This window comes from Hallella mizrahii (assembly GCF_009695775.1).
GTDB classification, from domain to species: Bacteria; Bacteroidota; Bacteroidia; order Bacteroidales; family Bacteroidaceae; genus Prevotella; species Prevotella mizrahii.
Map to the genome: position 1 here is coordinate 1 of NZ_VUNG01000028.1, position 50,201 is coordinate 50,201.

At 49.2% G+C, this 50,201-nt stretch carries 38 protein-coding genes and 1 pseudogene; 21 read left to right on the forward strand and 18 right to left on the reverse strand.

Annotated features, from left to right (window positions below; all coding sequences use genetic code 11):
• Window positions 1-251: 251 nt before the first annotated feature.
• From hisB to FYJ73_RS10440, 3 genes are read right to left on the reverse strand one after another with little or no spacing between them, the layout of a single operon-like run.
• Window positions 252-1,328: a bifunctional histidinol-phosphatase/imidazoleglycerol-phosphate dehydratase HisB gene (hisB, locus tag FYJ73_RS10430; RefSeq protein ID WP_154534659.1), complete on the reverse strand. Its 1,077-nt coding sequence runs from the start codon at window positions 1,326-1,328 to the stop codon at window positions 252-254.
• A 25-nt stretch (window positions 1,329-1,353) separates the two neighbouring features.
• Window positions 1,354-2,355: a hypothetical protein gene (locus FYJ73_RS10435; RefSeq protein ID WP_154534660.1), complete on the reverse strand. Its 1,002-nt coding sequence runs from the start codon at window positions 2,353-2,355 to the stop codon at window positions 1,354-1,356.
• Between the two features lie 28 nt (window positions 2,356-2,383).
• Complete coding sequence (locus FYJ73_RS10440) at window positions 2,384-3,145, reverse strand: RNA methyltransferase (protein WP_154534661.1); 762 nt, start codon at window positions 3,143-3,145, stop codon at window positions 2,384-2,386.
• A 102-nt stretch (window positions 3,146-3,247) separates the two neighbouring features.
• On the opposite strand from FYJ73_RS10440, the gene tamL reads away from it, so the two are divergent.
• Window positions 3,248-5,488 (forward strand): translocation and assembly module lipoprotein TamL, encoded by a 2,241-nt coding sequence (gene tamL, locus FYJ73_RS10445; protein WP_154534662.1) that lies wholly within the window; start codon window positions 3,248-3,250, stop codon window positions 5,486-5,488.
• A gap of 32 nt (window positions 5,489-5,520) precedes the next feature.
• On the opposite strand, the gene FYJ73_RS10450 is transcribed toward tamL, so the two are convergent.
• Window positions 5,521-6,336 (reverse strand): MBL fold metallo-hydrolase, encoded by an 816-nt coding sequence (locus FYJ73_RS10450; RefSeq protein WP_154534663.1) that lies wholly within the window; start codon window positions 6,334-6,336, stop codon window positions 5,521-5,523.
• 267 nt (window positions 6,337-6,603) lie between these two features.
• Between FYJ73_RS10450 and rpmB the strand changes: the two genes are divergently transcribed.
• The 3 genes from rpmB to FYJ73_RS10465 are packed head-to-tail and all read left to right on the forward strand — an operon-like array spanning window position 6,604 to window position 7,271.
• Window positions 6,604-6,867, forward strand: a complete 264-nt coding sequence (gene rpmB / locus FYJ73_RS10455) for a 50S ribosomal protein L28 (protein ID WP_154534664.1) — start codon at window positions 6,604-6,606, stop codon at window positions 6,865-6,867.
• 5 nt (window positions 6,868-6,872) lie between these two features.
• Window positions 6,873-7,061, forward strand: coding sequence for a 50S ribosomal protein L33 (gene rpmG / locus FYJ73_RS10460; protein WP_154534665.1), 189 nt, complete (start codon window positions 6,873-6,875; stop codon window positions 7,059-7,061).
• A 51-nt stretch (window positions 7,062-7,112) separates the two neighbouring features.
• Window positions 7,113-7,271, forward strand: a complete 159-nt coding sequence (locus FYJ73_RS10465; RefSeq protein ID WP_154534666.1) for a DUF4295 domain-containing protein — start codon at window positions 7,113-7,115, stop codon at window positions 7,269-7,271.
• 239 nt (window positions 7,272-7,510) lie between these two features.
• On the opposite strand, the gene FYJ73_RS10470 is transcribed toward FYJ73_RS10465, so the two are convergent.
• Window positions 7,511-8,536 carry an asparaginase gene (locus tag FYJ73_RS10470; RefSeq protein WP_154534667.1) on the reverse strand — a complete coding sequence of 342 codons (1,026 nt, stop codon included), beginning with the start codon at window positions 8,534-8,536 and terminating at the stop codon, window positions 7,511-7,513.
• 140 nt (window positions 8,537-8,676) lie between these two features.
• On the opposite strand from FYJ73_RS10470, the gene uxaC reads away from it, so the two are divergent.
• The 8 genes from uxaC (at window position 8,677) to FYJ73_RS10510 (ending at window position 20,131) form a co-directional block, all read left to right on the forward strand.
• Complete coding sequence (gene uxaC / locus FYJ73_RS10475) at window positions 8,677-10,083, forward strand: glucuronate isomerase (RefSeq protein WP_154534668.1); 1,407 nt, start codon at window positions 8,677-8,679, stop codon at window positions 10,081-10,083.
• Between the two features lie 110 nt (window positions 10,084-10,193).
• Complete coding sequence (locus FYJ73_RS10480; protein ID WP_154534669.1) at window positions 10,194-10,994, forward strand: polysaccharide biosynthesis/export family protein; 801 nt, start codon at window positions 10,194-10,196, stop codon at window positions 10,992-10,994.
• A gap of 102 nt (window positions 10,995-11,096) precedes the next feature.
• Window positions 11,097-13,019: an amidophosphoribosyltransferase gene (locus FYJ73_RS10485; protein ID WP_154534670.1), complete on the forward strand. Its 1,923-nt coding sequence runs from the start codon at window positions 11,097-11,099 to the stop codon at window positions 13,017-13,019.
• Window positions 13,019-14,095: a glutamine-hydrolyzing carbamoyl-phosphate synthase small subunit gene (gene carA / locus FYJ73_RS10490; protein WP_154534694.1), complete on the forward strand. Its 1,077-nt coding sequence runs from the start codon at window positions 13,019-13,021 to the stop codon at window positions 14,093-14,095. The genes FYJ73_RS10485 and carA overlap by 1 nt, the downstream gene beginning before the upstream one ends.
• A gap of 49 nt (window positions 14,096-14,144) precedes the next feature.
• Window positions 14,145-17,366 carry a carbamoyl-phosphate synthase (glutamine-hydrolyzing) large subunit gene (gene carB / locus FYJ73_RS10495; protein ID WP_154534671.1) on the forward strand — a complete coding sequence of 1,074 codons (3,222 nt, stop codon included), beginning with the start codon at window positions 14,145-14,147 and terminating at the stop codon, window positions 17,364-17,366.
• A 270-nt stretch (window positions 17,367-17,636) separates the two neighbouring features.
• Window positions 17,637-17,846 carry a heavy-metal-associated domain-containing protein gene (locus FYJ73_RS10500; RefSeq protein WP_154534672.1) on the forward strand — a complete coding sequence of 70 codons (210 nt, stop codon included), beginning with the start codon at window positions 17,637-17,639 and terminating at the stop codon, window positions 17,844-17,846.
• A 21-nt stretch (window positions 17,847-17,867) separates the two neighbouring features.
• The gene (locus FYJ73_RS10505) at window positions 17,868-19,790 is read left to right on the forward strand and encodes a heavy metal translocating P-type ATPase (RefSeq protein WP_154534673.1); all 1,923 of its coding nucleotides are present in this window, start codon (window positions 17,868-17,870) and stop codon (window positions 19,788-19,790) included.
• An 11-nt stretch (window positions 19,791-19,801) separates the two neighbouring features.
• Window positions 19,802-20,131, forward strand: coding sequence for a hypothetical protein (locus FYJ73_RS10510; protein WP_154534674.1), 330 nt, complete (start codon window positions 19,802-19,804; stop codon window positions 20,129-20,131).
• 101 nt (window positions 20,132-20,232) lie between these two features.
• On the opposite strand, the gene FYJ73_RS10515 is transcribed toward FYJ73_RS10510, so the two are convergent.
• Window positions 20,233-21,132: a tRNA threonylcarbamoyladenosine dehydratase gene (locus FYJ73_RS10515; protein ID WP_154534675.1), complete on the reverse strand. Its 900-nt coding sequence runs from the start codon at window positions 21,130-21,132 to the stop codon at window positions 20,233-20,235.
• 107 nt (window positions 21,133-21,239) lie between these two features.
• A complete protein-coding gene (locus FYJ73_RS10520) occupies window positions 21,240-21,587 on the reverse strand; it encodes a hypothetical protein (RefSeq protein WP_154534676.1) in 348 nt (115 codons plus the stop codon).
• Window positions 21,588-21,747: 160 nt separating this feature from the next.
• On the opposite strand from FYJ73_RS10520, the gene FYJ73_RS10525 reads away from it, so the two are divergent.
• The 4 genes and pseudogenes from FYJ73_RS10525 to FYJ73_RS10535 all read left to right on the forward strand — a co-directional run.
• A complete protein-coding gene (locus FYJ73_RS10525) occupies window positions 21,748-22,866 on the forward strand; it encodes a UDP-N-acetyl glucosamine 2-epimerase (protein ID WP_154534677.1) in 1,119 nt (372 codons plus the stop codon).
• A 421-nt stretch (window positions 22,867-23,287) separates the two neighbouring features.
• Window positions 23,288-25,033, forward strand: coding sequence for a glycoside hydrolase family 43 protein (locus FYJ73_RS10530; RefSeq protein WP_154534678.1), 1,746 nt, complete (start codon window positions 23,288-23,290; stop codon window positions 25,031-25,033).
• A 150-nt stretch (window positions 25,034-25,183) separates the two neighbouring features.
• On the forward strand, window positions 25,184-25,678 hold the full coding sequence (locus FYJ73_RS15730; protein ID WP_206081762.1) for a hypothetical protein: 495 nt from the start codon (window positions 25,184-25,186) through the stop codon (window positions 25,676-25,678).
• A pseudogene (locus tag FYJ73_RS10535) lies at window positions 25,630-25,833 on the forward strand (MFS transporter); the annotation flags it as partial. The gene FYJ73_RS15730 and the pseudogene FYJ73_RS10535, both read left to right, overlap by 49 nt.
• A 674-nt stretch (window positions 25,834-26,507) precedes the next feature.
• Here FYJ73_RS10535 and FYJ73_RS10540 read toward each other — a convergent pair.
• From FYJ73_RS10540 to yihA, 3 genes are read right to left on the reverse strand one after another with little or no spacing between them, the layout of a single operon-like run.
• Window positions 26,508-28,565, reverse strand: coding sequence for a DUF5686 family protein (locus tag FYJ73_RS10540; RefSeq protein ID WP_235899321.1), 2,058 nt, complete (start codon window positions 28,563-28,565; stop codon window positions 26,508-26,510).
• A gap of 36 nt (window positions 28,566-28,601) precedes the next feature.
• Entirely contained in the window at window positions 28,602-30,395 is a 1,794-nt protein-coding gene (gene abc-f / locus FYJ73_RS10545) for a ribosomal protection-like ABC-F family protein (protein WP_154534679.1), read from the reverse strand.
• 14 nt (window positions 30,396-30,409) lie between these two features.
• Window positions 30,410-31,012 carry a ribosome biogenesis GTP-binding protein YihA/YsxC gene (gene yihA, locus FYJ73_RS10550; RefSeq protein WP_154534680.1) on the reverse strand — a complete coding sequence of 201 codons (603 nt, stop codon included), beginning with the start codon at window positions 31,010-31,012 and terminating at the stop codon, window positions 30,410-30,412.
• Between the two features lie 126 nt (window positions 31,013-31,138).
• Here yihA and ileS point away from each other — a divergent pair, with 126 nt between their 5' ends.
• The 5 genes from ileS (at window position 31,139) to FYJ73_RS10575 (ending at window position 39,027) form a co-directional block, all read left to right on the forward strand.
• On the forward strand, window positions 31,139-34,786 hold the full coding sequence (gene ileS / locus FYJ73_RS10555) for an isoleucine--tRNA ligase (RefSeq protein WP_154534681.1): 3,648 nt from the start codon (window positions 31,139-31,141) through the stop codon (window positions 34,784-34,786).
• Between the two features lie 54 nt (window positions 34,787-34,840).
• Window positions 34,841-35,539, forward strand: a complete 699-nt coding sequence (locus FYJ73_RS10560) for a lipoprotein signal peptidase (protein ID WP_154534682.1) — start codon at window positions 34,841-34,843, stop codon at window positions 35,537-35,539.
• Window positions 35,536-36,432 carry a DUF4296 domain-containing protein gene (locus FYJ73_RS10565; RefSeq protein ID WP_154534683.1) on the forward strand — a complete coding sequence of 299 codons (897 nt, stop codon included), beginning with the start codon at window positions 35,536-35,538 and terminating at the stop codon, window positions 36,430-36,432. The genes FYJ73_RS10560 and FYJ73_RS10565 overlap by 4 nt, the downstream gene beginning before the upstream one ends.
• Window positions 36,433-36,502: 70 nt before the next feature.
• Complete coding sequence (nadC, locus tag FYJ73_RS10570; RefSeq protein WP_154534684.1) at window positions 36,503-37,351, forward strand: carboxylating nicotinate-nucleotide diphosphorylase; 849 nt, start codon at window positions 36,503-36,505, stop codon at window positions 37,349-37,351.
• A gap of 65 nt (window positions 37,352-37,416) precedes the next feature.
• Entirely contained in the window at window positions 37,417-39,027 is a 1,611-nt protein-coding gene (locus FYJ73_RS10575; protein WP_235899322.1) for a dipeptidase, read from the forward strand.
• 166 nt (window positions 39,028-39,193) lie between these two features.
• Here the strand turns inward: FYJ73_RS10575 and rpiB are convergent, their stop codons facing one another.
• The 8 genes from rpiB to FYJ73_RS10615 form a co-directional block, all read right to left on the reverse strand.
• A complete protein-coding gene (gene rpiB, locus FYJ73_RS10580) occupies window positions 39,194-39,643 on the reverse strand; it encodes a ribose 5-phosphate isomerase B (RefSeq protein WP_154534686.1) in 450 nt (149 codons plus the stop codon).
• A gap of 101 nt (window positions 39,644-39,744) precedes the next feature.
• Window positions 39,745-41,769: a transketolase family protein gene (locus FYJ73_RS10585; protein WP_154534687.1), complete on the reverse strand. Its 2,025-nt coding sequence runs from the start codon at window positions 41,767-41,769 to the stop codon at window positions 39,745-39,747.
• A 33-nt stretch (window positions 41,770-41,802) separates the two neighbouring features.
• Window positions 41,803-43,401: a xylulokinase gene (locus tag FYJ73_RS10590; RefSeq protein ID WP_154534688.1), complete on the reverse strand. Its 1,599-nt coding sequence runs from the start codon at window positions 43,399-43,401 to the stop codon at window positions 41,803-41,805.
• Window positions 43,402-43,469: 68 nt separating this feature from the next.
• On the reverse strand, window positions 43,470-45,014 hold the full coding sequence (gene araA, locus FYJ73_RS10595) for an L-arabinose isomerase (protein WP_154534689.1): 1,545 nt from the start codon (window positions 45,012-45,014) through the stop codon (window positions 43,470-43,472).
• 57 nt (window positions 45,015-45,071) lie between these two features.
• A complete protein-coding gene (locus tag FYJ73_RS10600) occupies window positions 45,072-45,773 on the reverse strand; it encodes an L-ribulose-5-phosphate 4-epimerase (RefSeq protein ID WP_154534690.1) in 702 nt (233 codons plus the stop codon).
• A 5-nt stretch (window positions 45,774-45,778) separates the two neighbouring features.
• The gene (locus tag FYJ73_RS10605; protein WP_154534691.1) at window positions 45,779-46,456 is read right to left on the reverse strand and encodes an NUDIX hydrolase; all 678 of its coding nucleotides are present in this window, start codon (window positions 46,454-46,456) and stop codon (window positions 45,779-45,781) included.
• Between the two features lie 12 nt (window positions 46,457-46,468).
• The gene (locus tag FYJ73_RS10610) at window positions 46,469-48,202 is read right to left on the reverse strand and encodes a sodium:solute symporter (RefSeq protein ID WP_154534692.1); all 1,734 of its coding nucleotides are present in this window, start codon (window positions 48,200-48,202) and stop codon (window positions 46,469-46,471) included.
• Between the two features lie 36 nt (window positions 48,203-48,238).
• Window positions 48,239-49,432, reverse strand: coding sequence for an aldose epimerase family protein (locus tag FYJ73_RS10615; protein ID WP_154534693.1), 1,194 nt, complete (start codon window positions 49,430-49,432; stop codon window positions 48,239-48,241).
• Window positions 49,433-50,201 lie beyond the last annotated feature (769 nt).

Sequence of the window (50,201 nt, forward strand, 5' to 3'; positions counted from 1 at the left end):
ACGCATATTTCGCAGATCTCGCAGATTTCTATTCAGATGCTATTATGTAGTGCATGAATGCACTTGAGTGGGATCTGTTTAATCCGTGAGAAAAAATCAGCGGGAATATTCGGCGCACTGGATATTTTCCGTGGGTCGATATGTTCATAATGGGTTAGAGAGGTCTATCACTCAGATTATAGAACCTATAATATAAAATAAGGAGAGCAGGTTCATTCTGCTCTCCTTATTTTATTTATATATAATCGTAATTATAATGTCCCTTTCGTAGATGGTAGCACTAAATGGTGGATATCTCTTCTTACTGCCATTTTCAAGCTACGCGCCAGAGCTTTGAAGATGCCTTCTATCTTGTGGTGCTCGTTCTCGCCCTCCGCTTTAATGTTTAGGTTGATACGTGCAGCATCACTGAAACTCTTAAAGAAGTGCATGAACATTTCCGTTGGCATCTCCCCGATCTTTTCCCTGTGGAACTCAGCATCCCAGACGAGCCATGGTCGTCCGCCAAAGTCGATAGCTACCTGACACAGACAATCGTCCATAGGCAAACAGAATCCATAACGTTCAATGCCACGCTTGTCGCCTAATGCTTTGAGTATGCACTCGCCCAGTGCTATGCCAGTGTCCTCAATGGTATGGTGCTCATCGACCCAAAGATCACCTTTTGTGTGTACGGTGAGGTCGATCATACCATGTTTGCCAATTTGCTCCAGCATATGGTCAAAGAATCCAAGCCCTGTGTCAATGTCTGTCTTGCCCGACCCGTCGAGGTTGACACGTACGAGGATGTCAGTCTCCTTGGTGGTACGTCTCACCTCTGCCGTGCGTTCTCCGGCAATCAGCAGTTCGGCTGCTTTTTCCCAGGTCATGCCGTCGCGTCCGAGGATGATGGCCTTGCATCCCAGATTCTTGGCCAACTGCTCATCACTCTCTCTATCACCGATGACATAGCTTCCGGCAATGTCGTAAGCTGGATTGTCGATGTATTCCTTCAGCATGGCGGTACCGGGCTTGCGCTCCGGAGAGTTGTCTTCTGGAAAATGACGGTCGATGAGTTGGTCGTCAAAGACAATTCCCTCGCTTTCCAAAGCTTGAAGCATCAGCCGGTGCACGGGCCAAAATGTCTCTTCGGGAAACGACGGCGTGCCAAGTCCGTCTTGATTGGTGACCATCACAAAGCGGAATCCCATGCGTTTGCGGATATATCCCAGGTTGCTGAAAACGCCGGGCACAAAGCGTAGTTTCTCAAAAGAGTCGATCTGCTCATCATCGGGCTCTTCGATAAGTGTTCCGTCTCGGTCGATAAAAAGAATGCGTTGTTTTTCCATCTCTCCTTTTTAATAAATATGATTTTTATTGTATATCTTCTATGTCAAGTCTGCTGTCAGATGCCTTTCTTTCTTTTAAGTGCTTGTCCAAGGCCATAGAGCCGCTGTTGTTTGCACTATTGCTTGTGGTAACAGTGACAATATCCTTTTTGGCTTTTTCCTTAGCTTCGATACTACCATACACATAGTAATAAACAAAGTTCATCCAGCAATAAATATAGTACCAAATGAAGTAGCACAGGATAGTGACGAAGAACTGCAGTACCATGAAAGATGCACTTAGACCATTGCTGTCGCCCATTGCCATCCCAATGTCGTTGGATTTTTTAGCAGTCTCAAGGATGATTTCCGGAATACCGGTAATGATGATGAGAATACTGATGATGATACCGCCAAGCAGGGTTGTCAGAAAGAGGAAGCCCCAGCGGTGCAGTCCTGTTATATAAGGCTTGCCGACAATGCTCATCACTTTTTGTTGTGGCTCTACGAGATATTTCATGGCAGAATAGCCAATGGGCAGGATAAAGATAAGGGCTAAGACAAGTATGAAGCCTGCCACTAAAGGTGAGACTATGGTAGGATGGCCCAAAGAAGTTTTGTCGCCAAACATAGGCAGCATATAACCCACAGAAACGCATATGCCCAAGATGACATATAGCCCAATCATTGCCAATAACAAGTACAGCATGCGCCGGATATTGTCTTTCACCTTGCGACCGGTCAGCAGACTGATCACAGAAGCACCCCACCATGACGCAACAGCTATGTAAGCGACGAGTAAGATGGCACTGAGAATCATAAGAGGTGTACTTACAGTGGTTATTTCTGTCGTGGTTGGTTGCTGGGACTCAAAGAGGGAAGGCAGTAAGATACTGATCCCCGAAACGATACTCAGCACCAAGGTTGGCAGCCAAGTACGGCGAAGAATAGTCAGAGGATTACTGATCATCATGTCTGTTGCTGACTTGATGCAGGCTCTGACACTTCTTAATTTATAAAGTTCATTTTCAATATGTTTTGTATTCATGTTCATGTTTCCAGTCTGTTTATTCGGTTTATTCTATTCTTCTTCTAAACTCCGCGCACACGATGGCGGTGGCAATAGCAACGTTTAAGCTCTCTGCCGTGTCTCTGCCTTTGGGATAGTTGGGGATCAACAGTCTGTGGTTGACGCGTTGTCTGATTTCGTCCGTTAGTCCTTTACCTTCGTTGCCCATGACGATAAGCCCCTGGTTACTCAACTCTTGCTGATACAGATTATTCCCGTCAAGTAGAGTACCATAGACTGGACAGCTTTTAGGGAGATGGTCGATGAGTGCCGCCAGATCGGTATAGTGTATGTCCACTCTGGCCAGACTGCCCATCGTGGCTTGGACCACCTTGGGATTGTAAACGTCAGCGGTCTCATGTGAACAGTAGATTTGTGTGATGCCAAACCAGTCGGCCACTCGGATGATTGTCCCTACGTTGCCGGGATCCTGCACACCGTCGAGGGCAAGACAGAGCTGTTGACTTGGCAACTCCATATTGGTGGCTTCTGTGTGGGGTAGGGGAAAAACGGCGAGCACCTGCTGTGGGTGCTGCAAGAATGAGAGCTTTTTCAACTCTTCCTCGCTGACCGTTTCGTCGGTTTCCGCACCGGTCGTTCCCCCAAGAGGAGAGTGCCAGTCTGCCGTGTGGAAAAGCATCTTGGGCTGAAAACGTGCCATCAGCTCACCGACGACCTTGGGGCCTTCAGCGACAAAGAGCTGTTCGCGTATGCGTGCTTTTTTCTGTTCAAGTGTATGAACAAATTTTATTCTTGCCTTGCTTATCATATTGCAAAGTTAGCGATTAATGTTGTAACTGATAAAAATAATGTGTTATTTTTATGTAATCTGTCAACAAAATACATTACCTTTGTACAAAAAATATAGCAGTTGAAATCAAAAGTTACATATTTCTATGTATTCCTTGTCCTGGTGATAAGTTTTCTGTCGGCATGTAGCACTTCCAAGTACGTGCCCCAGGGAAGTTATCTGCTCACCTCTGTGGAGATTAGATCCGACGTACGATCGTTCGATGCCTCACAGCTCTTTCCTTATATTCGTCAGAAAGCCAACTCTAAATGGTTTTCACTTTTCAAGATACCAATGGGTACCTATACGCTTGCTGGCAAGGACAGTACAAAATGGATCAACCGTACCCTCAAGCATATTGGAGAGCAACCTGTGGTCTTTGACACGCTCACGGCACGGTTGACAATGGACGATTTACGCCAGGCCATGATCAACCAGGGCTATCTCCATGCCAATGTCACGCTTGACACTGTTGTCAGAGGTCATTCGCTTAAGGCTGTTTACGTGCTTCACCCTCGGGCACAATACCGTTTCGGACATATCAGTTATGATATTCAAGATCCTGCCATCCGACAAATGTTGGGTGGTGACGATAACGTGTCCCAGTGGAGACAAAAGCAAACTTCTTCGTTCCTGCGTGAGGGTGCACCTTTCTCGATCAAGGCATTAGAGTCAGAGCGCGACCGGCTGACTTCGTTGCTTCAGGATTCTGGCTATTACAAGTTTCATAAGGACTTTATCTCTTTTACGGCAGATTCCTCGTCCGACAGCCGCTCGGTGGGTATCGTGCTTCATCTTAAGAGATACCAGGCCAACAGTGATGTCCGTCCTACAGATCATCCCCGTTATGTCATCCGCTCTGTTCAGTATTTCGATGGTGACTCGGACAGGGCACGACTGCGGAAGAATGTATTGGAAAACAATACGGCGATCACCGTGGGTCGGCCTTTTTGCAACACTGATCTACAAAAGACCTATTCTAATTTCAGCCGGCTTCAGGCGGTGAAATACACCAATATTCTGTTTAACGAGGTCCCGGACTCCAATCTCTTGGACTGCCATATCCAGTTGAGCATGAACAAAAGGTCAACAATTGCATTTCAACCCGAAGGTACCAACACGGCGGGTGACTTAGGCGCCGCTGCGTCTCTCATCTATGAGAATAAAAACTTGCTACATGGATCAGAATTGCTGAGTGTGCAGTTGCGTGGTGCTTTCGAAGCCATTACAGGGTTGGAGGGCTACAACGATGAAGACTATATAGAATATGGTGTACAGGGAAAACTACAGTTTCCCGAGTTCTTGGCACCTTTTCTCTCCCGAAGCTTCCGGCGTCAGAGTAATGCCACTTCGGAGTTGTCTTTAGCTTGGGATATGCAAAACCGTCCAGAGTTCCATCGCCGTGTCTTGTCTGCTGGATGGCGCTACCGTTGGGTTGACCCAGGGCACAATACCCATTACCGCTTTGACCTTTTGGATCTGAACTATGTCTACATGCCATGGATCAGTGCCACTTTCAAGAAAGACTACCTTGACGATGTCTCCAATCGGAATGCTATCCTACGCTATAATTATGAGAATCTCTTCATCCTTAGGATGGGAGCAGGATTCAGTTATAATAATGGTGTCAATGCGTTGAAAATGAATTTCGAGTCGGGTGGAGGACTGCTGAGAGTGCTCTCGCCATTGATTGGACTGAAAAAAAACGATAATGGACAGTATACGCTTTTCAATCATATACCTTATGCCCAGTATCTGAAATTTGATTTTGATTATACACGTATCCAACAGTTCGATACTCACAATATGCTGGTACTCCATGCTGCCTTAGGCTTGGCCTATCCATATGCCAACAGTACCGTACTGCCCTTTGAAAAGCGCTATTTCTCCGGTGGCGCCAACAGCGTGAGGGGGTGGTCGGTGCGTGAGCTTGGTCCTGGTAGCTATCGCGGTAAGGACGGGCGCATAGACTTTATCAACCAGACGGGCGATATGAAGTTGGACCTGAGCGCCGAGTATCGCACTTTTCTCTTTTGGAAATTCAATGGTGCCGCCTTTATAGATGCCGGCAACATTTGGACGCTTCGCAACTATACAGACCAGCCTGGAGGACAATTCCGCTTCGATGAGTTCTACAAACAGATAGCAGTCTCCTATGGTTTAGGCTTGCGTATTAATTTCGGCTATTTCATTCTACGCTTTGATGGAGGCATGAAAGCCATCAATCCCGCATGGACAACACAACAGGAGCATTGGGCGATCTTTCATCCTAAATTTTCGCGCGACTTCACTTTTCACTTTGCTGTGGGTATGCCTTTTTAAAGCACATCATCTTATACAATGTGGTGTGTTAATCATTTCAAGTCAAATACGCCAGTGGGTAGTTTTCTGTTGAGCGCATTGAGGGTGAAGTCTGCGCCGGGATCATTGCTGGCAACAATGCCGCTGGCTCTAAGCACTTGCTTGACCGTTTTCTCGGCTACTTCTGGTTGATTGTTAGTGTCGCTCAAGTGGCAAAGCCATACGCCTCTGAGCGCAGGTGTGGCATAGTGAGCCAGTACTTGACCACAGTCGAAATTGCTTGTATGCCCCAGAGAACTTTGTATTCTTCTTTTCAGTTCTACGGGATAGGGACCGGCTTCGAGCATGGCCTTTTCGTAGTCAGCTTCTATGACGAGATAATTGGCGCGTCCGACATACTCCAGCATTTCGTCTGTGAAATGCCCGATATCTGTCATCAACACGAACGTGACGCCTTCTGCCTTAATGCAATAGCCGACATTATCCTTACTGTCGTGTGGTACCCCGAAGGCAGTAATGGTAAAATCGCCCACATGAAACGGCTGTCCTTTCTCTACAACAAAAGACATGTCTTGGGGTACCTTGGTTCTCACACACCAGTTCTCCTCTATGCCTTCGTGCACTTTGCGCGTGGTATATACAGGAATATGATAATCTTTGCTCACACTACCCACGGATTTCACATGATCAGCATGATCGTGTGTGACCAGTATAGACCTAATATTGGAAATGTTTAGGCCGTAGTTTTTCAAGTGTTTTTTCAAAATACGGACACCGATGCCAGCGTCAATGAGCAACCCTTCTTTTTCGTTGTATATCAGGCTGCAGTTGCCGCTACTGCCGCTGCCGAATGAGATAAAATGCAGCATTGCGTTATAATTTTCTACAAAGATAAATATTTCTCTTCAATAATCACTCTTTTTGCAATACAAAAAAGCTTAATGGTGTAAAAAGTCTGTTTTTGGGTCATTATTTGAACAAAGAAAAAGGAAAGAGAATATGGAATCGAAAAAACAAAAAAATAGTTAATAGTCAAGATTAGCCAACTAAATATTTGCGAATCAAAAAAAAGATTGCTAACTTTGCACTCTGTTTGGAATAAGTATCAAAAATCGAATCAAAAACAAAGAATAGCGATGTCTAAGATTTGTCAGATTACAGGCAAGAAGGCACAGAGAGGTTGTAATGTGTCTCACTCAAAGCACCACACAAAGCGCAGCTTTGACGTTAATCTCTTCAGCAAGAAGTTCTTCTATGTAGAGGAGAACTGCTGGATTTCGCTCAAGATTAGTGCCGCTGGTCTTCGTCTTATCAATAAGGTTGGACTGGATGCAGCTCTGAAGCAGGCAGTCTCTAAGGGCTACTGCGATTGGAAGGACATTAAAGTATTAGGAGAATAATCATCATGGCAAAGAAGTCGAAAGGAAATAGAGTTCAGGTGATTCTGGAATGCACAGAGATGAAAAACTCTGGTCTGCCAGGCACTAGCCGTTATGTAACGACAAAGAACCGCAAGAATACTCCCGAGCGTCTGGAGCTTATGAAGTACAATCCCATCTTGAAAAAGATGACACTTCACAAGGAGATCAAGTAATCTCACCAGAGTTCTCGTTTTACGTTAATAGTTAAAAGATACATATAGACTATGGCAAAGAAAGCGGTCGCTACCCTCCATGAAGGTTCTACGGATGGTCGCGCATATTCAAAGGTTATTAAGATGGTAAAGAGCCCTAAGACAGGTGCTTACATCTTCGATGAGCAGATGGTTCCCAATGAGGCCGTCAAGGATTTCTTTAAGAAGTAATCTCGGATTTTGATACTTTAAAGATAAATGTACAAGAGGTTGGACTGGTTTGGGTTCAACCTCTTGTTTTTTTTGTTGGTGAGTCGATTTTAATATATTAGACCATTTTGCGAAAGAAATAGCTTATCAAGTAGCATTGTAGAAGATATGGATTTCTATTTTACTATTCTTGATATGTTATTTCAATGGTGGAGCTAAGCTTTCTCTGTGCGTCTCTTTTTTGTTTGCCTTTTGTTGGCTTAGATAGTGATCTCGCCGGCAATGCTTCTTGCCATCAAGTTGCGGATGGTATTTGGATCGTTGTATTGAGACTGTAGATACATGAGTTTGGTGACTGCTGCTTCTACGGTAGAGTCGTGGCCTGAGATGACGCCAATGTCTTTGAGCTGGTACCCGGTGTCATAGCGACTCATCTCCACGGTGCCGGCTACACACTGGCTGATATTCACAATGACGATTCCCTTTTGGGTCGCTTCTTTGAGCAGGTGCATGAGCCATGGACTTTTCATTGCGTTGCCACTGCCAAAACTGCGCATGACTATACCTTTAAGGCTTTGCAGTTGCAGCACTTGTCTGAGAATTCCCTCTTGGATGCCGGGGAAGAGACTGAAGACAACCACGTTGGTGTCCATTGCCAGATGGGCTTGCATCCGCTTACTGAAGTCGGGTTTTAATATATGGTGATCATGAAATGAAAAGTTTACTCCTGCCTCACACAGGTGAGGATAGTTAAAAGAGTCGAAAGCGTTGAAACCGTCTGCATTGATCTTTGTAGAACGGTTCCCTCGAAGCAGAACACCGCTAAAGTATATACATACCTCCGGCACGCGGGCGTGTCCGTACTCATCCTTCAACGCGGCAAGCTCTATACTTGTCACAAGATTTTCCTTACCGTCGGTTCTTAACTGGCCAATGGGCAGTTGGGATCCGGTAAGGATCACGGGCTTGGTCAGTCCTTCGAGCATAAAAGAGAGAGCAGAGGCTGTATATGCCATTGTGTCCGTACCGTGTAGTACTACGAAACCGTCGTAGTCGTCATAGTTTCGGTTGATGATCCTCACGAGTTGTGCCCATTGTGTGGGCGACATCTCGCTGGAGTCAATGGGAGGCGTGAACTGGTAGACGTCAATGTCGGCTTTGATCAGTTGAAACTCCGGCATTGACTCAACGAGATGGTTGAAATCCAGTGGTTCCAATGCGCCTGTCTGAGGATTTTGCCCCATGCCGATTGTGCCACCCGTATAGATAAGCATTACCTTGTTCATCGCTATTCTTAGTTTTTTCTGCAAAAGTAATTTAATTTAGTCTATATTCCAAATAAATACTGTATATTTGCATTTATGACTTTAGGTAATCGTTCTACCACTTACAATTATTAGTCAATCCGTTAAAAATAGAATCAAATATGAAGAAATTCATGGATGAGGACTTCCTCTTAGAGTCTGATGTGGCTAAAGACTTGTATCATAATCATGCTGCGAAGCTGCCAATCATTGATTATCATTGCCATCTCGACCCTAAGATGGTGGCAGAAGACTATCATTTTCGAAGCATCACAGAACTTTGGTTGGGAGGGGATCATTATAAGTGGAGAGCTATGCGTAGCAATGGCGTAGATGAGCGTTATTGTACAGGAACAGACACTTCCGATTGGGAAAAGTTTGAGAAATGGGCTGAGACAGTGCCTTATTGTTTTCGTAATCCTTTGTATCACTGGACTCATCTTGAATTAAAGACAGCTTTTGGAATCGAAAAGTTGCTTTCGCCCTCTACGGCCCGTGAAATCTATGATATCTGTAATGAAAAGCTTCAACAACCCGAGTTTAGTGCCCGAGGGCTCATGCGTCACTATCATGTGGAATGCGTCTGTACTACTGATGATCCTGTCGATGACCTGCACTGGCATAAAGTGACACGTGAGAGTGGCTTCGAGATAAAGATGTTGCCAGCTTGGCGACCTGACAAGGCGATGAATATCGAACATCCCGATTTCTCTGCCTACATGGATCGGCTTTCTGAGGTAAGCGGAATCGAGGTTGACAGTTATCAGCATCTTATCGATGCTCTGCAACGCCGTCACGACTTTTTTCATGAGAATGGATGTCGCCTCTCGGATCATGGCGTTGAGGAGTTCTATTGTGAGCCGTATACTTCTTCTCAGATCGAAACAATTTTTAGTAAAGCATTGCGTGGCTTGCGGCTCTCAACCCTGGAGGTGCATCAGTATAAGCATGCTTTCTTGAAAGATTGTGGGGAGATGGACTATGACGCCGGATGGACACAACAGTATCACTATGGTGCTATCCGCAATAACAATACGTGTATGTATGAGCAACTGGGGCCTGATACCGGCTTCGACTCTATCGGTGAGTTTAGTACAGCAAAGGCTTTGAGCAGCTTTTTGGATGAACTCAACTCAAAACATAAGCTCACGCGCACGATCCTCTATTGCCTCAACCCTTCGGCCAATGAAATGATAGCCACAATGCTCGGCAATTTTCAAGATGGTACGGAACCCGGCAAGATCCAGTTTGGCTCCGGCTGGTGGTTTAATGATCAACTCGACGGCATGACCAAGCAGATCAATGCGCTTTCTATGTTGGGACTGCTCTCCCGTTTTGTGGGTATGCTCACCGACAGTCGTTCTTTCCTGAGTTATCCTCGCCATGAATATTTCCGGCGTCTGTTGTGCAATATTTTGGGCAATGATGTTGAGCGAGGTTTGCTTCCTGATAGTCGGGAGGACCTTGCTCGTATGGTAGAAGACATCTCTTATTATAATGCCCGGCGCTATTTTCGCTTCTACGAATAAGCGAGAATAGGCAAGAAGTAGAGGAAGCTCTGTTTTTTTAGCGGATTTCCTTTGCCTTTTGGAAATAATATTGTAATTTTGCAAAGATAAATAAACGTTCAACCACGGATATGAAGAAATTACTCATACCTCTTATTGTCGCGGCTTTCGCTTTATTCATGGGGTCGTGCGCGAGCAGCAAGAAAGTTGCTTATTTCCAGAACATCGATACATTGAATCTTTCTGCCTCCCGTGGCCTCTATGATGCCAAAATCATGCCGAAGGATATGTTGACGATTACTGTGATAACCACGAATCCCGATGCCTCTGCACCGTTTAACCTTTCTGTTAATAACACCGTCGGTACAGGTGGACAGCTCAGCACGGGTGGTGGAATGTTGCAAGGCTATTTGGTCGACAATGAGGGATGTATCAATTTTCCGATAGTAGGTAAAATTCATGTAGAAGGCTTGACCAAGACACAATGTGAAAATCTTATAAAGTCTAAGGTGAAACCTTATTTGAATGCTCAAGAAAATCCTATTGTCACCGTTAGAATGTCCAGTTACCGCGTAACGGTGATTGGTGAGGTCGGTAATCCGCAAGTAGTTCCCGTGACTACAGAAAAAATGAGTATCATTGAGGCGTTGGCTACCGCGGGGGACTTGTCTATCTATGGTAGGCGTGATAACGTGCTTCTCATTCGCGAAGATTCTACCGGTGAAAAGCATGCGCATCGTCTTGACTTGAATGATGCAAATATCATCAACTCACCATATTATTATCTGCAACAAAACGATATTGTCTACGTTCAGCCTAACTCAATCAAGGCACAGAACTCATCGATCGGCAGTATGACTACGTTGTGGATCTCGTTTATGGGAATCGTGACATCTGTTGCGTCTTTGTTGGTGAACATCTTAAGAAATTAATTTTGAAAGAAGATTGGAATATCTCTTAACGATACGTTGGGTGATGGTTTCAATCTTTTTTTTAAGCAATACATTTATCTTGTAAATAAAGGAAGATCGTTGATGGAAAACAACATTCACGAAGACTGTGGAGTGGCTTTGGTGCGGCTCCTTAAACCTCTTAGTTACTATCAGGAGAAATACGGTACGTGGAGATACGGTTTGGGCAAGCTCTATCTGATGATGGAGAAACAGCATAACCGTGGACAGGAAGGTGCTGGTATCGCTTCCGTCAAACTGAACACTCAGCCGGGAAATGAATATATGTTCCGTGAGCGTGCGGAAGGCCCTAATGCCATAACAGAGATCTTTGGCTCAGCCAACCGACAAATCAATCAGGTGGTTAAGGAAAACAGCGTCTTTGTCGACTCCAACCTTCAAGAGGTACCTTTTGCCGGCGAACTCTATATGGGGCATCTTCGTTACTCCACCACGGGCAAGAGCGGACTGAAATATGTTCATCCTTTCCTCCGTCGCAACAATTGGAGAGCTAAGAACCTCTGTCTCTGCGGCAACTACAATATGACCAATGTGGAGGAGGTGTTTGAGGAACTTACCCGCCAAGGACAGTGCCCCCGTATCTACAGCGACAGCTATATCATGCTCGAGCTCATGGGCCACCGTCTTGACCGTGAGGTGGAGCGTAACTTCCGTGAGGCAAAGAAGCAAGGACTGGAGGATCAAAATATCACGCGCTACATCGACGAGCATGTCAAGATGGAAAATGTGCTTAAAACTACGATGAAGCATTTCGATGGAGGTTATGTCGTGACGGGGATTACCGGCAGCGGCGAGATGTTTGCGATGCGTGACCCCCACGGAATTCGCCCCGCTTTCTATTACAAGAATGATGAGGTTGTCGTGCTTGCCTCTGAGCGCCCCGTCTTACAGACAACGTTCGATATCGAGTATGACGATGTTCAGGAACTTAAGCCTGGAACGGCACTCATCGTGCGCAGTAATGGTGAGACGGTGATCAAGAAGATCCTTGAGCCGCAGAGCAACGCGGCTTGCTCCTTTGAGCGCATCTATTTCTCTCGCGGCTCTGATCAGGACATCTATCGTGAGCGCAAGAAACTCGGCGAGCAGCTTGTTCCCGCAGTTCTTAAGTCTATAGGCGGTGACACCCGCCACACGGTCTTCTCTTTCATCCCTAACACAGCCGAGTCTGCTTTCTATGGTTTGCTCGACGGTTTCAAGAAGCATGTCATAGAACGGAAGATAGAACGTATCGAGAGTCTTGGACATACTCCTACACATGAGGAACTCCTTGATATTCTTTCCGAGTATGTGCGCTGTGAAAAAGTGGCTTGGAAAGACATCAAGCTTCGTACGTTCATCACCGAGGGCAATGCCCGCAATGATCTTGCAGCCCATGTCTACGATATCACTTACGGCTCTCTTGAACCTTATGTCGACAATCTCGTCATCATTGACGACAGTATAGTTCGCGGTACCACGCTCAAGGAGAGTATTCTCCATATCCTCGACCGTCTCCATCCTAAAAAGATTGTAATGGTCAGTTCGGCACCACAGATTCGCTACCCCGACTACTATGGCATCGACATGCCTCGTCTGGAGGAGTTCTGTGTTTTCCGTGCTACAGTAGCCCTGCTCAAGGAACGTGGTATGGAAAGCATACTGGAGAACGTATATAAAGAGTGCCTTGCAGAGCTATCCAAGCCCCGCGAGGAAATGCAGAATGCTGTACGTGACATCTATGCACCGTTCTCTGTCGACGAGATCAACCACAAGATTGTGGAGATGCTCCGTCCTGAGGGTATGACGACCCCGATCGACATTGTCTATCAGAGTCTTGACGGTCTGCATCAGGCAATCCCCAACAATCCGGGTGATTGGTATTTCTCCGGACACTATCCCACGCCGGGTGGCACTCGTCTGTGCAACCAGGCTTATGTGAATTTTTTTGAGAAGGTGTATAAAACAGCCTCCACACAATCAATAGACCACAATAACGCGAAATGATGAAGAATGTAACCTTGGTATTGTCTGATGGGACAAAGTTCCATGGCAAGTCGTTTGGCTATGATCAACCCGTAGCCGGCGAAGTGGTGTTCAATACAGCTATGATGGGTTATCCGGAATCCCTTACCGATCCTTCCTATGCCGGACAGCTGATGACACTCACCTTTCCTTTAGTTGGTAACTATGGTGTCCCTCCTTTTACTTTTGAAAAGAATGGATTGCCCACTTTTATGGAGAGCGACAAGATTTATGCTTCTGCCATCATCGTGTCTGACTATAGCGAAGCGTATAGCCATTGGAATGCAGTAGAAAGTCTTGGCTCATGGCTTAAGCGCGAGCATGTGCCGGGCATCACAGGCATCGATACGCGTCAGCTTACAAAGGTGCTGCGCGAGCATGGTGTGATGATGGGAAAGATTATTTTCGACGACGATCCAGACAATCAGCCTAAGGCTGAGTACGAGGGAGTGAACTTTGTTGAGAAGGTTTCCTGCAAGGAAATCATCCACTACAACGAAGGAGCCGGTAAGAAAGTTGTGCTTGTCGACTGTGGTGTGAAGGCCAATATCATTCGCTGTCTCATCAACCGTGGCGTAGAGGTCGTCCGTGTGCCATGGAACTATGACTATACCGACATGGAGTTTGATGGTCTTTTCCTGGCCAATGGTCCTGGTGATCCTGATACTTGTCAGGCTGCCGTTGACATTATCCGCAAGCAGATGAGCCGTTCGCGCAAGCCCATTTGCGGTATTTGCATGGGTAACCAACTTCTTGGCAAAGCTTCGGGTGCGAACATCTATAAGCTGAAATATGGTCACCGCTCCCACAATCAGCCAGTACAGATGGTGGGAACGACCCATTGCTATATTACTTCACAGAACCATGGTTATGCCGTTGACGGCAAGACGCTTGGATCAGACTGGGAAGAGCTATTCGTCAACATGAATGACGGCTCCAACGAGGGTATCCGCCACAAGACAAATCCTTGGTTTTCCTCCCAGTTCCACCCTGAGGCATGTGCCGGCCCGCTCGACACTATGTTCATGTTCGACAAGTTTGTCGAGAGTTTGAAGTAATAGGGGGATGTCATCTTTTTCGTTTCATTAATTCTAAATTGCAAACGCTATGCGTGATTCAAGTATAAAGAAAGTGCTCTTGCTCGGCTCGGGAGCATTGAAGATTGGAGAGGCCGGTGAGTTTGACTATTCCGGTTCCCAGGCTCTGAAAGCTCTTCGCGAAGAGGGCATCTCTACGGTGCTGATCAATCCAAACATTGCCACCGTGCAGACTTCCGAGGGCGTTGCCGACCAAATTTATTTCCTGCCGGTTCAGCCTTATTTCGTGGAGCGGGTCATCAAGAAGGAGCGCCCCGATGGCATTCTCTTGAGCTTTGGCGGACAGACAGCATTGAACTGTGGTGTGAAGCTCTATGAGAGTGGCGTACTGGAGAAATATGGTGTGAAGGTTTTGGGTACACCTGTTCAGGCTATCATGGACACGGAGGACCGTGAGCGCTTTGTGGAGAAACTCGATCAGATCAACGTCAAGACGATTAAGAGTGAGGCCTGCGAAACCATGGACCAAGCTTTGAAGGCTGCTTCCGATTTGGGATATCCGGTCATTGTGCGTGCTGCTTACGCCTTGGGCGGACTGGGTTCCGGCTTTGCCGACAACGACGATGAGCTGCGCCGCATCTGTGAGAAGGCTTTCTCGTTCTCGCCTCAGGTGCTTGTAGAGAAGAGTTTGAAAGGTTGGAAAGAAATCGAGTATGAGGTGGTACGTGATAGATATGACAATTGCATCACGGTGTGTAACATGGAAAATTTCGATCCATTGGGCATTCACACGGGTGAGTCGATCGTTATCGCACCATCGCAGACGCTTTCTAACTCAGAATATCATAAGCTTCGTGCACTGAGCATCAAGATCGTGCGCCATGTAGGTATCGTAGGTGAGTGCAATGTGCAGTATGCTTTCGATCCCAATTCCGAGGACTATCGTGTCATTGAGGTCAACGCTCGTCTGAGCCGTTCTTCTGCCCTGGCATCCAAGGCTACCGGCTATCCTTTGGCTTTTGTGGCTGCAAAACTTGGTATGGGCTATGGTCTTTTCGAGTTGAAGAACTCCGTTACCAAGACGACAAGCGCATTCTTCGAGCCGGCTTTGGATTATGTGGTCTGCAAGATTCCGCGTTGGGACTTGTCAAAGTTCCGTGGTGTTGACCGTGAGCTGGGCTCCAGCATGAAGAGCGTCGGTGAGGTGATGGCGATTGGCCGTAACTTCGAGGAAGCTATTCAGAAAGGCTTGCGCATGATCGGTCAGGGCATGCATGGCTATGTTGAGAATAAAGAGTTGAAAATCGATGATATCGATGAGGCACTTCGTGAACCTACCGACAAGCGTGTCTTCGTTATATCCAAAGCCATGCATAAGGGCTACACTATCGATCAGATCCATGACTTGACAAAGATTGACAAGTGGTTTCTCTATAAACTGAAACACATCATCGATATCGATGAGCGTTTGAAGCGTTGCAATATCAATACGCTCGACCGTGAATTGCTTCGTGAGGCAAAGGTCTATGGTTTTACCGATTTCCAGATTGCCCGTGCAGTAGGATTGGAGCGGGAACTTGGCAATATGCACAAGGCTTTGCTCGTGGTGCGTCGCCTGCGCAAGAGCTACGACATTCTGCCGGTTGTCAAGCAGATCGATACCTTGGCTGCTGAGTATCCGGCTCAGACCAACTATCTCTATGTGACCTACGATGGTGTGGCCAGCGACATCAGCTTCTCCAACGACAGGCGTTCGGTGATCGTTCTGGGTTCAGGTGCTTACCGCATTGGAAGCTCTGTGGAGTTCGACTGGTGTGGTGTGCAAGCTCTGAACACCATTCGCAAGAGCGGTTATCGCAGTATTATGATCAACTATAATCCGGAAACAGTATCCACAGACTATGATATGTGTGACCGCCTTTATTTCGATGAGTTGACCTTTGAGCGCGTCATGGATATCATTGATATGGAGAATCCTTATGGCGTCATCGTCTCCACGGGTGGCCAGATTCCTAACAACCTGGCCATGTATCTCGATGCTGAGAATGTCAATATCCTTGGTACGGCAGCCAAAGACATTGACAACGCTGAGGATCGTGCGAAGTTCTCTGAGATGCTCTCCCGCAATGGTATCAACCAGCCGGAGTGGAGCGCGCTGACGTCGATGGACGACATTGATAAGTTTGTTGACCGTGTCGGCTTCCCGGTTCTTGTCCGTCCGAGCTATGTGCTTTCCGGAGCGGCCATGAATGTGTGTTCCAATCGCGAAGAACTCGAGCGCTTCCTGAAGCTGGCAGCTAACGTCAGTGAGGATCATCCCGTGGTCGTCAGCAAGTTTATAGAGCATGCCAAGGAAATAGACTTCGATGGCGTGGCCAAGCAGGGAGAGGTCATGGCTTATGCCATTAGTGAGCACATTGAGTTTGCCGGTGTCCACTCTGGTGATGCCACTTTGCAGTTGCCTCCGCAGAAACTCTATGTCGAAACGGTGCGACGTATCAAGCGTGTCAGCCGTAAGATTGCGCAGGAGCTGCACATCTCCGGTCCGTTCAACATTCAGTTCATGGCCCGTGAAAACGACATCATGGTTATCGAGTGTAACCTCCGCGCCAGCCGCTCCTTCCCCTTTGTGAGCAAGGTGCTTAAGATCAACTTCATCGATCTGGCTACCAGGGTGATGCTCGGTGAGCCGGTGGAGAAGCCCAATAAGAATCTCTTCGACCTCGACTACGTTGGTATCAAGGCCAGCCAATTCTCGTTCAACCGTTTGCAGAAAGCAGACCCTGTGCTCGGTGTGGATATGAGTTCTACCGGAGAGGTTGGCTGCTTGGGCGACGACACCAATCAGGCTCTGCTCAAGAGTATGCTTTCCGTGGGTCAGCGCATTCCTGAGCATACCGTCTTGCTCTCTACCGGTGGTGCCAAGCAGAAGGCTGAGATGCTCGATGCCGCCAAACAACTCTTGGCCCATGGCTATCAGCTTTATGCTACTGGCGGCACATCGCGCTATCTCACAGAGAACGGTGTGGCCAATACGCTGGTTTACTGGCCGTCGGAGAAGGGGCACCCCCAGGCTCTCGAACTCTTACATGAGAAGAAGATCGATATGGTGGTGAACATTCCGAAGGATCTCACCTCGCGCGAGTTGACCAATGGCTACAAGATCCGGCGTGCCGCCATCGACCTCAATGTACCATTGATCACTAACAGCCGTCTTGCTTCTGCCTTCATCAATGCTTTCTGCACGTTGAAACCTGAAGACATCGATATTAAGGCATGGGGTGAATATTGATCATCAATTCGCAAGTATCTTGTTTTACGCTCCTAAAAAGGAGGTATGGCAATAGGCTTTCATTTCTCCATCAGCTTTTCTTTCGCGAGAAGCTGATGGGGATTTTTTTTGCTCTGCAGCTGTTTGGGGATGCATTTCATAACTTTTCTCTATAATATCGTAACGGCTTATCGCTCAATCTTTCGTAATTTTGCACTCGTCAACAAGAGCTTGGCAGATGACCATGCTCTGCAACAGAGGCATAACAATTAAAAAAAATACAAAACGACCATGAAGAAGACATTTAGTGTATCCGGTATGAAGTGCAGCCACTGCGCTGCCAATGTTGAAAACGCATTGAAGGCAGTGAAAGGTGTCGTCTGTGCTGAGGCTCAACTCGACGACAAGACTGTCACCGTAGAATTTGACGGGCAGCAGGCCAGTGAGGCTGATCTCAAGGCTGCCGTGGATGCTACCGGCCGCTATGAGCTGACCGACTAATGAGAGGGGGGCATCGCGTTTATGAAGAAGACAATCCCTGTCATTGGCATGGCCTGCGCCAGTTGCTCCGCCAATGTCGAGCGCAAGCTCAACAGTCTCGATGGCGTTCAGCAGGCTTCGGTCTCTCTTCCGGGCAGAAGTGCGCTCGTCGAATACGATCCTGCCAAGATCTCTCTTGAGGACATGAAGCGGGCCATCAACGGCATCGGCTACGACCTCGTCATTGAGTCTGACCGCAGTGCGGTGGAGATAGAGCGGCGAGCCTATACATTGCTGAAGCGCAAGACAGTCCTGAGCTGGCTCTTTGCCGCTTTGTGTATGTCGCTCTCCATGCATTGGCTGCGCGTGGGCGATACCTCGCTGACCAATCAAGTGGAGCTGCTTCTGGCTTTAGCCAATATCATTGTCTGCGGGTGGGCCTTCTACCGCGCAGCCTGGCGTCAGCTGCTCCATGCCACCGCCAACATGGACACGCTGGTGTGTCTCTCCACCGCCATCACCTTTCTGTTCTCTGTCTTTAATACTTTTTGGGGCGAGCAGACCTGGGGCAGCAAGGGCATCGGGTGGCATACCTATTTCGATGCCTCGATCATGATCATCACCTTTGTGCTCACCGGACGCCTCTTAGAGGAAAAAGCAAAAGACGGAACAGCCTCCAGCATCCGTCAGCTCATGGGCATGGCTCCCAAGACGGCTCATATCGTTGAGGATGGACAGGTCAGGGAGGTGCCAGTCTCTACTATAGAGAAAGGAGATGTGCTCGAAGTGCGACCGGGGGAGAAGGTGCCTGTCGACGGTGAGGTGATCAGTGCCGAAAGCTTTATGACGGCTGACGCTGCTTATGTCGATGAGAGTATGATCACGGGTGAACCGACACCCGCCGAGAAGAAGAAGGGCAGCAAGGTGCTTGCCGGCACTATTCCCAGCCAAGGTAAGTTCCGTATGCGAGCCCGTGAAGTAGGGGAAAACACTGCCTTGGCGCATATCATCCAAATGGTGCAGCAGGCGCAGGCGTCAAAGGCGCCGGTTCAGCGCATTGTCGACAAGGCTGCTTTGGTCTTTGTGCCCGTGGTGGGCGGCATCTCTGTGCTCACCTTCGCGTTGTGGCTGCTCATCGGCGGCACGGCGATGATGCCGCAAGCCATCCTCTCTGCCGTCGCCGTGCTCGTCGTCGCCTGCCCGTGTGCAATGGGCTTGGCAACTCCTACAGCGTTGATGGTTGGGATTGGAAGGGCAGCGCAGGACAAGGTGCTCATCAAGGACGCCACAGCCCTGGAGCGGCTGCGCAAAGTAGACGCGTTGGTCACTGACAAGACCGGCACACTGACGATTCCCAATCAGAATGTCGATTTCACCAAGTCCGACGATCTGCCTTTGGAGGAGCGCGAGCAGCTCAAGCCACATGCCGCTGAGGCGATGAACCAACTCCAGAAATGGGGCATCGAAGTGTGGATGATGAGTGGCGACAAGGATGAGGCCGCCCACTATTGGGCTCAGAAAGCTGGCATCAAGCACTACAAGAGTAAGGTGCTGCCTACGGACAAAGAGGAGATGGTGCGCAAACTGCAAAATGAGGGAAAAACGGTGGCTATGATCGGCGATGGCATCAACGACACGCAAGCTTTGGCACTCGCCGACGTGAGCATCGCCATGGGGCGCGGCACCGATGTGGCCATGGATGTGGCGCAGGTGACGCTCATGGGCGATGACCTTCGCGCCATTCCAAACGCCATAGAGCTTAGCCGTCAGACGGTGAAAATGATTTGGGAAAACCTCTTCTGGGCATTCATCTACAACATTGTCTGCATTCCCTTGGCGGCCGGAGCCCTACGCTTGTTTGGCATCGACTTTCAGATCACGCCGATGTGGGCCTCCGCATTGATGGCTTTCTCGAGCCTTAGCGTGGTTCTCAACAGTCTTAGATTGAAGTTTGTTATTAGATAAACGAAAGAAATATGATGACGCAAGACCAGAGGTGGATCATGATGTGGCAGAAGTATATGGACTTTCTGCACAACAACAAACGACGGCCATCGAAATATCAGCCTGAAGAGCGCGACTTGGTCAACTGGGCCAAGCACAACCGCAAGCTGGTCAACAAAGGAGTGCTGAAAGCCGATAGAAAGACTCGCTTTGACCAGCTCGTTGCTGAGGCTGAGAAATATCAGCGTGTCAACCAACATCAATACGTCAATGGGGAAAGTACCCATGAGAAAGCCTCACCCCAGGCAGCCTCACCCCCAGCAGCCTCACCCCCAACCCCTCTCCAAAGGAGAGGGGAGTAGAATGCTCTGCGGGTGTTGACTTGCATTGAATTGGCTTGTCGAGAGGGTGTCTTGAGACATATTACTCCCCTCTCCTTTGGAGAGGGGTAGGGGGTGAGGCTCTATCTCCTTTGGAGAGGGGTAGGGGGTGAGGCTGCTGCTTTTTTCAGCGCATTGTATTTTTTAAGATGCTGCTGTGCCTTCTCTGCCGCTGCAATGGCGTTGGGGTTGGTAGGAGCTTCTTCTGGAGTGATGCGCATGGTGCCCGCGGCATTGATCAGATCCTTCACCACCTCGCCGCCGACGATGAGCCCTGCTGCTGCGGGAACAAAAGCGTCGCTGGCGGGAATGTCGCGGCGCTCAGTACATTTGCGCATATCCTTGTTGGGACAGATGCAGTGGAAGCGGCAGGAGATGGTGTCATCTTCGATCTGCTTGAGCGGCTCCTCGTCGCTGTAGACCACCTTGAGATGAGGGATATGCAGGCGGCGCAGCTTTTTGCGTATGACTTTTGCCAACGGATCCATCTTGGTCTTGTTGATGTCAGCCACCCGGAAGGCGGTGGCATCGAGCTTGTTGGCGGCTCCCATGCACGAGATGATGGGGATGTGGAGGGCGTAGCAGCGCTTGATGAGCTCAAGTTTTGCGGTCACCGTGTCTACGCAGTCCACGACATAGTCATACTGGCTGAGGTCGATTTCGTCGGCATTGGCGGGCATGTAAAACATCTGATGCTTATGCACGATGCAACGGCGGTTGATGTCATGGATACGTGCCTCGGCAACGTCGACCTTGTGCTGACCGACGGTGGAGATGAGCGCATAGATCTGCCGGTTGACATTGGTGAGGCAGACGCGGTCGTCGTCAAAGAGGTCTATCTCGCCGACACCGCTGCGCGCCAGCACTTCCACCACATATCCTCCGACGCCACCGATGCCGAAGACGGCTACACGCGAGCCGCTGAGCGTGTCGATGGCGGGCTTGCCAAGAAGCAACTGTGTACGGGAAAACTGATTTTGCATCTTTGTATTCCTTCTAATACCTATTATTGTTAAATAATAATGTGTTATAAATATAATGTGTCCGGGCTGCAAAGGTACAAAAAAATCGGGAAACGACCAAGCCCCCGCTAAGTTCTTGGCTGTTGACGGAAATACGCTTTGATGTCGTTGTCGATGTCTACAAGGCTGCGTTTGCCTGTGACATAGGGCTTGACGAGCATCGTCAACACATATATGGCAAAACCTATCAAGGCTGCGGCGGCAAAGTTGAGGATCTCGCTGCGAATGAGTCCTGCGCTGAGAAATGCCACCATCACGATGATGGGCACGATGGCCAGCAGCCAGTCGCCCGCGGTATTCATCTTCAAGGCGTCTTCTCTCTCCTGGCGCAGATGTTGCGGTGCGCGGGCGATGAGCTCACTTTTGTGCTCAGCCCAGTATGCTTCGAAATTGTCGCTGTTGTGTTTAGCTTCCATGGCGTTGATGATTGATGTCTGCAAAAGTACATGAAATCTCTGAAAGTAGCAATAGTTTTGCGGCATCTCTTATCTTTTTCGTAAAATCAATGGAAGAAATTTTGAAGTTTTGCAATTTTTATGTAAGTTTGCATCAATAAATTAGAAAAACAGCGATACTATGAATATATGTGTTTTTTGCGGCGCCCGTCCCAACTTCATGAAGGTGGCGCCAGTGATTCGTCAGATTGAGAACCTGCGTCGGGAGGGCAAACCGGTGGAGAGTCAGATTGTCTATGCCGGCATTGCCAACGACCCGACGCTGGAGGACAGTCTTTTCAGCGATTTGGGCATCAGACGTCCCGATGTCTTCTTAGGCGTGGATTGTGTCAATCTCAACGAGCTCACGGGGCAGGTGATGTCTAAGTTTGAGGTTTATCTTCAGGATCATCCTACCGATGTGGTTGTCGTTGTCGATGACCTTGCCTCGACGATGGCGGCGTCTATCGTCACCAAGAAGCAGGGCATCAGGCTGGCGCACATCGCTGCCGGCACGCGCAGTTTCGACATCAACATGCCGAAGGAGATCAACCGGCTTGTCATCGACGGACTGAGCGACATTCTCTTCACCGCCGGCATCAGCAACAACTCGATAGCAAACCGCGAGGGGGCGGAGCTCTCAAAAGTGTATATGGTGGGCAACATCCTCATGGACAACCTGCGCTATTGCCACACACGCATCGAGCAGGCTACGCTGCCCGACGAGGTGGCTCGTGTGATCACGGCAGAAGATGGCAGGCTGAAGCCTTATCTGGTCTTCACGATCAACCGCAAGGCGCTGCTGGCTGACAAGGACAATCTGAAAAATATGATCATGGCACTGGCCCGGGCAGCCGGTGACACGACGATCATCGCCCCGCTGAGAGGACTGGCCGAGGAGACGATCACGGGGCTGGGACTGAGAGAGCGTCCCGACCTGAAGAATTTCCATATCGTCACCCCGTTGGGCTATCTGGCTTTCGCACGTCTGACGCGTCATGCCAGCGGTATCATCACAGACAGCGGCAATGTGGCTGAGGAGGCTACCTTCAACCAGGTGCCGTGCATCACGCTCAACAGCTATACCGAGCATATCGAGACGGTGAAGATCGGCACCAATGTGCTGGTCGGCGAAGATGCTGAGAAGCTCGAAGAGGCTGTCGGCAAGATGGCCAGCGGACAGTGGAAGCAATCCGGCATCCCCGACAGATGGGACGGACGCACGGCGGAGCGCATCGTGGAGGTGCTGATGAATGAGTAACAACCTTGCAGCCTCACCCCGACCCGAATGAGATAGAGCCTCACCCCCAGCCCCTCTCCGAAGGAGAGGGGAGTAGAATGCTCTGCGGGTTCTTTAACTTCTCCATCATCGGTTCTCCATCGGTGTCTTGAAGCATATCACGCCCCTCTCCTTTGGAGAGGGGATAGGGGGTGAGGCTCTATCTCTTTTGCGAAACGACTATTTTACTGTATCGAATTCGGCATATTTAGAGAAACGTTCCTTCACCAACTCAAACATGCCGACATTTAGAAGTTTACTAAAAATCTTATTTTGTTGATAGTTATGAACGTCTATCAGCCTTTATACGATATTTTTTCCACCTTACTAACCGAGATGTTTTGCTAACTTTGCAACAAGAATTCCTTTAGCAAAAGAGATTAATCAAAACCAATAACTAAATATGCAACAATTCAAGCTGATCTTATCGCTGCTGGCGATGCCATTGTTCATGATGGCGCAAGCCCCGTCGAAGACATGGAATCCCAATCTCTCCGGAGGACATTATCAAAATCCGATCATCAATGCCGACTATAGCGATCCAGACGTGTGCCGCCATGGCGATGATTACTATATGACATCATCGTCGTTTGCTTGCTTCCCGGGCCTTCAGATACTCCATTCTACCGATTTGGTCAACTGGACTATCGTTGGTGCGGCATTGAAAGACCATTACCCAGTGCTGCCACAATACCGTGGGACAGATCTGGATTATCACAACAAGATACAGCATGGCAATTATGTGTGGGCACCGTCGATCCGTTACCACGATGGTTGGTATTATATCTATTGGGGTGATCCTGACCAAGGTATATTCATGGTTAAAACCCAGGATCCGCGTGGCGAATGGTCTGAGCCGCTGCTTGTCAAGGAAGGCAAGGGACTGATCGACTGCTGTCCACTTTGGGATGATGACGGACGCGCTTATCTCTCTCATGGTTGCGCCGGTTCACGGGCAGGAGTGAAGAGCGTGCTTTTCGTTGCACCTTTGTCGGCAGACGGCACCCATGTGATAGGGCCGTCGCGCATTGTCTACGATGGACATGAGAACCAACCGACGATAGAGGGTACAAAGTTTTACAAGCATGGTGGCTATTACTACATTTTCTCTCCGGCCGGTGGTGTGAAATACGGTTGGCAGGTGGAACTCAGAAGCAAGTCGCCCTACGGACCCTACGAGGAGCGTGTCACGCTGGCGCAAGGCAAGAGCAAGGTCAACGGTCCACATCAGGGAGCATGGGTAGATACTCCATGTGGTGAGGACTGGTTTATCCATTTCCAAGACAAGCATGCTTATGGACGTGTCGTGCACCTGCAGCCCGCTCAATGGAAGGGCGGCTGGCTCGTCATCGGTGACGACAAGGACGGAGACGGCTGTGGTGATGCAGTAGCAACATGGAGGAAGCCCAAAGTCTCTGCACTTTCTAAAGATAAAGTCTTACAACCGGCAGAGGATGATGAGTTTGACAGTAACGATTTGGGATTGCAGTGGCAGTTTGAGGGACCATGGAGCCACTACTGGTATTATTGCGATGCCCGCAACTCGCGTTTGCGCCTCTATGGCCCGCAGCAGCCGGAAGATTTCCATAATATCAGCGATCTGCAAAATATGCTGCTGCAAAAGTTGCCGGCAGAGAACTTCACCGTAGTGGCCCGTATGAGGTTTATACCCAATCCCGACTTCAAGCCAAGAGGAGAGGAGGGTGGTTTCGTCATCATGGGGCAGGACTATGCGGCAATAAAACTTGTGAGCACACCGGAAGGCTGTGTCCTTCGTTACGTAGTCTGCAAAGGCGCACAGAAAGGCAAAGTAGAAGAGACGGAGGAAGAGAAGCCTGTTGCATTGGTGCCTATGTCGCGCCCCTACACTCAGAAATATGCTGTCGATGACATACCGCAGCCACGGGCAGCTACACCTTATATATATGTACGCGCAAAAGTATGGAGCACCGGAGTCGGCAATAGCATCAAGGCACATGCTCAGTTCGCCTACAGCACAGACGGGAAGAAGTACACGGAACTTGGTCAGCCCTTTGACATCGTAGAGGGAAAGTGGATTGGAGCGAAGACAGGCTTTTATTGTATGCGTCCGGAAAAGAAAAACGACGCACCGTTTCTCGACATCGATTGGATAAGATTCACCAAATAATCGGATGTGCTGAAAAGAACGTACCTCACCGGTAATCGTTCTTTTTGGCACGTAAAATGCCATTCTTACGACTATTCCACCAAATTTTCCACTCTTGGACAATCTTTACCCCCCTAATTTTGCAAGCAAATAATAAAAACCTAAATAAATATGATTCATTTTAGACATTCGATTTTTATTAAGTCGATTCTTGCACTCTTAGCGGCATGTCTGTTTGTCGTCGGTTGCAGTGATGAAGGGCTGTCTTCTTCAGCTCCAGTCATCCCACAGTCCCAAAGTTCTGTCACGATGTCGCTGACACGCGAATCTGTTGACTCTTTCACTCAGGCCGGTATCAATGAAGTACGCTTCTTTGCTTACATTCGTCAAAACAAGTGTGACTCTCTCGTCAAGGATACCACCATCAATATTGGTGATGGACAGTTTGCCATAGGGCTACCCCTTGGCGAGAACATTCGCGCGTTTATCGTTGCCAACGCCACGGGAGTGGAGGGCACAGAGAAATTCGATTCGGTGTCGTTGACACTTGATCCCTCGCATGAAGCAAATATATGGCTTTCCAACGTCGCCTCGTTCACAACCGACAAGACTGTCTCAACTTCATCGTCTCGTCATCTTTCGTTCCAATGTTTAACATGCACCTGACGAGGGGCGACAACTTCGGGCATTGGTTCACCTACGGCTTATATGGCATCATCTGCGTCGTCGCTGCGCTCTTCGTGTGGAAACTCGTGCCGGAGACAAAGGGCAAGACACTGGAGGATATGTCGAACTTGTGGAGAAACAGAAGCAGACGTTAACAGACGGCCCCGTTTTTCTTCGAGATAGAAAACCGCATTTGTGGCACCAGTGAGGAGCGCAAATGCGGTTTCATAGATGATTTTTTCAGTCTTTTACGCTTTTACCTCTTTACCCCTTTTCCTTAATTACAAAGTTACTACACAATCTCTCCGTTTCCAAATTCGTGGCTTCTATTGTGGTTAAAATCTGTTAACAACAAGCCCTAACCCTCATTTTGCTGAATTTATGGTTTGCGAGGGGCGTGATTATTATTCGCTCGAAGCAAACATATTGTTTGGCAGGACAGACGTGCTCACTGCTCATTGCTCACTGTTCATTGCTCCTCTCATGCACTACACCGCTACACTGCTACACCGCTACACCGCTACATAAGGCCGATACAGACATGCGACGAGGAAAACACAGAAAATGAGACTATAGAGTAAAAATATACTATATATTATATTATTATTTAATATATTAAATATTAGTATTTTATATTATTTGTTTGTTTTATCTTCTTATTTTACAAATCCGCTTATTCCGACATGCTATAGCTATAAATGTAGCGGTGTAGCGGTGTAGCAGTGTAGCGGATGCTGTGGTGTCTTGAAGCATATTACTCCCCTCTCCTTGGAGAGGGGGCGGGGGTGAGGCTGTTGGCGTGAGGCTGTTGGGTGATGAGGCTTTTTTTTTACCACTTTCTGAACAGCTCGAAACCGAACTTGCAGCCAAAGACGCGGTTGCCCCGTCCGTTGCTGGTGAAGAGTCCCACGGAAAACACTCGAGTCGTGAAGCCGTAGCCCACCTCGATGTAGGGATGGACATGATGGGCGTCGAGTGCCGAGACGTAGAAGCGCTCCATCTCGATGTAGTGGCCAGCCCATGGCACCCATGAGAGAAAGAGCAGCGGGGACTCGTAGGTGAGGTTCATGCGGAGATAATAGTCGGAACTCTCATAGGTGGAGGAGCGCAACAACTCGAACTGTCCGCTCCAGTCGTCATTCCATCCGCCGGGGATATTGTTTTCCCTAAAGTTTTCATAGCTGAGGAAATAAGCTCTCTTTCCCTTGGAAGAGTAGAAGCCAAGTCCGCCATGGGCTTGCAGCGACTGCAGTCGGTTGAACCGGTAGATGTATTCTCCGTTCATCTCCCAACGCTCATAGGCCGTGTTGGAGCGTAGAATGCCTTTGAAAGACCGGTCATAGTCAATGGTGAAGATGGGTCCGTCCCATCCGCCGGGCCGGTATTGCAGTTGCACGGCAGGGGCGAAGGATCGGTAGGTGTCCGTCCATCCAAACCGTCGGAATTCCAGTTTGTTGACAGCGGTTCTCTGCTGAAAGAGTAATCCCAGCTGTATGCCGAAAATGCTGTTGGCGTCGTAGTTGAGCACCAGTCGTCCGTCGGCTTGCCGGAATTCATGGAGGCGGTCGAGAATCGTGGAGAGTTGGCTGGTGTCGGGCAATTCTTTTTGGATGTCATTCCGCACCTTGTCGCTATGGATGTTGTTGCCGTTTCCTACTTCTAATTTCAAGTAAGCATTTTTGCGTTTATGGAAATAGTAGTAGAGTGGCACGCGCCAATAAAACCGGTGCTGCTTGAAGGCGTAACCGCCTCGGAATCTCAATGTGATTTCCTTCTGATCAGAGAACTGGTAGTTGCCACGGAGATCAATCTTATAGGTGATGCCGCGGTTGTGGTCGTAGCTCATATAAAGAGGATTGAGCACAGGGTTGAGTCGGATATAGCCTTGGTTGTTGACGCCAAAGTTTGACTTGAAGCGGTTGAGGGCGTTGTTGCCGATGACATCCCACAGCACATCCTTGACAAAGTCGTGTTTCTTGGGCATATTGACCTTTGTGAGCTCCACGGAATCTCTTTTGTATTTCTCGGTGAACATCTGGGTATAGAGCTGCAGCTCTTTGGGTGAGAGCGTGTCGGGTCGCAAGGACGACATGAGCTCATAGTCATCGCGCTTGGGGAAGGAGTCCACGGGAGGCTTCGGTCGGTGATAGCAGGCCAGCGCTTGCGCCCTGAGTTTGTTGCCGAGCAGGCCGAACCGGGTCTCAGCCTCACATTGCTGTGGCAACAGGGTGGTGAAGCCCTTATCGCCGGGTGTGATGTTGAGCGTGAAGTCGATCATGTCGTATTCGCCTTTCAGCGTGCAGCGGAGGACGCGGCCAGTGTAGTAGTCGACCAGTGCCTCCCCGCTGACCAGTTGCGTGTTGTCGCGGCGTGGGCGAAAGGTGATGCGTGCGGTGCCGTTGAGGAGAAAGGCCACCCGATAGCGATAGAACTTGCGGTTGTCGGCATGGAAAGGCGAGAGGAGATAGTTCTCGATGATGGTCGTGTTGTAGATGTTGGGGTAGAGATAGCTCAGCACCCGGTCCCAGGCCTGCCGTCCGCGCGGTATCGTCGTAGTGTGCAAGAGCACTTGAGTGTCGGATCGTCTGCGCTTGTAGATGTTGTTTGAGAAAGTCTCGCTGATATAGTGGCGGTTATGTCCATGAGCGATGACATAGAGCGATGGCACCAGCATGAGCAGCGGGTTTTTCTTGTCGATGTCTATCGTGAAGCGGTTGTAAGCATAGGTGGCGTAGCCCTGCATGTGTGTGGTATCCACCGTGGCGGCATAGTGAAACACCCGATGCAGCAGTGCTGTGTCAGCGCGCTCTCTTGCCCTCAATGGCAGTGCCATGAGAGCGAAGAAAGCAAGGATCAGAATCTGATGCCAGCCACGATGAATGTTCATAACCGATTTCTTTTCTCTTTCCGGTTCGAAAAATGCTTAGTTATCCAATTCGCTCAGTTCCAGCCATCTCATGCTCTTCTCATCAAGTTCATCTTTAAGCTTAGGCAGGCGTTTGCTTTTCTCTGTGAGCTCCTCTACGGAGAGCTGTCCGCTGCAGAGTTGCGTCTCCAGCAGCTTCTGCTCGTTTTCCAATTTCTCGATGTCGGCGGTGAGCTGCTCAAACTCTCGTTTTTCCTTGTAGCTCATGCGGCGTCGGGTGTCGTGGTGATAGTCTTTCTTTGCGGGAGCTTTGTCGGCCCTGCTCTTCTCTTTCTCGCTGTCCTCTTTTGATTTCAGCGCGCTCCATTCGCGATACTGCGTGTAGTTGCCGGGGAAGTCCTTGACGACGCCCTCTCCCTTGAAGATGAGCAGATGGTCCACGACCTTGTCCATGAAGTAGCGATCGTGGCTGACCACGATGACACAGCCTGGGAAGTCTTCGAGATATTGTTCCAGCACCTGCAGGGTCTGGATGTCGAGGTCGTTGGTAGGCTCGTCGAGCACCAGGAAGTTGGGATTGCGCATGAGTACGGTGCAGAGGTAGAGCTTGCGGCGTTCGCCACCGCTGAGCTTGTAGACATAGTTGTGCTGCTGCTCCGGTGTGAACATGAAATAGTTGAGAAACTGCGAGGCCGTCATGTGTCGTCCCCCGCCGAGATCGATGTAGTCGGCAATGTCGGTGATGACATCGATGACCTTCTCGTCATTGTTGAATTGCAGCCCCTCTTGGGAGAAATAGCCGAAGCGCACCGTCTCGCCAATGTCGAACTTTCCGGAATCCGGCGGCACGATGCCCAAGAGCATCTTGATGAAGGTAGACTTGCCGGTGCCGTTGTTGCCGACAATGCCCATTTTCTCGAATCGGGCAAAGTTATAGTAGAAGTTGTCGAGGATGATCTTCTCGTTGCCCTTCGAGTCGGTGAATTTTTTTGAGACATATTGGCACTCAAAGATTTTCGAGCCAATATATACGTTGCTGGCCTTGAGCCTCATCTGGCGTTCCTCGATGCGCTGGTGGGCTTTGGCCTGCAGGTCGTAGAAGGCCTCCTCGCGGTAGCGCGCCTTGTGGCCACGGGCTTGTGGCATACGCCGCATCCACTCCAGTTCGGTGCGATATAGATTTTTTGCTCGTGCTATCTCAGCGGTCTGATTTTCAATGCGTTCCTGCCGCTTCTCTAAATAATAACTATAATTGCCGTGATAGGAATAAATCGTCTCGTTGTCGAGTTCCAGGATCACTTGGCAGACATGGTCGAGGAAATAGCGGTCGTGTGTCACCATCAGCAATGTGAGCGTGGAGCGTGACAGATAGCCCTCCAGCCAAACGATCATCTCAAGGTCGAGATGGTTGGTCGGCTCGTCGAGGATGAGGAAGTCGGGCTCGTTGAGCAGGGCGTTGGCAAGCGCCACACGCTTCTGCTGTCCGCCGCTGAGTTGTCCCATGGGCTGGTCGAGATCGGTGATGTGCAGCTGGGTGAGGATTTGCTTGGCTCTGAGGATTTTGTCGGGATTTCCCTCATGATTGAAGCAAGCGTCGAGCACGCTCTCCTCAGCGTCGAACTTAGGAGTCTGCTCCAGGAATCCGATGCGTATGTCGTTGCGATAGATGATCTGTCCCTCGTCATAGCCTTCTTTTCCTGCGAGAATCTCCAGGAGCGTAGACTTTCCGGTGCCATTCTTGGCGATGAGTCCTACTTTCTGCCCTTCGCCTACCGAGAAGCAGATATTGCGGAACAGCACCTGCGCGCCGAAGGATTTGGTGAGATTTTGTACGTCTAAATAAGGTGTCATGATTTTTGTGAATTTCAACCTTTGATTTCCTTGAGGATCTCGTCGATGTAGTTGAGGACCTCGTCTTTTCCCGTTTTCTTTTCCGAGCTGGTGATGAAATAGGGTGGAAGCGTCTCCCAAGTGTCGAGCAAGGCGTCCATCCACTGCTTGACATTGCCCTTGGCTTTCACTGGTCCGAGCTTGTCAGCTTTTGTGAAGACGATAGAGAAGGGGATGCCACTCGCGCCGAGCCAGTCGACAAACTCGCGGTCGATCTTCTGCTGCTCGTGGCGGATGTCGATGAGCACAAAGACGTTGCAGAGCTGCTCACGCTGAAGGATATAGGAGCGTATCATCTTGTCGAGCTTGTCCTGTACGGTCTTGGAGCGTTTGGCATAGCCGTATCCGGGGAGGTCGACGAGATACCATTCGTTGTTGATGATGAAATGGTTGATGAGCAGCGTCTTACCGGGAGTGGCGGAAGTCTTTGCCAAACCTTTGTGGTTGCAGAGCATGTTGATGAGACTCGACTTGCCGACATTGCTTCGTCCGATGAAGGCAAATTCCGGCTTGTTGTCTTTGGGACACAGCGACACTGTGGGTGCTGAGATGACAAATTGGGCTTTCTTGATGTCCATAGCTGAATGTTTTTGTGCAAAGATACTCATTTTTAACTAAAAAGCAATGATAGTTTTGTGGGAAACCTATTTTTTTACTACCTTTGCGCAAGAATATTAATACAAGGTAAAGAAAGAGAATCATTTATGTCTAAGAGATTTGCCGAACATACCGGTCTCGATCTGACGAAGATCAACGACGAGGTGTTGAAGGAATGGGAGAAGAACGACATCTTCCACAAGAGTATTGATGAGAGAGAGGGATGCCCTCAGTTTATCTTCTTCGAGGGTCCTCCATCGGCCAATGGTCATCCCGGTATCCACCATGTGCTGGCACGCAGCATCAAGGATACCTTTAACCGCTACAAGACCATGCAAGGCTTTCAGGTGAAGCGTAAAGCCGGATGGGATACACACGGACTGCCTGTGGAGCTCGGTGTGGAGAAGGAATTGGGCATCACTAAAAAAGATATCGACAACAAGAAATCTGATAAGTACATCTCGGTGGAGGACTATAACCATAAGTGCCGTGAAAACGTGATGAAGTTTACGGCTGAGTGGCGCGAGCTGACCGAGAAGATGGGATATTTCGTCGATTTGGATCATCCCTATGTCACTTATCACAATAAATACATTGAGACGCTGTGGTGGTTGCTCAAGCAACTCTATAACAAGGGTCTGCTCTATAAGGGCTACACCATCCAGCCGTATTCACCGGCTGCCGGTACTGGACTGTCGAGTCATGAGCTCAACCAGCCGGGATGCTATCGCGATGTTAAGGACACCACCGTCACGGCGCAGTTCCTCATCACGGATCCGAAAGCCGAGTGGACAAAGTGGGGTAAGCCTTACTTCATCGCTTGGACCACCACGCCGTGGACACTACCTTCAAACATCGCACTGTGTGTGGGCCCCAACATCGACTATGTAGCTGTGGAGACTTACAACCCCTACGATGGTGAGCCGATGACGCTCGTTATGGCAGAGGCTCGTCTGGGTGCTTACCTCAAAGCAGATCAGGAGTGCAAAGAGGGTGACCTGCCCACCTTTGACAAGGAGAAGAAGATCTGCCCTTGGAGAGTCGTTGACCGCATGAAGGGAAGTGAGCTCGTCGGAATGCACTATAGCCAGCTGATGAAATGGGTGAAGCCCTGCGAGAAAGTAGGGGAGTATCAGCCCGACTTCGTCAATGCTTATGCCGAGGCGCATCCCGACAAGGTCTTCGTCGGTGAGAACGGCAAGGATCGTTTCGTGGAGATGGAGAGCGAGGCCTTCCGAGTTATCCCCGGTGACTATGTGACCACAGAGGATGGTACCGGTATTGTGCACATCGCCTCTACCTTCGGTGCTGATGATGCCAAGGTTGCCAAGGATGCTCATGTGCCCGCTCTTTACTTGATCAACAAGAAGGGGGAGACACGTCCTATGGTGGATCTCCAAGGTAAATACTATGTGCTCGATGAACTCGACAAGAACTTCATAGAGCATTGCGTCGATGTGGAAGCTTACGGACATCACGCCGGTGACTATGTCAAGAATTCCTATGATCCGAAGTATAATCCCAACGGAGTATGGGACAAGAAAGCGTCGGAGAAAGCCGATGACTTGAATGTTATTATCTGCATGGAGATGAAGATGGAGGGCACTGCCTTCAAGATAGAAAAGCATGTCCACAACTATCCCCACTGCTGGCGCACCGACAAGCCAATCCTCTATTATCCCCTCGACAGCTGGTTCATCCGTGACACGGCCAAGAAGCAGCGTATGGTGGAACTCAACAAGACCATCCACTGGAATCCGGAGTCTACGGGTACCGGTCGCTTTGGCAATTGGTTGGAGAACCTCAACGACTGGAATCTCAGCCGCTCACGCTTCTGGGGCACGCCGCTGCCTATTTGGCGTGACGAGAACCGTGGCGAGAAGTGCATAGGCTCTGTTGAGGAACTCTACAACGAGATAGAGAAGTCTGTTGCTGCCGGTGTGATGAAGAGCAACCCACTCAAGGACAAGGGCTTTGTCGTGGGTGACTATTCTGAGGAGAACTACAACAAGATTGATCTTCACCGCCCGTACATCGACTATATTGTGCTCGTCAACGATGAGGGCAAACCGATGTATCGTGAGAGTGATTTGATCGACGTGTGGTTTGATTCCGGTTCCATGCCTTATGCTCAGCAGCACTATCCCTTTGAGGGAGAGATCAATGCCGAGGGCTTGAAGAAGACGGGTAAGAGCGAAAGCGAATACCGCGACGAACTCATTCACAGTACCTACACGGGAACTCCCGTGCCACCGGCTTTCTTCCCTGCCGACTTCATCAATGAGGGCGTTGACCAGACACGCGGCTGGTTCTTCACGCTCCACGCCATCGCTACGATGGTCTTTGACTCCGTCGCCTTCAAGAATGTCATCTCCTCAGGCCTCGTCCTCGATGCCAAGGGCAACAAGATGAGCAAGCACGTGGGCAATGTCACCGACCCCTTTGAGATGATCAACAAATACGGTGCTGACCCCGTGCGCTTCTATATGATGACAAACAGCGAGCCGTGGGATAATCTGAAGTTCGACCCGAATGGCGTAGACGAGGTGCGCCGCAAATTCTTCGGCACCTTATATAATACATATAGCTTCTTCGCCCTCTATGCCAATGTCGACGGCTATGATCTTGAGAATACTTCTTTGGAGGCTTCCAAGGAGCATCTCGTGGAGATCGACCGCTGGATCCTCTCCAGCCTCAACACGCTCGTGAAGGGAGTGCGCCGTGAGCTCGATGGTTATGACCCGACACGCGCCGGACGTCTGATCGATGCCTTCGTCAACGACCACCTCAGCAACTGGTATGTGCGCCTCAACCGCAAGCGCTTCTGGGGTAAGGAGATGAGCGACGACAAGCTCGCCGCTTACAACACGCTCTATACCTGCTTGATGACTGTGGCCAAGGTGCTTGCGCCCTTTGCCCCCTTCTCTGCTGACCAGCTCTATCACGATTTGGGCGGAAAGATGGAGAGCGTGCACCTCGAGTCGTTCCCCGTGGTCGACGAGAGCCTCATCGACACGGATTTGGAGCAGCGCATGGACATGGCACAGAAGATCACCTCGATGGTGCTGGCACTGCGCCGTAAGGTCAACATCAAGGTGCGTCAGCCGCTGCAGCAGATCCTGATCCCAGCTGTCGACGACAACCAGCGTAAGCATATCGAGGCTGTCAAAGACTTGATCATGAATGAGGTCAATGTCAAGGAACTCAACTTTGCCGAGGGACAAAGCATCTTGGTGAAGAAGGTGAAGTGCAACTTCCGTGTCATGGGCAAGAAGTTTGGCAAGCTGATGAAGGGTGTCGCTGCCAAGATGAACGGTCTGTCACAAGACGACATTGCGGCATTGGAGCGCGAGGGTAGCTTGAGCTTTGATGTTGACGGACAAAATGTCACTGTCGACGCTGCTGATGTGGAGATCATCTCTGAGGATATCCCCGGATGGCTCGTCAGCAACGAGGGCAATCTGACGGTAGCTTTGGAAGTGGAGTTGACGCCAGAACTTCGCAATGAGGGTATGGCCCGTGAGCTTGTCAACCGCATTCAGAACCTGCGTAAGGAGACGGGCTTGCAGATCACCGATCGCATCAACGTCACCGTAGCCCCCAATGCAGAGGTAGAGACCGCTGTGAAGTCTTTCGCTGACTACATCAAAGGCCAGGTGCTGGCCGACAGCATCACCGTGGCTGACAACGATGGCGTGGAGACAGATTTCGACAGCTTCAAGCTGAATATTAAAGTAGAAAAGGCAAATGCCTGATAATCAGATGATGATTCATCTGTGAATACATCTGACAGTCTATATCATTTTATAATGAATAGCAAAAAGAAAATTCTCACCGACGGCCGTTTGGCGTGGATCATCGTCCTCGCCATTCTGGTCGTCGATCAGTTGATAAAGATCTGGGTGAAGACCCACATGACATTGGGTAGCTCCATCGAGATCACCAACTGGTTCTACATTGCCTTCATCGAGAACAAAGGCATGGCCTTCGGCATGACGCTCGGCAGTAAAGTCGTCTTGAGTGTCATTCGCATCGTGGCTGTTTCGGCGATTGGCTGGTTTATTTGGCAAACCGTCAGACAGCACGGCCGCACACGCTATGTCGTCTTGCTCTCGCTGATCGCTGCCGGTGCCGCCGGAAATATCTTCGACTCCATGTTCTATGGGCTTATTTTTAGCAACTCTTCACCCGACTATGTCTCTTATTTCGTGCCCTTTGGCACGGGCTATGCAAGTTTTCTGATGGGACGCGTGGTGGATATGTTCTATTTCCCTTTGATACATGGCACTTTCCCGATGTGGTTCCCACTTTGGGGTGGTGAGTCTTTTACCTTCTTCTCTCCGGTTTTCAACTTTGCCGATGCCAGCATCACGGTGGGAGTCATCGCTATGTTGATTTTCTGTCGTAAGGATTTAGAGTCTTTCAATGCTACTGTTGACAAGGGGCTACACCGTGAGCATTCCGCATCCTCTTCGCCAACTGATGACGGGAAAGGAGGAAAACAATGAAGGGTCTGCGTCTGCTGTTGGTATTCTGCAGCATGGTCATGGTGCTGGCGATGACGGTGGGCTGCAAGCCCTCGGTACCCAGTACATTCATCTCGCCGGGCGACATGGAGGATTTGCTCTATGATTATCATATGGCAGATGCTATGGCAGAGCAAGCGAAGGGCAACTATGCTGAGAATGTCATCGCTTATCGCACTGCTGTCTTGAAGAAATACGGTGTCAGTCAGGAGAAGTTTGACACTTCGATGGTATACTATATGCGTCATGCCGATCAGCTTCATACTATTTATGAGCATGTTACGCAGCGCTTGCAAGACAAGGCACAAGAGCTTGGATCTTCGGTAGGAACGGCTGGAAGCTTTACTGCCAATGGCGACACCACGGACATTTGGAAAGAGAGCAGCTCTGTGGTGCTCATCCCGAATGAGCCCTACAACCTTTACTCCTTCTCGGTCAAGGCCGACAGTTCATATCATAAAGGTGACTCTTTCGTCTTAAACTTCCAAAGCGATTTCATCTATCAGGATGGTACAAGAGACGGTGTCGTGGTGCTCTCACTGGTCTATCGCAATGACAGCGTAGCACAGCGCGTCATGCATTTCTCCAGCTCTTCAAAATATGACCTATCCATCGATGATCCCAATTCTTTGGGAATCAAAGAGGTGAAGGGCTTCTTCCTCTTGGCAAGAAACAATGACATGAACAGTTCGATGACTACACTGAAAATGGCTTGTCTCAGCCACATCCATCTCTTTAGAGTGCACGCTAAGAAGAGTGCTGACGAAAATTCTGCGGCAGGAGCTACTGGACCCAATGGCCCCGATGGCTCTCCACAGCCTTTACCGGCAAATGCGCAAATGCAGATGGCTCCGGATACAATGCGAAGGCAGTGATGATTCTGAATTCATCATTCATCACTCAACATTCATCATTCATCATTTTAATAATTCAACATTCAATATCATGTTATCAGTAGATCAATTAGAAGACAAACTCATCGACTTGGCTTTTGCTGAGGATATCGGTGATGGAGACCATACCACTTTGTGCTGTATTCCAGCGGATGCCATGGGCAAAAGCCATCTGCTTATCAAGGAAGACGGTATACTTGCCGGTGTCGAGGTAGCAAAGAAAGTGTTTGACCGTTTCGATCCTACGCTGAAGGTGGAGGTGCTCATTGGTGATGGGCAGCCGGTGAAGAAGGGCGACATTGCCATGATCGTTTCGGGTAAGACGCGTTCGCTCTTGCAGACTGAGCGTCTGATGCTCAACATCATGCAGCGCATGAGCGGTATCGCTACCATGACACATAAGTATGTGGAACGTATTGCTGGCACCGGCTGTCATGTTCTCGACACGCGCAAGACTACACCGGGTATGCGTATGCTGGAGAAGCAGGCTGTAAAGTTGGGTGGGGGCATGAACCATCGCATCGGTCTTTTTGATATGATTCTGTTGAAAGATAACCATATTGATTTTGCCGGCGGAATTGCCAACGCCATCGACCGTTGTCATCAATATTTAGCAGACAAACATCTTGATCTGAAGATTGAGATTGAGGTGCGCGACTTCGATGAGTTGCAGCAAGTGTTGGACAAGGGTGGTGTGAACCGCATCATGCTTGACAACTTCTCTGTTCCTGACACCAAGAAAGCCGTGGACATCATCAACCATCGCTTTGAGACTGAGTCCTCCGGTGGCATCACTTATGACACGATTCGGGACTATGCCGAGCAGGGAGTAGACTTTATCAGCGTAGGTGCGCTCACACACAGCGTCAAAGGTCTTGACATGAGCTTTAAGGCTTGTTGAAAATAAATAATCAGACTATGAAAATCAAATCTCGTATTTGCGGCATCACCGTGGCAGCACTTGCTATGTGCGCTACACAAGGTGAGGCTTGTACTAATTTTATTGTAGGAAAGAAAGCATCTGTCGATGGCTCTGTCATCTGCAGCTACAATGCCGACGACTACGGCATGTTCATAGGATTGGCGCATTATGCTGCCGGGACACATAAAAAGGGAGAGATGCGCGACATCGTAGATTGGGACACGCATAAATATATTGGTAAGATTCCTGAGGCTCCCGTCACCTATAATGTCATTGGCAACATCAATGAGTTTCAAGTAACCATTGGCGAGACTACCTATGGCGGCCGTGAGGAGATGGTCAATCCCGATGGAGGCATAGACTATGGCTCGCTGATCTATCTCGGCTTGCAACGCTCACGGACCGCGCGCGAAGCCATCAAGGTGATGACAACGCTGGCTCAAACCTATGGCTACTGCTCCGAAGGTGAGACATTCACCATCTGCGACCCTAACGAAGCATGGATCATGGAAATGCAGGGCAAAGGAAAAGGAGAGAAGGGCGTCGTTTGGGTGGCACAGCGTATTCCCGACGATGCCATCTGTGGCCATGCCAATCAAAGTCGCATTGGCAAGTTCAATATGAAAGACAAGAACAATGTGATGTATGCCAAAGACGTGGTTGCTTTTGCCCGTAAAAAAGGATGGTTCAGTGGCAAGGATGCAGACTTCAACTGGAAGATGACTTACGCTAAGCCGGATTTCAGTGGACGCCGCATCTGTGATGCCCGTGTTTGGTCGTTCTTCAACCGCTATGCCAAAGGCATGGACAAATATCTGCCTTGGGCTCTTGGCAAAGACACTGCAGCTGAGGATATGCCCTTGTGGGTGGTGCCCAGTCGTAAGCTGAGCGTGCAAGACGTGCAGGTGGCCATGCGTGACCATTACGAGGGTACACCGATGGCGATTGACTCCACCGACATCGGCGGAGGTATATGGCAGATGCCATACCGCCCCACACCTCTTTTCTATGAGGTGAACGGAAAGAAATACTTCAACGAGCGACCGACAAGCACTCAGCAGACGGGCTTCACTTTCGTCTCTCAGATGCGTTCATGGCTGCCCCGTAAAGTGGGTGGCGTGCTGTGGTTTGGCAACGACGATGGCAATATGGTGGCTTACACCCCGATCTATTGTGGAAATACTGTGCAACCCGAATGTTACAACACACCAGGTGCCGACGCGCTGACTTTCTCCATGAAGAACGCTTATTGGGTATGCAATTGGGTGAGCAATATGGTGTATCCACGCTACTCACAGATGTTTCCCAGTCTGAAAGCAGTCCGAGACTCTTTGGAGCAGAGCTATTTTGCCCGTCAGAAAGAAGTGGAGGACAAAGCTGTGGCAATGGCCGCTACCAACGAAGATGCTGCCGCACGTTATCTCAACGACTATAGCAACACAGTGGCTCAGCAGATGCTGGCCCGATGGAAGCAACTTGCTTTCTATCTGATTGTGAAATACAATGATATGACCGTGAAGCCGGAGAAAGACGGCAAGTTCCTGCGTACGCCGGAAGGCATCGGAGTAGCTGTGAAGCGTCCCGGCTATCCTGAAACTTATCGTGAGCAAATCGTTAAGCAAACCGGCGATCGTTATGAGGTTCCCAATAAGTAAAGGGGTTTTCTAAGGGAACAGACGAAATCTTTAGAATGTCAGTTCTCCCACATAAAAACAAACGTCTGAGATGTATTCCTTATAAGGAAATATCTCAGACGTTTGTTTTGTTGGGTTGATATTTATAATTACAACTCAATATTTCTTTTGGCAATTGAAGTTTTTATCATTTCTCAGGAGCCAAAGGGATCTTCTTGACACGTCGCTCATGGCGTCCACCCTCAAATTCTGTAGAGAAGAACTCATCCATGATTTTCTTAGCCATGTCATTATCGATGAAACGGCCTGGCATGACAAGGACATTTGCATTGTTGTGCTGGCGGATCAAGTGAGCCACTTCAGGAATCCAACAAAGTCCGGCGCGAATGCCCTGATGCTTGTTGAGCGTCATGGCAATGCCTTCACCGGAGCCACAGATGCCGATGCCCGGATAGACTTCGCCAGACTCTATGCCTTGTGCAAGCGCATGGCCAAAGTCGGGGTAGTCGCAACTCTCCTCGGTGAAAGTACCATAGTCTTTATAAGGTATGTTGTGCTCATCAAGATATTTCTTGACGTACTGTTTCAAGGCAAAGCCGGCATGATCACTTGCCAGTCCTACTGTTTTAATTTCCATCTCGCGTGTTTTTTATCATTTAGAATTAACGAGTATATAACGTCAGATGAGCAATGGTATTGTCTACCATTGCTCATCTTTTATTTATATACAGCAGTTCATTACTTGCCCAAGAAAGCTTTCACCTGCTTGTAGACATTCTCACCGGTATATCCGAGCTTCTCATCAAGTACCTTGTAGGGTGCAGAGAAGCCGAAGCTCTTCATGCCATAGATACGGCTGTTGGGACCGATACCTACCAAGCCTTCGAGAGTGACGGGCAGTCCGGCTGTCATACCGAACTTCTTGACGTCGTAGGGGAGAACGCTCTCCTGATACTCTTTAGACTGACGACGGAAGAGACCTTCAGAAGGAGCACTGACCACACGTACCTTGATGCCGTCAGCACGAAGGGCAGCACAGCCAGCCTCAAGCGTGGATACTTCAGAGCCACTGGCGACAAGGATGACATCAGGATTCTCGTCTGAGCCTGCAACGATATAGGCACCCTTGCGAGCCTGCTGATAATCATTACCCTCAGGCAGTTTGGCGATACCCTGACGGGAGAAAATCAGTGCAGTCGGAGTGTCCATGTTCTCCATTGCCATCTCCCAGCAAACGGTAGTCTCATCAGCATCGGCGGGGCGGAACACACGCACGCTGTCTTGTCCCTTATGGTTTTGCAGCTTCTCCATCAAGCGAATTTGTGCTTCCTGCTCAACAGGCTCATGGGTAGGACCATCCTCACCAACACGGAAGGCATCGTGAGTCCAAATGAACTTCACGGGTACGCCCATCAGTGCTGCCAAACGAACAGCCGGCTTCATGTAGTCAGAGAATACGAAGAAGGTACCGCAAGCAGCGATGACACCGCCATGGAGCATCATACCAATGCACATATCGGCCATCGTCAACTCTGCCACACCAGCCTGGAAGAAGGCACCAGAGAAGTCGCCTTTCTTCAGCGAGTGGGTCTGCTTCAAGAAGCCGTCAGTCTTGTCAGAGTTTGACAAGTCGGCAGAAGCACAGATCATATTAGGTACTTGCTTAGCAAGCTCTGCCAAGCAAGCAGAAGATGCGGCACGTGTCGCGGAGCCTTCCTTTTGCTGTACCTTGCTCCAGTCAATCTTCGGAGCCTTGCCGGAGAACCATGTGTCCATCAAGGCTTTCTTTTCAGGATTGGCCTTTGCCCACTCTGCTTCTTCTGCGCGGCGTGCTGCTACAATCTTCTTTAACTCCTCACGACGGTCGGCATAGAGCTTCTTTACATCATCAAAGATGACAAAAGGATTCTCGGGATCACCGCCTAAGTGCTTGATCGTGTTGATGTAAGCGCCATCGCCTAAAGGAGCGCCGTGGGTTTTCACGTTGTGCTCATAGCTTGTGCCGTCAGCTTTCACGGCGCCACGCCCCATGATTGTCTTGCCGATGATGAGAGTAGGACGCTCTTTCTCTGTCAGGGCTGCGTCCAATGCCTTGCGGATCTCTGCGACATCGTTACCATTGATCTCGATGACATTCCAATTCCATGCACGGTATTTGGCTGCGGTGTCCTCGTTCATGACATCTTTGGTCTCTGTAGACAGCTGGATATCGTTGGAGTCATAGAACATGATGAGATTGTTGAGACCTAAGGTGCCGGCAATTCGGCCTACACCTTGTGAGATCTCCTCCTCAACGGCACCATCGGAGATATAGCAATAGATATGGTGTTGCATCATCACACTACCCAGACGGGCTTCAAGGAATTTCTCGGCAACGGCGGAGCCTGCTGCGATAGCATGGCCTTGGCCCAAAGGACCGGAGGAATTCTCAATGCCATGCATCACATCGAGTTCGGGGTGACCCGGGCAGGGAGAGCCCCACTGACGGAACTGTTTGATGTCTTCGAGTGAGAATTTGCCCTGGAGCGTCAGTGCGCTATAGAGCATAGGGCTCATATGGCCAGGATCCAAATAGAAGCGGTCGCGGCCTGTCCATGTGGGATCCTCGGGATCATAGATCAAGTACTCGCTGAAAAGTACATTGATAAAGTCTGCACCACCCATAGCACCACCGGGGTGGCCAGAGTTAGCTTTTTCAACCATCGAAGCAGCCAGAATACGAATGTTGTCGGCTGCGCGATTCATCAATTCAATGTCGTTCATAATATAATATAGTAAGTGATAAGATCTTGTTTTCTATTTTGCTGCCTTATACTTGACAGCTGCTTTTTCTATTTCAAGTCCTTGCTTGTAAGCTTTGATATACGCGTCGAATCCTGCCACATCCTCAGGTGTTGGGCTGATCTCTGTACCCGTGTTGCCGGCGAAGACGCGCTCATCAAGGAAGTCGGGCAGACTCTGACCCTGCTGGCGGTGGATGCAATAAGAGGCCAACAGTGCTATGCCCCAAGCACCTCCCTCACCGGCAGTCTCCATGACAGAGATCGGCGAGTTGAGAGCTGCTGCTAAAATGCGCTGGCCTACGCCTTTCGTGGTGAAATAACCGCCATGGCCTGTGATGCGGTCTACTGTGATCTTTTCATCTTTAAACAAAATGTCGTTGCCAATCTTCAGCACACCGACAGCGGCATAGAGTTGTGTGCGCATGAAGTTGGCAAGTGTAAACTTGTCGTTGGCGGCACGCACAAAGAGTGGACGACCGTCAGCAAGTCCTGCAACGGGCTCTCCTGATACATAGTTGTAGGAGAGCAGACCACCACAGTCAGCGTCGCCTTCAAGTGCTACGTTGAACAGACGGGTGTAGAGCTCATTGGTGTTTTGCTTGATGCCTAATATCTTTGCGTATTCATCGAAGATATTCACCCAAGCGTTGATCTCGGATGTGCAGTTGTTGCAATGTACCATAGCCACGGGAAGCCCGGCAGGAGTAGTGACAATGTCGATGACGGAATAGGGCTTGGAAAGATTCTTCTCCAACACGATCATGGAGAAAGAGGATGTGCCGGCGGATACATTTCCTGTACGCACCTTGACAGCATTGGTGGCTGCCATACCGGTTCCAGCGTCACCTTCCGGTGGACAGAGGGGGGTGCCTGCCTGCAGATGACCGGAGACATCCAGGAGCTTGGCACCTTCTTCGGTGAGTGTTCCGGCATCTTCGCCAGCTAACAACACCTTTGGCAAAATGTCAGTGAGATGCCAGGAAAGATGTTTAGGAGCAATAAGCTTTTCAAACTTCTCGATCATCGATGCATCGAATTGCTTAGTTTCCGGGTCGATAGGAATCATACCGGAAGCATCACCGATGCCAAGTACTTTCTTGCCTGTGAGTTGCCAATGGATATATCCGGCAAGTGTCGTAAGATATTTGATGCTGTTGACATGGCTCTCGCCATTGAGGATAGCCTGATAAAGATGAGAGATGCTCCAGCGAAGAGGAATGTTGAAGTTGAACAGTTTGGAGAGTTCCTCAGCAGCCTGTCCTGTGTTGGTGTTGCGCCAAGTACGGAAAGGTACGAGGATCTTGTTGTCCTCACCAAAGGGCATGTAGCCATGCATCATGGCGCTAATGCCAATGGCAGCGAGCCTTGTGATCTCTATGCCATATTGCTCTTTGACATTTTGGCGAAGAGAGGCATAGCAGTCTTGAAGTCCTTCCCAAATAGCCTGAATGCTATACGTCCAAAGTCCGTCGACAAGTTGGTTCTCCCACGTGTGACTGCCTTGTGCGATTGGCTTGTTCTCCTCGTCAATCAGCACAGCCTTGATGCGTGTGGATCCGAATTCGATACCTAGGACGGCACGACCGGATTCTATGATTGTTTGAGCGTTCATTTGTTTCTGATTAATGTCATATCCGACAATGCTCTATGACGGGCATTGCCGGATTTTATAGGTTTCAATTAGCGGAGAGCCTTGTTCAGCATATAGTACATCTCGTTCCAGCGGAGCTCTTTGCGGAACTGCTCGTAGTCGGTGTCCTTGTTGATGATACAAGCCTCCATGTCGGCGATCTCAGCAAAGTCACGCCAATACTCGTCGGTCAGACCGAAACTGAAGCAGGAGTGGTGTGTTCCGCCGGCATTCATCCAGCAGCCTACACCCACCTCAAATGTGGGCTCAGGAATCCACAGAGCAGATGCTACTGGAAGCTTCGGCAGTGGCTGGCTCTTGATGAGGTTGACATCGTTGGCGATCAGGCGGAAGCGATTACCCATATCCACGACAGTGGCTGTGACGCCATGACCTTGCTTGGCTGTGAAGACAAGACGGGCTGTAGGAGTCTTGCGCACGCCGATGCCGAGGAAGTGAACCTCCAGCCGTGGCTTCTCCTCTGCGATATCCGGATTGACCTCGAGCATGTGAGACTCCAGGATAGAGGTGTTGTCACCATCGAAGTTGAGTGTGTAGTCCTCCAGGAATGAGGTGCCACCTTCCAAACCTTGGCTCATGAACCATGTGGTGCGATAGAGACAGGCACTCTTCCAGTCACCCTCTGCGCCGAAGCCATAGCCGTCGTGCATCAGACGCTGAGAAGCCAAGCCCGGAATCTGGTCGAAGCCACGACCGGTCTCTTCCACGTTGACATCGCCTAAGTCGTCGAAGTTGGTGGTGAAGCCCTTGGCGCCATAAGCCTTCAATACGGCACGAAGTGTCAATTCTGCCTTGGCAGAGTTCCAGATCTTCTTGTACTCGACACTCTTCTCGTCCTTCAGTGCATCAGCCACAGCATATTCCTTGAAGTAGACATCATGTACAAGGGCATCGACATCTTCGTCTTTTACCTTGTCGAAATACTCCATGACTGTAGAGAACTGCACGTAGTCGACGTGATAGCCCAGTACCTGCTCAAAAGCAACCTTGTCACCGTCGGTCACAGCGACGTTGTTCATCTGGTCACCGAAACGGATGATGAGGCAATCCTGAGCATCAGCAACTCCGGCGCAGACACGCTCCCAAACAGCGATATGCTTGAGTGTCTTCTCATCTTTCCAGTAGCCGATGACAGTCTTACGAGGCTTGCGCAGACGAGAAAGGATATGAGCGAACTCGCGGTCGCCGTGAGCACTCTGATTGAGGTTCATAAAATCCATGTCGATGGTATTCCATGGAATCTTTTCGTTGTACTGAGTATGTAAGTGGAGGAGGGGTTTGCGAAGGATCTGCATGCCCTTGATCCACATCTTTGCGGGAGAGAAGGTGTGCATCCAGCAGATGACACCAATACATTTGTTGTCAACGTTGGCGCGGGCCATGACATCTGCCACTTCTTTTGAGCTGTTGGCAGTACCAGCATATACAACCTTGACGGGTAGCAGGCCTGAGTTGTTCATTCCTTCTACCATCTCTTTAGAGTGTCCGTCTACTTGTTTGACAGCGTCGCCTCCGTAAAGAAGCTGTGCACCTGTGACAAACCAGATCTCGAAATCATTAAATGCTTTTTCCATGATGATTGTTTGGTTGATAACGTTTTTAATATAATTTGATTGTGGAAATTCTGATGACTATTTTTTCTTTTTTTGTCCGTAATAAGCGTTGGGACCGTGCTTACGAGAGAAATGCTTCTCCACGAGCAATGGATTCATCTTGGTCTGTGGATTCACAGAGAAAGAGACGAAAGCCATCTTGGCAACTTGCTCGGCAACGACGGCATGATAGACAGCCTCATCAGGATCCTTGCCCCAGGTGAAGGGGCCATGGTTCTTGACAAGAACGCCCGGAGTATGCACATAGTTGATATGGTCTTTCTTGAACTTATCTACGATTACAACACCCGTGTTGTACTCATACTCATCCATCTGATCCTTTGTCATGTCATCTGTACATGGGATGGCATCGTGGAAATAATCAGCGTGTGTCGTACCGATATTGGGAATGTCGCATCCTGCCTGTGCCCAAGCCGTAGCGTAGGTGGAGTGGGTGTGTACCACACCACCTATCTCTGGGAAGTTGCGATAGAGGACGAGATGAGTGGGAGTATCCGATGATGGATTCAGATCGCCTTCCACTACTTTTCCTGTCTGCAAGTCCACGACAACCATATCGCTGGCTTTCATGGTGTCGTAGCTGACACCGGACGGTTTGATGACGACGAGACCTTTCTCGCGGTCAATGCCAGAGACATTGCCCCAGGTGAAGAGTACCAACTGATGCTTTACCAAATCGAGGTTGGCACGATATACTTTTTCTTTTAATTCTTCTAGCATGATAGTTATAACTTAAATTCTGGATCTTCGTCATACGCTTTGCTGTTGAATCGATAGAGTGCAGCGCCGCGTTTGGAGGTCAGTTTGTCTATTTTGTCGGTTTTCTCAATGAAATCGATTTGTTTGATACGCTTGCGGAAGTTGCGCTTGTCGATTTCTGTGCCTAAGATGGCTTCATAGACATGCTGCAACTGTGTCAAGGTAAACAACTCCGGCAGGAGGTTGAAACTCAGTGGCTCTGTGTTGATGTGACGCCGCAGCATCGCCAGGGCATCTTTAACCATGGTGTTATGGTCGGAATAGAGTTTCGGCATGTTTTCCACCGGCACCCATTCGAGGCCGTATCGCTCACGGAGGGAATCGTCGTAGTCCTTTACGTTGATCAGTGCACAATAGGCTACGGAAATGACACGTTCTCCCGGATCACGGTCTATGGCTCCGAAGGCTCCTACCTGCCGCATATAGAGCTTTTGCAAGCCTGTGAGATCTTGCAGAACTCTTTGGGCAGCTTCGGTCAGACTTTCCTGAGGCCCGACGAAGCCGCCATAGAGTGACCATTCGCCTCGGCCTGGATCCATCTGTCGCTTGCCGATAAGCAACTTCAGCTTGTCTTCTTCAAATCCAAAGACTATGCAGTCGACAGAGACCCAAACTTTAGAGTGTTCACTATAAAATCCTGTCATGGGTATTGGGGATTAGAAGAAATACCAATAGAAGGCACCGCAGAGTGCAATCACACCCAAAGTGGCAATGATGTCTCCAGTGCTCCAACTGTCGCGGATCTGCTTGCGGTATTCCGGTGTGAAGGTGATAGCGGCAATTTGCTCCTGAGAGGGAGCCTTGGTGAACATGGAGATGACAAACATCATCACAATGATGAACACCAGCAACCAGCACTCAAAGATCAGCCAGTTGGTCTGCCAGAACCATGCGGTGTTCTCCCAGAAGGCACCTGTCATTGCGGCATCGCCGTTATGAGTAATGACATTGGTGACGAGACGGAGCATACCGATCACGAAACCACCGATAAGTCCCCACTGTCCTGCCATAGGAGTGATCTTCTTGGAGAAAATACCGAGAGAGAACACGGCTACCATGGCTGGTGCCAGCAATGACTGGATGTTCTGCAGATAGCTGTAGAGAGTATCCATACTCATCATGATTGGCATCCAAGCCAAGCCCAGGAGTACGACAGCGACGGTAGCCAAACGACCGACGAGCACGTAGTGAGCCTCGCTCTTGCCCGCACGCAACGGCTTATAGAAGTCCTCGGTGAACAGAGTCGCACAAGAGTTGAAGAAGGCAGCAAGTGAAGTAACCAAAGCACTGATGAAGCCGATGGTCACGATGCCTTTAACACCGGCGGGTAACACATCTTTTACCATCAGGGCAAAGGCAGCGTCGGTGTTGTTCATTACCAAACCATATTTAGCAGGATTAGCAGCCAGAGCGGCAGCAATCATACCAGGTATCAAGAACATGAAGACAGGCAGAAGCTTGAAGTAGCCTGCACAAATAGTACCACGACGCGCACGCTTCATCACGACGGTGTTGTCCTCACCTTTGGTCTGTCCCAGCACACGTTGTACGATATGCTGGTCGGTGCACCAATACCAGAATCCGATGATGGATGCTCCAATGAAGACGACGAAACCAGGATATTCGTGATACATAGGATCACCCTCACTCCAGTGGAACATGTGTGTGGTGCCGTAGCCATTGTGAAGATGGCTGCAATAGGTCATCATGTTGCTCCAACCCTGAGTGATGCTTCCGTCGCCCAGTGTAGCCAAGCCAAGGAAGAGTACAAGGAAAGAACCGATGATTAGGATTGGAGTCTGGATGGCAGACATTGTCATCACGCCCTTCATGCCACCGAAGATGGTAAAGACGGCTGTGATAAAGATCAGTCCCAGGGCACCATACCAGAAGGGAATGCCAAGCAAGTACTCAAAGAAAATACCACCTGTGAAGGCTGTTACACTCACTTTGGTGAGCACGTATGCCACCAGTGTGATGATGCTCAGCCAAGAGCCGGTAGCCTTGGTATAGCGGAATTTAAGGAATTCCGGCATCGTAATGATTCTTCCCAATTTGTTGTTGAGCAACTGATAGAAAGGTACGAAGAGCCAGCCCAGGATGAGGATCATCCAGCCTTGCATCTCCCAGTGGGCCATACCTACACCATCTTTTGCACCGGTACCTGCCAAACCGACAAGGTGCTCCGAGCCGATGTTCGCAGCGAAGATAGCTGCACCGATTACCCACCAGGGCTCGCCTTTGCCGAAGAGGTAGTCCTGGCTGTCAGCACCCTTCATCTTGCGCTTGTCTTTGATGATACTTCTGTAGACGGCGATTGCCACTAAGCCTATACCAATGGCAAGAACCACCCAGTCAAGCCAAATAAATTCTTTTGCGTTCCAGTTCATAGTTTTGTTTTTAGTATTGTTTGTTATGAGAATCGGTTATTTCTTCACAGAAAATTTATATACGAGGTGACTGTAGTAAGTCTGTCCTGGTTTGAGATAGGGATTAGAGATCTCCCAGCCTTTTGTCTTTTGGACAATTTTTGTAGGGCTGTCAGGGTATTTCTGACTTTCAAAGCAGACACTGACATGTTTGGGATATTTGATACCGTGTTTGCAAGGAATGCCTGTACCCTGGAAATTACCGGTGTAGACTTGTAGTCCCGGCTCATTGGTAAACACTTCAAGCAGAATGCCGGTCTTGGGTGAGAAGAGGCTTGCAGCTACCTGCGTATCATCGCCTTTACCATTTTTGAAAGTATTCAGGCACCAGTTATGATCGTAGCCTGTGGCATTGTGGATTTGGTCGAAAGTGGTATCGGTGATGGTCTCTTGAATAGCGTGGGGCTTGCGGAAGTCCATCGGTGTGCCGGTCACGTCGCGAATTTCACCCGTCGGGATGTATTTAGCGTCAGAAGGGGTGAACTTGTCGGCATTGATGTACATAACCTCATCTGTGCCGACCTTAGAAGGATCGCCATTAAGATTGAAATAGGAGTGGTTGGTCATGTTGATGACCGTCTCCTTGTCAGTAGTTGCCTTGAAAGTGATGTCGAGTGTGTTGTTGTTCTTCACCAAATAGGTGGCAGTTGCTTTCACAGTTCCGGGGAAGCCATTCTCACCGTCAGGGGCCGTGATGGCGAAGGTCACACTGCTGTCGGTCTTTGACTGAACATCATATACTTGATGGAGCCATCCGGTGTTGCCGCCACCATGAAGGGTGTTCTCATTGTCGTTGACACGAAGCTTGTAAACTTTACCACCTACAGTGATCTGTGCATTCTTGATGCGGTTGGCATAGCGCCCGACACTGGAACCATAGTCAGAAGGGCTGTTCAATGTATCAGCATACTGGCGGATATTGTCATAGCCGAGCACTACGTCTGTAGGCTTGCCTTCTTTATCCGGGACACAGAGAGAAACGACACGACCTCCGTAGTTGGTCAGGCAAACTTCCATGCCGTTGTTGTTCTTCAAAGTGATGAGTTCTACCTTCTTTCCATTCAATGTGGTGTCAAAGGCAGCCGGATCAAGACCGGATACGGTGCGGCTGGCGGTTTTGTTGCCGGCACATGATGCAAGTGCCAGCAGGCAACCTCCTGCGATACCTAAGTAGTTTTTGATATTTCCCATGTCTGTTTTATAGTTATTTGGTTTTATTGGTGGTAAAGTTACAATATTTTTTTGTAAGTTGTATCACATTCAATGTGAAATTTTTGAAAAATAGTACTTTTTACACTTTTAAAGTGAAATTGGGGCGTATTTACTCTATTATCAGCGTGATTTGAACTCATGTTCTGCTTACTTGTGTATCTGTCTTGTGATAGGTGTATGTTGCTCATAAGTTTACTGTTGGGTCTATGATGTTGCTGTCTTAAGAAGCTTTGGTTTGCTCATTAGCCAAGCGCTTAAGAGGATGTCTTCTTGCACTATACTGTGCCGAACTTTAGAATAATGTCATGTATTGTCGGGAAAACTGTCAATTTTGCGTGCCAATGGCTGCGATTTTCCGTGCAGACTTGTCCTTGACACCAAATTTACGTGTTTTTCGGCATTTTTTATAATGTATTGATAATCAGTGCTATACATTCGTGAGTGAGTTTTTGTCCTTCCCATTTTAGTTATTTTATCTTGTCATCTCAGTTGTTTTATCTTGTCATCTCAGTGTTCTGACCTTGTCATCTCAGTGTTCTGACCACATAAAACAACTGTTTTCTCACGCTCAACTCACTGTTTTCATCGGGAGTAGCTGCAAAAGTGGGTTTTTCAACGTGCTTTTTCCTGTTTTCCTATTTTGCGCCACCCAAGACCGATTTTATGGTCAGTTAGATACAGTTCTCTCAAGACGCGTTATTTTTTAGCGTCATTTTGCAACACAATGTCGTATAATTCCTTTTGTTTG

Excerpts from the sequence above, each read along its gene's own strand:
- hisB (WP_154534659.1), bottom strand. The coding sequence starts at position 1,328 with ATGGAAAAACAACGCATTCTTTTTATCGACCGAGACGGAACACTTATC.
- FYJ73_RS10435 (WP_154534660.1), bottom strand. The coding sequence starts at position 2,355 with ATGAATACAAAACATATTGAAAATGAACTTTATAAATTAAGAAGTGTC.
- FYJ73_RS10440 (WP_154534661.1), bottom strand. The coding sequence starts at position 3,145 with ATGATAAGCAAGGCAAGAATAAAATTTGTTCATACACTTGAACAGAAA.
- FYJ73_RS10450 (WP_154534663.1), bottom strand. The coding sequence starts at position 6,336 with ATGCTGCATTTTATCTCATTCGGCAGCGGCAGTAGCGGCAACTGCAGC.
- rpmB (WP_154534664.1), top strand. The coding sequence starts at position 6,604 with ATGTCTAAGATTTGTCAGATTACAGGCAAGAAGGCACAGAGAGGTTGT.
- rpmG (WP_154534665.1), top strand. The coding sequence starts at position 6,873 with ATGGCAAAGAAGTCGAAAGGAAATAGAGTTCAGGTGATTCTGGAATGC.
- FYJ73_RS10465 (WP_154534666.1), top strand. The coding sequence starts at position 7,113 with ATGGCAAAGAAAGCGGTCGCTACCCTCCATGAAGGTTCTACGGATGGT.
- FYJ73_RS10470 (WP_154534667.1), bottom strand. The coding sequence starts at position 8,536 with ATGAACAAGGTAATGCTTATCTATACGGGTGGCACAATCGGCATGGGG.
- uxaC (WP_154534668.1), top strand. The coding sequence starts at position 8,677 with ATGAAGAAATTCATGGATGAGGACTTCCTCTTAGAGTCTGATGTGGCT.
- FYJ73_RS10480 (WP_154534669.1), top strand. The coding sequence starts at position 10,194 with ATGAAGAAATTACTCATACCTCTTATTGTCGCGGCTTTCGCTTTATTC.
- FYJ73_RS10485 (WP_154534670.1), top strand. The coding sequence starts at position 11,097 with ATGGAAAACAACATTCACGAAGACTGTGGAGTGGCTTTGGTGCGGCTC.
- carA (WP_154534694.1), top strand. The coding sequence starts at position 13,019 with ATGAAGAATGTAACCTTGGTATTGTCTGATGGGACAAAGTTCCATGGC.
- carB (WP_154534671.1), top strand. The coding sequence starts at position 14,145 with ATGCGTGATTCAAGTATAAAGAAAGTGCTCTTGCTCGGCTCGGGAGCA.
- FYJ73_RS10500 (WP_154534672.1), top strand. The coding sequence starts at position 17,637 with ATGAAGAAGACATTTAGTGTATCCGGTATGAAGTGCAGCCACTGCGCT.
- FYJ73_RS10505 (WP_154534673.1), top strand. The coding sequence starts at position 17,868 with ATGAAGAAGACAATCCCTGTCATTGGCATGGCCTGCGCCAGTTGCTCC.
- FYJ73_RS10510 (WP_154534674.1), top strand. The coding sequence starts at position 19,802 with ATGATGACGCAAGACCAGAGGTGGATCATGATGTGGCAGAAGTATATG.
- FYJ73_RS10515 (WP_154534675.1), bottom strand. The coding sequence starts at position 21,132 with ATGCAAAATCAGTTTTCCCGTACACAGTTGCTTCTTGGCAAGCCCGCC.
- FYJ73_RS10520 (WP_154534676.1), bottom strand. The coding sequence starts at position 21,587 with ATGGAAGCTAAACACAACAGCGACAATTTCGAAGCATACTGGGCTGAG.
- FYJ73_RS10525 (WP_154534677.1), top strand. The coding sequence starts at position 21,748 with ATGAATATATGTGTTTTTTGCGGCGCCCGTCCCAACTTCATGAAGGTG.
- FYJ73_RS10530 (WP_154534678.1), top strand. The coding sequence starts at position 23,288 with ATGCAACAATTCAAGCTGATCTTATCGCTGCTGGCGATGCCATTGTTC.
- FYJ73_RS15730 (WP_206081762.1), top strand. The coding sequence starts at position 25,184 with ATGATTCATTTTAGACATTCGATTTTTATTAAGTCGATTCTTGCACTC.
- FYJ73_RS10540 (WP_235899321.1), bottom strand. The coding sequence starts at position 28,565 with ATGAACATTCATCGTGGCTGGCATCAGATTCTGATCCTTGCTTTCTTC.
- abc-f (WP_154534679.1), bottom strand. The coding sequence starts at position 30,395 with ATGACACCTTATTTAGACGTACAAAATCTCACCAAATCCTTCGGCGCG.
- yihA (WP_154534680.1), bottom strand. The coding sequence starts at position 31,012 with ATGGACATCAAGAAAGCCCAATTTGTCATCTCAGCACCCACAGTGTCG.
- ileS (WP_154534681.1), top strand. The coding sequence starts at position 31,139 with ATGTCTAAGAGATTTGCCGAACATACCGGTCTCGATCTGACGAAGATC.
- FYJ73_RS10560 (WP_154534682.1), top strand. The coding sequence starts at position 34,841 with ATGAATAGCAAAAAGAAAATTCTCACCGACGGCCGTTTGGCGTGGATC.
- FYJ73_RS10565 (WP_154534683.1), top strand. The coding sequence starts at position 35,536 with ATGAAGGGTCTGCGTCTGCTGTTGGTATTCTGCAGCATGGTCATGGTG.
- nadC (WP_154534684.1), top strand. The coding sequence starts at position 36,503 with ATGTTATCAGTAGATCAATTAGAAGACAAACTCATCGACTTGGCTTTT.
- FYJ73_RS10575 (WP_235899322.1), top strand. The coding sequence starts at position 37,417 with ATGTGCGCTACACAAGGTGAGGCTTGTACTAATTTTATTGTAGGAAAG.
- rpiB (WP_154534686.1), bottom strand. The coding sequence starts at position 39,643 with ATGGAAATTAAAACAGTAGGACTGGCAAGTGATCATGCCGGCTTTGCC.
- FYJ73_RS10585 (WP_154534687.1), bottom strand. The coding sequence starts at position 41,769 with ATGAACGACATTGAATTGATGAATCGCGCAGCCGACAACATTCGTATT.
- FYJ73_RS10590 (WP_154534688.1), bottom strand. The coding sequence starts at position 43,401 with ATGAACGCTCAAACAATCATAGAATCCGGTCGTGCCGTCCTAGGTATC.
- araA (WP_154534689.1), bottom strand. The coding sequence starts at position 45,014 with ATGGAAAAAGCATTTAATGATTTCGAGATCTGGTTTGTCACAGGTGCA.
- FYJ73_RS10600 (WP_154534690.1), bottom strand. The coding sequence starts at position 45,773 with ATGCTAGAAGAATTAAAAGAAAAAGTATATCGTGCCAACCTCGATTTG.
- FYJ73_RS10605 (WP_154534691.1), bottom strand. The coding sequence starts at position 46,456 with ATGACAGGATTTTATAGTGAACACTCTAAAGTTTGGGTCTCTGTCGAC.
- FYJ73_RS10610 (WP_154534692.1), bottom strand. The coding sequence starts at position 48,202 with ATGAACTGGAACGCAAAAGAATTTATTTGGCTTGACTGGGTGGTTCTT.
- FYJ73_RS10615 (WP_154534693.1), bottom strand. The coding sequence starts at position 49,432 with ATGGGAAATATCAAAAACTACTTAGGTATCGCAGGAGGTTGCCTGCTG.